Consider the following 57,077-nt stretch of genomic DNA (forward strand, 5'->3'; position numbering starts at 1 on the left):
TTGCCAATGACGGCTGGTGGGACCAGAAAAAGCATAATCTCGACCGTATCGAATTCGTGCCGATCGCCTCTGCCGCGACACGTGTTGCAGCGCTGCTCTCCGGCGAAATCGATCTGATCGATTCCGCGCCGATCCAGGATCTGCCGCGGCTTGAATCCTCGCCCAATATCACGGTGAAGAAGCGCACCGAACTGCGCACGCTGTTCATCGGTTTCAACCGCCGTGAAAAGCTGGAAGACGGCAAGCCCAACCCGTTTAATGATCTGCGTGTGCGTCAGGCATTCGAGGCGTCGCTTGATCGCGATCTCATCAACAAGAAGGTCATGCGCGGCCTTGCAAGACCTTCGGGCTCGCTCATCGCGCCTGAAATCGCCGGTTATGCCAAGTCGCTCGATACCTATGAGCCTGCCGATCCGGCAAAAGCACAGAAGCTGCTTGCCGATGCGGGCATGAAGAACCTCGCTTTCACCTATACCTGCATGAATGATGAAAGCATCAACGAGGAAGATATCTGCTCCGGCGTTGCCAACATGCTGAAGCGCGGCGGTTTCCAGCCGACGATCGACATTGCACCGCGCTCCGTGCAGTCGCCCAAGCGCAATGGCGGCAAGGCCGATGTCTTCAATCTCAGCTGGGCGAACGAGCCGACGCTCGATGCCTTCTCGTTCCTGTCGCAGATCCTGTCGACCCGCAAGGGTGCGATGGGCGTCTCCAATTATGGCGGCTGGTCGAACCCCGAGATCGACAAGCTGGTCGATCAGGCGGCGCAGGAGCAGGACAACACCAAACGTCTGGCGCTTGAAGAAGCCGTGTTGAAAATCGCCAAGGATGAAACCATGCTTGTTCCGCTGCATCAGCAGCCCATCGCATGGGCCATGCTCGGAAAGGTCAAGAGCGTCGACTTCCGTGCCGATAACAAGCCGCGTCACTGGCTGACACAGCTCGACAAATAATGCGGAACGCTGGAAGGGCGTCGGCTGTCGCCGAACGCCTTTCCAGCCTTTCCGGCGCAGCCCGCCTCAGCCGTTGAAACTGTGATGCTCACGAACCGGGACGGCCGAAACGCGATCCTCCGCCGGTGCAATTGTCGACAATGTGACGGGTTCAGGCGCGCGGCATCGTCGCATCGTTGCGAAAGCTCTACCCTGTCTCTGGAAGAGAATGGTCGAACCTGGCACGCCTTGTGGCGCGGGTTCTCATCCGAGAGGTAACCATGCTGGTTTTCATCATCAAGCGTTTGGGAAATGCCGTGCTCGTCATGCTTTCCGTCGCACTTATCGCATTTCTGATTTTCCGGCTCGCGGGTGATCCCGTTGAGCTGATGGTCGGCGAACAGACCTCGCAGGAGGATCGGGCGGCCCTGCGTGAGCGCCTCGGCCTCAATGACAGCCTGCCGACGCAATATCTGCGGTTTGTGAAAGATGCGGCAGAGGGCAATTTCGGCGTTTCCTATCGCAACGGCCAGCAGGTGCTGCCGCTGATAGCGGAGAGGTTTCCGGCAACGCTGGAGCTTGTTCTTGTCGCTACCGTCCTGTCGCTGGTCGTCGGTCTGCCGCTTGGGGTGCTGACGGCAATCAGGCGCGGCAGGTGGTATACGGAGGGCCTGCAGTTCCTGTCGATCGTCGGCGTCTCCCTGCCGAGTTTCGTTGTCGGCATTCTGCTCATTCTCGTCTTTTCGGTGTCGCTCGGCTGGGCGCCGGCCTTCGGTCGCGGAGATGTCGTGCAGATCGGCTGGTGGTCCACCGGGTTGCTGACGTCCTCCGGGCGTGCGGCCATCATTCTACCGGCCATTGCGCTTTCGCTTTATCAGATCACGCTCGTCATGCGTCTGGTTCGCGCCGAGATGCTGGAAGTGCTGCGATCCGATTTCGTGAAGTTTGCGCGGGCCCGTGGCATTCCCCGCTGGCGCATCTATTTCCGCCATGCGCTTCGCAACTGTCTCATGCCTGTCGTGACGCTGACGACGATGAATGTCGGCTCGCTCATCGCCTTCGCACTGATCACGGAAACGGTGTTTCAGTGGCCGGGCATGGGCATGCTGTTCATACAGGCGGTGACGTTTCTCGATATTCCCGTCATGGCGGCCTATCTCTGCATCATTTCCTTCATCTTCGTTGTTCTCAACACGTTCGTCGACATTGCCTATGCGGTGATCGATCCGCGTCTGCGCACCGCTCGTTAACCGAAGGGAGCCGGTTTCATGACAGACCTTCCACAAATGGCAAAACCCGCCCGCCGGTCGCTTTTCAGCCGCATGCGCGACAGCGATCTCTACTGGTCCTTCAGCCGCAGCAAATCGGCGAAAATCAGTGCGCTGGTCCTCTCGATCCTGATCCTCGCTGCCATATTCGCGCCGCTGATCGCGCCGCAAAACCCCTATGACGGCGCTTCACTGGACATGTGGAAGGCCGAGTTGCCGCCGGTGTGGCAGGAGGGCGGCGAATGGCCCTATCTGCTCGGCACCGATACGCAGGGGCGGGACATGCTCTCCGCCATTCTTTACGGCACACGCATATCGATCGTCATCGGTGTTGCCTCCGTGGCGCTGTCGCTGGTCATCGGCATGACGGCCGGGTTGGTCGCCGGTTACTTCGGCGGCTTTGCCGATAACCTCCTGATGCGGATCGGCGATATCACGCTCTCCATCCCGACAATTCTGGTGGCCATCCTCGTCTCGACGGTGGTGCGGCAGATGTTGCCGGACAGTCTGCGCGAGGTGGGGGCATCCGCCGTGCTCATTTTCGCCATCGCCCTTTCCGCCTGGGTGCAATATGCGCGCACCGTGCGTGCCCAGGCCATCGTCGAAACCGGCAAGGATTATGTGCAGGCGGCCAAACTCATCGGCGTTCCCGCCCGTCGCATCATGGCCAACCATATCCTGCCCAATACGCTCACACCGATCATGGTTGCCGCCACGCTCAATTTCGGCATGGCGATCCTCACCGAAGCGACGCTGTCCTTCCTCGGCATCGGCATGCCGCCCAGCCAGCCTTCGCTCGGAACGCTGATCCGCATCGGCAACCAGTTCCTGTTCTCGGGTTCGTGGTGGATCGTATTGTTTCCCGTTTTCCAGCTCTGTCTGCTCGTCGTCACCGTCAACCTTCTGGGTGACTGGCTGCGCGATGCGCTCAATCCGAAACTGAGGTGAGTTCCATGCACGATCTTCTGCTCCGCAACATCAGGCCCATGGCGGGCGATACCTGCGACATTCTGATCAGGCAGGGAAAGATAGCCGGTTTCGGAAAGTTCGAGGCCGAGCCGGGCATGCCGGTCGAAGAGGGAAATGGCGCGATTGCCGTTCCCGGCCTTATCGATGCCCATACCCATCTCGACAAGACGACATGGGGCATGCCCTGGCATGTCAATAATCGCGCCGCGATCCTGCGCCAGCGGATCGACTTTGAACGCGAAAACCGGACACAGATCGGCATCGATCCGCACCGCCAGTCCATGCGCCACGCCATCGGCCTTGCGGCCAACGGCGGCACCCATATTCGCAGCCACGTGGATATTGACCCGACCCATGGCCTGACGCTTGTGGAGGGCATCTGGGAGACCCGTGAGAAGCTGAGGGGCATCATCGACATCGAAGTCGTCGCCTTCCCGCAATCCGGCGTCATGGTCATGCCCGGCACCGTGGAGCTTCTGGATGAGGCCTTGAAACAGGGCTGCGAAGTGCTTGGCGGCATCGATCCCTGCGGAATCGACCGCGATCCGAAAGGCCAGCTGGATATTCTCTTTGCGCTTGCGGTCAAGCACGGCGTGCCGATCGACATCCATCTGCATGAGGCCGCCGATCTTGGCGCCTTCACCATGGAGCTGATCTTCGAGCGTATCCGGGCCAATGGCATGGAAGGCAAGGTTGCAATCAGCCATGCCTTTGCACTTGGCATGAATGATTACCTGCGGGTCGGCAAGCTGATCGAAGAGATTGCAAGGCTCGACGTGGCGATCCTGACGACCGGTGCGCCTTCGGCAAACGTGCCGTCGATCATGCGGCTGAAGGAAGCGGGCGTGCGTGTCGGCGGCGGTTGCGACGGCATTCGCGATACCTGGGGGCCGTGGGGCCAGCCGGACATGCTCGACCGGGCAAAGATCATCGGCATGAAGAACGGCCTGCGTTCCGATATCGAGCTTGCCCATGTGCTGCATGTGGTTTCGCAGGGCGGAGCCGATGTCATGGGGCTTGGTGATTACGGCCTGCGGCAAGGCTGCGCCGCGGATTTCACGCTGCTTACGGGCGAAACGCTCGCCCATGCCGTTGTCGATATCGCGCCCCGGCCGCTCGTCGTCAAAGGCGGCCGCGTCACCGCCAGAAACGGCAAAGCCATCGTGGAGGCGCCGTGATGAGCGCCGCTTTGCAATCTCTCGCGCTTGGCGAACGTCCGTCGGGCCGCACGCTGCTTACCGCAAGCTGGGTTGTCGGACACAGGGACGGATCACACCGGCTCTTGAAAAACGGCGAGGTGGTCTTCGAGAATGGTGAGATTCTCTTCGTCGGGCACGGTTTTCCCGGCGAGGTCGCCCGTCGCGTCGATTTCGGCAACGCCCTCATCAGCCCCGGCCTGATCGATCTCGACGCGCTTTCCGATCTCGATACGACGATCCTGGGGATCGATCACTATCCCGGCTGGGCCAAGGGCCGGGTCTGGCCGCGATCTTATGTCGAGGCTGGTCCTTACGAGATGTATTCCGAGGAGGAACTGGCCTTCCAGAAGCGTTTCGCTTTCGGCCAGCTGCTTCTCAACGGCATCACCACGGCAGCACCCATCGCTTCCCTGTTTTACCGGGAATGGGGCGAAACCGTTGCCGAATTCGAGGCTGCGGCCGATGCTGCCGGCGAACTCGGCCTGCGCGTCTATCTCAGCCCCGCATACCGCTCCGGCGGCATGGTGCTGGAAGAGCCGGGGCGCATGGTGCCTGTCTTTGACGAAGAGCGCGGCTTTCAGGGGCTGAAGGATGCGGTGTCCTTCATCGAAAGACAGAGCGGACGGCATGGCGATCTCGTGCGCGGCATGCTCGCGCCGGATCGGGTCGAGACATCGACGCTCGCCCTGTTGCAAAGAACCGATGCGGCCGCGCGCGATCTTGGATGCAAGTTCCGTCTGCACATGGCGCAGGGCACGATGGAGGTCGATACCGTCCGCAGCCTTCATGGCTCCACGGCGCCCGTGTGGCTGGCCAAGGCCGGTCTCCTCAGCGAGCGCCTTGTCGCGCCGCACGCCACCAATGCGACGGATGAGGATCTGACGCTCTACGCTGAAAATGGCGTTTCTATCGTCCACTGTCCGCTGGTGTCGGCCAGAGGCGGCAGCAAGCTGTCGTCGTTTTCGTCGTGCCGGCAGCGTGGCATCAACATCGCGATGGGCACGGACACGGCACCGGCCGACATGCTGATGAACCTTCTGGTCGGGCTCATCACCTGCCGCATCAGCGACGGCGTGCCCGACAGGGTCCGTTCGGCCGATCTGTTCGACGCCGCCACAATCGGTGGCGCAAGGGCGCTGGGCCGTGCCGATCTCGGACATCTCTCAAAGGGTGCCCGCGCCGATATCGCGGTCTTTGACCTCGATGATACCGTCATGGCGCCGAGCGTCGATCCGATTACGACCATCGTTACCGGCGGTTCGGGCAAGATCACGCGTGCGGTCTTCGTTGATGGCCGCCTGTCGATGCGCTCAAGGCAGGTCGCGAATATCGACATGGAGCAAGCCCGCGTTCAGGCGCAGGCACAGTTCGACGGGCTGATCGCGAAATATCCCGAACGAAGCTGGGCCAACCCGCCCGTTTCGGAAATTTTCCCCCCGAGCTACCCGGTGGAGGTTGACGCCAATGGATAACATGAACCAGTCGGTTATCGATGTTCGCAATCTGAAAGTCGAGTTTCCGGGCCGCAGAGGCACGGTGACGGCCCTTTCTGATGTCAGCCTGTCGATCCGCCCCGGCGAAATCCTCGGTGTTGTCGGCGAATCCGGTGCCGGAAAATCCATGACCGGACTTGCGATACAGGGCTTGCTGGAAAAACCCGGCCGCATCGCCGAGGGCGAGATATGGCTTGGGTCGCGGCGTATCGACAAGTTGGACGACAGGGCGATGGAAAGCATTCGCGGCCGCGAGATCGGTGCGATCTTTCAGGATCCGCTCACCTCGCTCAACCCGCTCTTTACGGTTGGCGCACAGCTGGTCGAAACGATCCGCCAGCATCTGCCGCTCTCCAGGAAAGAAGCGCGGGGGCGGGCGGTTCAACTCCTGAAAGATGTCGGCATTCCGTCTCCGGAAGATCGCGTCGATCATTATCCGCATCAGTTCTCCGGCGGCATGCGCCAGCGTGTCGTCATCGCACTGGCGCTGGCCGCCTCGCCAAAGCTCATCATCGCCGACGAGCCGACCACGGCACTTGACGTGTCGATCCAGGCGCAGATCATTTCGCTGCTGCGCAGGCTGTGCAAGGAGAAGCAGACGGCCGTCATGCTGGTCACGCATGATATGGGCGTCATCGCCGAAGCCGCCGACCGCGTTGCCGTGCTTTATGCCGGCAGGTTGATCGAGGTCGGGCCGGTCGAGCAGGTTCTGCATGCGCCGAAACATCCCTATACGCAGGGCCTGATGGCCTCCATCCCTTCGCTCGGCGCGCGGGTGGAGCGGCTCAACCAGATCGACGGGGCGATGCCGCGTCTTGATGCGATCCCCCCGGGCTGCGCCTTCAATCCGCGCTGTGGCTCTGCCGGCCCGCGCTGTCTTCGCGAGCGCCCGGAACTGGAAACGCAGGGCAACAGCGCAAGCGCCTGCTGGATGAATGCAGGAGGAACCGCATGAAAACCTCGGTGACAAAAACACCCGCACTGACGGTGAAGGGTCTGACCAAGACCTTCGATGTTTCCGCCCCGTGGCTCAACCGCGTCATCGAGCGCAAGCCCCGTCAGTTCGTGCAGGCCGTCAACGACATCGATTTTACGGTGCCAGCCGGTGGCTGTCTCAGCATTGTCGGCGAAAGCGGCTGCGGCAAGTCCACCGTCGCGCGGCTGGTGACAGGGCTGTTCCGCCCAAGCGCCGGTGACTTTCGCTTTGCCAAAGGGCGGAAGGATACACCGCTATCGGCGCAGATGATCTTTCAGGATCCCTATGCCTCGCTCAATCCGCGCTGGCGGGTGAAGAACATCATCGCAGAGCCGATCCGCGAGCTGAAACTGCGCGCCACCCGTGCAGAGACAATGGAGCGGGTGGAGGAACTGCTGCGAACGGTCGGCCTCTCTGCCTCCGACGGCGAGAAATTCCCGCATGAATTTTCCGGCGGCCAGCGCCAGCGTATTTCGATTGCCCGCGCCCTGGCAAGCGAGCCGGAGTTTCTGGTCTGTGACGAACCGACATCCGCGCTTGATGTATCGGTGCAGGCGCAGGTGCTGAACCTGATGCGGCGGCTGCAGGACGAGCTGGGGCTGACTTATCTGTTCATCAGCCACGATATGAGCGTGGTTCGCCACATGTCGGACCGTATCGCTGTGATGTATCTCGGTCGCATCGTGGAGGAGGGCGATACGGAGGAGCTGTTCGCCCGCCCGCGTCACCCCTATACGCAGCTTCTGCTGCAGACCATTCCCAATATCGAGGCCCCGCGCCGCGACCGGGAACTGGTGGCAGGCGAAGTCCCAAGCCCGCTCAGGCCGCCCTCGGGCTGCACCTTCCATCCGCGCTGCCCGCTTGCAACGGCGCGCTGTTCGGCGGAAGTGCCGCAGGTGCGCACGCTTGCCGGCGGCACACGCGTTGCATGTCATCTGGTGGAGGATGAAGAGGTGTTGACGCAGGACCGGGAGCGCGCCTGAGCCGCAAGGTCAGGCGAGTGCCGCCCGCAGATCATGGGAAAGGTCGCGGATTTCGCTGAGGTCGAGTTCCGCTTCCACATGTTCGAGGTGATGGGTCATCAGATGCGTGGCCCTCGCCGGATCGTTATTGGCGATCGCGTCGACAATTTCCGCATGTTCGTCGGGCCCGCAGTTAAAGCGGTCCGTGTTGCGGTAAACGGCAGTGATGAGGGAGGAACGCGAAATGAGGTCGCGCATGGTGGTGAACAGGAAATCGGAACCGACCGTTTCCGCAAGCAGCAGGTGGAAGCCGCCGGAAAGCTTGATGATGTCGGTGGTGATGTTGTGAGCGTTGGCCACACGCTCTTTTTCGACATGGTCGCGAAGCCGCTTCAGAGCGGCCTTGGTGGTGGATTTGCAAAGCCGCTCAACAACACATTGTTCCACGGTACGGCGAACGAAGAACACGTCTCTCGCCTCTTCGACCGAGGGTTTGGAAACGAAGGCGCCGCGATTGGGAACGATGGTGACGAGACCGTCGCGCTCCAGCACGGAAAGCGCCTGGCGGATGCGCGCGCGGCTGACACCGAAAATCGTGGCGAGCTGTTCTTCCTTCAGCTGCACGCCCGGGCGAAGCCGTCGTTCAGCGATCGACAGCCAGACTTTCTCGACAATTTGCTGCGTGGACTGGCCGTTCTGTTCGGTCATCGGTTTCGCTCTCCATTGTGGGTAGAGAAGCGTGATGCGGTGGAAAAAGTCAACCGTTTCAACAGAGTTTTGGTTGCAAAATTGTCAACAATCTGAAATAATATTGTGTACTATAAACAGGGCAGTTGTCATGGAATTCGACTTCACCACGCTCGAGCCGCAGAGCCGTTACCGTCTGCTGACGAATTTTATCGGTCCCCGGCCGATTGCGCTCGTCACGACGCGTTCGGCTGCCGGCCACAACAATGCGGCGCCGATGAGCTTTTTCAACGTTTTCTCCCATGATCCGCCGATCGTCGTCCTCGGTATCCAGCCGCGGGTGACGGGCGAGGAGAAGGACACGATGGTCAATATTCGCCGCACCGGCGAATTCGTCATCAACATGGTGGATATGGCCCTGTCGGAACAGATGCTCGTCTGCGGCCTCGGCTTTGACAGCGAGGTGGACGAACTTTCCATGGCGCGGCTGACCGCGACCCCCTGCAACAAGATCGATGCGAGCTTTGCGGCGGAATCACCCTGCGCCTTTGAGTGCCGGGTGGAGCGTCTGATCGATTATCCGCGCCGCACGCTGGTTCTGGGTGAGGTCGTGCATATGCATGTGCACAAGGATTGCCTCGATGAAGAGGGGCGTTATGTCGATCCGGACCGCTACCAGCCGATCGCACGTCTTCACGCCGACAATTACATTACTTCGGACCGCCAGTTCGTCCTAAAGGCGCCAGCGATTACCGACTTCATCAAGCCAGATGGCGCGTGAAGGTCCTGAAAGGCTTACCCCGATGCATATTCGCCTGATCAACCCGAACTCTACGGCCTCGATGACGGCGCAGGCGCTCGACAGTGCCTTGCGCGTCAAACACATGGATACGAAAATTTCCGCTGCAAATCCCCTCGATACGCCCGTCAGTATCGAAGGTGGAGCGGATGAGGCGCTGGCCGTTCCGGGCCTGCTGCAGGAAATCCGCAAGGGTGAACAGCTGGGCGTCAACGCCTATGTCATCGCCTGCTTTGACGATCCTGGACTGCATGCTGCCCGAGAAGTGGCGCGCGGGCCGGTCATCGGCATCTGCCAGGCCGCCGTGCAGGTGGCGATGACGATCAGCCGCCGATTTTCCATCATCACCACCCTGCCGCGTTCGATCCCCATCATCGAGGACCTTGTCGGCAACTATGGGGCGGAGCGGCATTGCCGCAGGGTTCGCGCCATCAATCTGCCGGTGCTTGGTCTCGAAGAAGACCCTGTCGCCGCCGAACTGATGCTGATCCGCGAGATCGAAGCGGCCAAGAAGGAGGATGCGGCGGAAGCGATCATCCTTGGATGCGCCGGCATGTCGGCTTTGTGCGACAGGCTGCGCGAGGCAACCGGCGTGCCTGTTATCGATGGGGTTACGGCGGCGGTGAAACTGGCTGAGGCGCTGGTGGGGGCTGGTTACAGCACTTCGAAGGTCAATGCCTATGATTATCCGCGTATCAAGGGAATAGAACTCGTCGCCTAAGCCTGATTTCTGGGAAAACGGCCGCAGCCATTTGCGGGCTTGCGCTCCTCGCTTTAGTGTTCTCCCGCGCGCCGCCTTCGCAAGGGTCGCGCGCTGCGGGGAGGACGCATGATCGACAAGCTGGAATTTTTCATCGCATTGGCGCGCGCGGAGCATTTTGGGCGGGCCGCGGAGGAATGCGGCATTTCGCAGCCCAGCCTCTCGGCGGCGATCCGGCAACTGGAGGATCAGCTGGGTGTCGTTCTGGTGGTGCGCGCCGCCCGTTATCAGGGGCTGACGCCGGAGGGCCAGCGTGTGCTGGAATGGGCGCGCCGCATCGTTGCCGATACGCGCACCATGCGTGAGGAAATGCGCGCCGCCCGCAAGGGTCTGGCCGGCCATATCCGCCTTGCGGTCATTCCCACCGCGCTTGCCATGGTACCGCGATTGACGGAACCGTTTCAGGCCCGCCATCCCGCCGTGACATTTTCGGTAACGTCACGCACCTCGCTTCAGGTGCTGGGGCAGATAGAAAATCTCGAGATCGACGCGGGAATCACCTATCTCGACAATGAGCCGCTGGGGCGGGTGACGACGGTGCCGCTTTATTCGGAGCGATATCACCTGATCGCAGCGGCCGGAACACCTTTGGCCGATCAGGAAAGCGTTACCTGGAGGCAGGTTGCCGGTCTTAGGCTATGCCTATTGACTTCGGACATGCAGAACCGCCGTATCATCAACAAACACATGGCGGAAGCGGGTGTGGAGGTGAAGCCAACACTCGAATCCAATTCCATGATCGTGCTTTTTTCCCATATTCGAACCGGACAATGGGCTTCAATAATGCCGCGTAACATAGCGGAATCATTCGGTTTTCCAAAACAGATAAAAATGATCCCGATCATCGAGCCCGATGCCGAGCATCTCGTGGGGTTGATTGCGACTTACCGCGAACCGCATACGCCGCTGGTTTCAGCGCTTCTTCACGAGGCGCGGCAGCGCGCTTCGGAGCTGGCTTTTGATAGGAAATTCCTATCGAGCGACGGAAACACCTTATTGACCTGATCCTGCCGCTCTCGCCATTCTTGCCGCCAATGCAGGGGCTGCGAAAGGGCTGAAAATGTCCCGCCCGCCATCCTTGCCCCTGTCGGTTTGGGAGGACTGGCTTATGAATATCCAGGCGGTTGCCGCAGATGAGGCGGCCCGTGTTTCCGCGGTCATTGACGACTTTCTTCACCTCGAAGGGCCAATGCTGCCCATTTTGCACGCGGTTCAGGAAGAATTCGGCTATATTCCTGAAAGCGCCAAGCAGATCATCGCCTCCGCACTGAACGTGTCGCGGGCGGAGGTGCATGGCGTCGTAACCTTCTATCCCGATTTTCGTGATCATCCTTCCGGCCGGCATGTCTTGAAGCTCTGTCGCGCCGAGGCTTGCCAGTCGATGGGTGGCGAGCCTCTGGCGGATACCATCAAGTCCCGCCTCGGCCTTGACTGGCACGAAACCGCCGCTGACGGCTCCGTCACGCTGGAACCGGTTTTCTGTCTCGGGCTTTGTGCGCAGGCGCCGGCCCTGATGCTGGACGGCGAAGTCCACGCCCGCCTTGATGAGGACTGTCTTGGCGACATTCTGACGGAGGCGCGCCGATGAGTGTCACCGTTTTTGTTCCCGGCGATTCCGCCGCACTTGCCGTTGGCGCAAACCGCGTGGCAGAAGCCATTGCCCGGGAGGCGGCCAGCCGCAATCTTGATGTGCATATTGTCCGCAACGGTTCGCGCGGCATGCTCTGGCTGGAAGTGCTGGTCGAGGTGCGCACCGACCATGGCCGCATCGCCTACGGGCCGGTGAACGCCGGCGACGTCGCCTCGCTTTTCGATGCGGATTTTCTGACTGGCGGCGAGCATCGTCTCTGTCTCGGGCCGACCAAGGACATCCCGTTCCTGAAAAGCCAGACGCGTCTGACATTTGCGCGCTGCGGCGTTACCGATCCATTGTCGCTGGAGGATTACCGCGCCTATCAGGGCATGAAAGGCCTCGAAAAAGCCGTCGCCATGGCACCGCTCGACATCGTTGCACAGGTGACCGAAAGCGGCCTGCGCGGACGCGGCGGCGCAGGTTTCCCCACGGGCATCAAATGGAAGACCGTTGCCGATGCGGTGGCCGACCAGAAATATATCGTCTGCAATGCGGACGAGGGCGATAGCGGCACCTTCGCCGACCGCATGATCATGGAAGGCGATCCCTTCGTGCTGATCGAAGGCATGGCGATTGCCGGCCTCGCCGTCGGCGCGACGAAAGGTTTCATCTATACGCGTTCGGAATATCCTTTCGCCATCAAGGTCATGGAGCAGGCGATCGAGATCGCCCGCCGCGAAGGCATCATCGGCGCCTCCGTCCTCGGTTCCGGGCGGGCCTTCGATCTCGAAGTGCGCATGGGTGCCGGCGCCTATGTCTGCGGCGAGGAAACATCGCTTCTCAACAGTCTGGAAGGCAAGCGCGGCACCGTGCGCGCCAAGCCGCCGCTACCTGCCCTGCAGGGCCTGTTCGGAAAACCCACCGTCGTCAACAATGTGATTTCGCTGGCCTCCATTCCGGTCATCATGGATCTGGGTGCCGCCTTTTACCGCGATTTCGGCGTCGGCCGTTCGCATGGCACGATCCCCATCCAGCTTGCCGGAAACATCCGGCATGGCGGGCTTTACGAGACCGCCTTCGGCCTGCCGCTCGGGCAGCTGGTCAACGATATCGGTGGCGGCACGATCACCGGCCGTCCCGTCAAGGCGGTTCAGGTGGGCGGTCCGCTCGGCGCTTATTTCCCGGTTTCGCTGTTCGACACGATCTTCGACTATGAAGCCTTTACGGCGGCTGGCGGCCTTATCGGACATGCCGGAATCGTGGTTTTCGATGATACCGCCGATATGTTGCATCAGGCCCGGTTCGCGCTGGAATTCTGCGCCGTCGAAAGCTGCGGCAAGTGCACGCCCTGTCGCATCGGCTCCACGCGCGGCGTCGAGACGGTTGACAGGATCGCGCTCGGCATCGAGCGGGAGAAAAATACGGCGCTCCTCGCTGACCTCTGCGAGACCATGAAGTTCGGTTCGCTTTGTGCGCTTGGCGGCTTCACGCCCTATCCCGTCATGAGCGCGCTCCGGCATTTCCCTGATGATTTTGCCCCCATCCCACGTGTTGAAGCGGCGGAGTAAGACCATGGCCCTTGTTTCTGAATTCGACTACGGAACCCCGAAATCCCGCGCAACGGACATGGTGACGCTCACCATCGACGGCCGGCAGATCACCGTACCGGCGGGAACGTCGATCATGCGCGCGTCACGCGAAGCGGGTATCGACGTGCCGAAACTCTGCGCCACCGATATGGTGGATGCTTTCGGCTCCTGCCGGCTCTGTCTTATCGAGGTGGAAGGCCGCAACGGCACTCCCGCCTCCTGCACCACGCCTGTTGCTCCCGGTCTTGTCGTGCATACGCAGACGGAGCGGCTGAAGCAGATCCGCAAGGGTGTGATGGAGCTTTATATCTCCGACCACCCGCTCGACTGTCTGACCTGCGCCGCTAACGGCGATTGCGAATTGCAGGACATGGCGGGTGCCGTGGGCCTGCGCGATGTGCGCTACGGTTATGAAGGTGACAACCACGTCAAGGCACGCACCGGTGATGGCGATCTCAATGCCCGCTGGATGCCGAAGGACGAAAGCAATCCCTATTTCACCTATGATCCTTCCAAATGTATTGTCTGCTCGCGTTGCGTGCGCGCCTGCGAGGAAGTGCAGGGCACTTTCGCACTGACGATCGAAGGGCGTGGTTTTGAAAGCCGCGTGTCACCCGGCGCGCATGAGGCCTTCCTTGATTCCGACTGCGTTTCCTGCGGCGCCTGCGTGCAGGCCTGTCCCACCGCGACACTGACGGAAAAATCGGTGATCGAGATCGGCCAGCCGGAACATTCGCTGGTCACGACCTGCGCCTATTGTGGTGTCGGCTGTTCCTTCAAGGCGGAAATGCGCGGCGAAGAGCTGGTGCGCATGGTGCCGTGGAAGGACGGGCAGGCCAATCGCGGGCACTCCTGCGTCAAGGGCCGTTTCGCCTATGGTTATGCGACCCACAGGGACCGTATCCTCAACCCGATGATCCGCGAAAAGATCAGTGATCCCTGGCGGGAAGTCAGCTGGGAGGAGGCCTTCTCCCATGTCGCGTCGGAGTTTCACCGCATCCAGGGCCAATATGGCCGGGAAGCCATCGGCGGCATAACCTCGTCCCGCTGCACGAATGAGGAAACCTTCCTCGTCCAGAAACTCATCCGTGCCGGTTTCGGCAACAACAATGTCGATACCTGTGCCCGCGTCTGCCACTCGCCCACGGGCTATGGTCTCGGTCAGGCTTTCGGCACCTCGGCGGGAACGCAGAATTTCGACAGCGTGGAGTATTCCGACGTCGTCGTCGTTATCGGCGCCAATCCGACGGATGGGCACCCGGTCTTCGGTTCCCGGCTGAAAAAGCGGCTGCGGCAGGGCGCAAAACTGATCGTCATCGATCCACGCCGTATCGATCTCGTGCGCGGCCCGCATGTGGAGGCATCCTTCCACCTGCCGCTGAAGCCCGGCACCAACGTGGCGGTGCTGACGGCGCTTGCACATGTGATCGTCACCGAAGGCCTGTTCAACGAGGCCTTCATCCGCGAGCGTTGCGACTGGTCGGAATTCGAGGATTGGGCCGCTTTCGTTGCCGAACCTCAGCACAGCCCGGAAGAAACCGAAAGTTTCACCGGTGTTCCGGCGGAAGAACTGCGCGGGGCCGCACGCCTTTATGCCCGGGGCGGCAATGGTGCGATCTATTACGGCCTTGGCGTGACCGAACACAGCCAGGGGTCGACCACGGTCATGGCGATTGCCAATCTGGCCATGGCGACCGGCAATATTGGCCGCCCCGGCGTGGGCGTCAATCCGCTGCGCGGGCAGAACAACGTTCAGGGCTCCTGCGACATGGGCTCGTTCCCGCATGAGCTTCCGGGTTACCGGCATATTTCCGATGACGCCACGCGCGACATCTTCGAGAAACTCTGGGGCGTGAAGCTCAACAACGAGCCGGGGCTGCGTATCCCCAACATGCTCGACGCTGCCGTGGATGGCAGCTTCAAGGGCATCTACATTCAGGGCGAGGATATTCTCCAGTCCGATCCGGACACGAAGCACGTGTCCGCCGGTCTTGCCGCCATGGAATGTGTCGTGGTGCACGACCTCTTCCTGAACGAGACGGCGAATTATGCGCATGTCTTTTTGCCCGGTTCCACCTTCCTCGAAAAAGACGGCACCTTTACCAATGCCGAGCGCCGCATCAACCGCGTGCGCCGGGTCATGTCGCCGAAGAACGGTTTTGCCGACTGGGAGGTGACACAGAAGCTGGCGCAGGCCATGGGGCTTTCATGGAACTATGCACATCCGTCGGAAATCATGGATGAAATTGCGGCGACGACACCGAGTTTCGCCAGCGTTTCCTATGATTATCTCGAGCGGAACGGTTCGGTGCAGTGGCCCTGCAACGAGAAGTTTCCGCAAGGGTCGCCGATCATGCATGTCGACGGTTTCGTGCGCGGCAAGGGCAAGTTCATCCGCACCGAATATGTGGCGACGGATGAACGCACCGGCCCGCGCTTCCCGCTGCTGCTCACCACCGGCCGCATCCTGTCGCAATACAATGTGGGCGCGCAGACGAGGCGCACGGAAAACGTCGTCTGGCATGAGGAGGATCGGCTGGAAATCCACCCGCATGATGCCGAACAGCGCGGCGTCAAGGATGGTGACTGGGTGAAGCTCGCCAGCCGCTCCGGAGACACGACGCTGAGGGCGCTGATCACCGACCGCGTGGCGCCGGGCGTGGTCTATACGACCTTCCACCATCCCGGCACGCAGGCGAATGTCATCACCACCGACTTCTCCGACTGGGCAACCAACTGTCCCGAATACAAGGTGACCGCCGTGCAGATATCACCTTCCAACGGGCCGACGGAATGGCAGGAGGAATATGACGCGCTCGGCCGCCGGTCGCGGCGGATCGCAGGAAAGCTGGAAGCAGCCGAATAATCGGGGCCGGGGATGCCCCGGTCATTTGAAACATGGACGCCGATCGGCAGGCGGCGCGGGGAACAGCATGTTGCTTAATCACACCGACGAAAAACTGGTGAGAATGGCGAACCAGATCGCGATTTTTTTCCTGTCTCAACCGGAGGATGTCCGCATTGACGGTGTCGCCACCCACATCAATAAATTCTGGGAGCCGCGTATGCGCCGCCGGTTTTTCGAGATCGTGGATGCCGGTGCCGGCGATTTTCTGCCGCTCGTTTTGGCGGCGTCTGCACAGATCAGGCGGCCGGGCGCGCCGGCCGCAGATGCGGTTGGGCTTGGCGAAGACAGCAAGGGCGCGCCGGGCGGAAAGGGGCCGATCGCCGGCGAATCCCTGTCCGAACCGAGCGTGCCGGAGACCGGCGGGGCCTGAACGGCGGGGCCGGAAAAACGTTTTGCCGCACGGGGGACGTGCGGTGGCAATGGTGTTCGCCCGGCGGGGGTGAACGTCACGTCCAGACATCCACGAGGGAGGAAATGTCGATGGCAGTAGCAGGTGCGACAGCGGGAGAGGCGGCCCAGGCCGGGCTTCTGGACCGCGAAAGGATCATAGCAAAACCGGGTTTTAATCGCTGGCTGGTGCCGCCGGCGGCTCTGGCAATTCATTTATGCATCGGTATGGCCTATGGCTTCAGCGTTTTCTGGTTGCCGCTGTCGAAAGCGCTGCCGGCGACGGACCCCAGTTGCTCCAGCCTTACCCTTGTGGGTGCGCTCTTCACCACGCAGTGCAACTGGCGCGTGGCCGATCTCGGCTGGATCTATACGCTCTTCTTCGTTCTCCTGGGCTGCTCGGCGGCGATCTGGGGCGGCTGGCTGGAACGGGTGGGGCCGCGCAAGGCCGGTTTCGTCTCCGCCTGCTGCTGGTGCGGCGGCATTCTCGTTGCGGCGCTCGGTGTCATGACGCACCAGCTCTGGCTGATGTGGCTCGGCGCGGGTGTCATCGGCGGCATAGGTCTCGGCCTTGGTTATATCTCGCCCGTATCGACGCTGATCAAATGGTTCCCGGACCGCCGCGGCATGGCGACGGGCATGGCCATCATGGGCTTCGGCGGCGGTGCGATGATCGGCGCGCCGCTCGCCAACCTGCTGATGAATACCTTTAAGACCGAGGCCTCCGTCGGCGTCTGGCAGACCTTCGTCGTCATGGCCCTGATCTATTTCGTCTTCATGATGGCGGGCGCCTTCGGTTACCGCATTCCGCCTGCGGGCTGGCGTCCCGAGGGCTGGACAGCGCCCGCCGCCAAGAGCGCGATGATAACCCATCGCCACGTGCATCTGCGCGATGCGCACAAGACGCCGCAATTCTGGCTGATCTGGGCGGTGCTTTGCCTCAACGTGTCGGCCGGCATCGGCGTCATCGGCATGGCCTCGCCCATGCTGCAGGAGATCTTCGCGGGCTCGCTGATCGGCTTGCCCGGCGTGGGTTTTGCGGATCTCGATGCCGGGCAGAAGGCGCAGATCGCGGCGATAGCGGCCGGCTTCACCGGTCTGCTGTCCCTGTTCAATATCGGCGGCCGCTTCTTCTGGGCGTCGATGTCCGACAAGATCGGCCGCAAGAACACTTATTTCTGCTTCTTCATTCTCGGCATCATTCTTTACGCACTGGCGCCGACGCTTGCGACCATGGGCTCCAAGGCGCTGTTCGTGCTCGCCTTCGGCGTTATCCTGTCCATGTATGGCGGCGGCTTCGCCACCATTCCCGCCTATCTCGCCGATATTTTCGGCACGCAGTTCGTAGGCGCGATCCATGGCCGCCTGCTGACGGCGTGGGCGACGGCGGGCATCGCCGGCCCGGTGGTGGTCAACTATATCCGCGAGGCGCAGATCGCGGCCGGCGTCGCGCCCGGACCGGCGCTCTATACCAGCACCATGTATATATTGGCGGGCATGCTGGCCATCGGCCTCGTGGCCAATGCGCTGGTGCGGCCTCTCTCGGACAAGTGGTTCATGTCGGATGCGGAGGTCGCGGCGCTTCAGGCGAAGACCGCGGCGGCCAATGCCGGCCCGACAGGCTCCTTCGGCATCGGACGCGGCGGGCTGGAAGCCAAGGCGGCGCTTGCCTGGGCTGCGGTCGGCATTCCGCTGCTCTGGGGCGTGTGGGTCACGGTGAAGAGCAGTCTGGCGCTGTTTGGTTGAACGGCCGGCGTTTTCGTCCGCACCGGATGGATACGTCGCTCAGCCGGCATGCCGACTGATCGGGATGCCCGAAGGCGAGGCGGTTGGAAACTGTCCGGTGAACCGCGCCCCGCTCTCTGCAAAATCCCTGGGCTTCGGGGCGGGTCCAAATCCCGCTCCGCAATCATCGGAACCTCGAGACTTCGTCTTCCGGACCGCTTTTTAGAAACCGCCCCGGCGTTCGGCGCCGGGGCGATCTTGTTCCATGCTTCGTCTTGGGGAAGCCATCTGCCGCAGCGGAACCCTGAGCGCCGCATCGCAGGTGTCACAGCCCTGTCGATCATTCCCCGGTTCGGCTGACGGCGGGTGGGGCAAGGTTCGCAGCATTTCGATTTTCGCGGATGATATCCGGTCACGTCCGCTGCTGCGCCGCGCTGTGCGGCAAGCGGGCGACACCTTGGCCCTTGGGCAATTTTCATGGAAGCGACGAAACCGTATTGACTCCGTCCGGCTTTTGGATTTCTTTGTAAACCGGTTTAGTAAAGCGATTTACAAGCCGATGAGAGGTCGAAAAAAGACCCGAAGAGCGGAACAGGAAATGGGAATAAGATGGCGCGAAACCCTGCGACCAGCCTGAAGGACGTTGCCCGTGCGGCGGGCGTTTCCGTTGCGACGATATCGCGACTGCTGAACGGCACGCTGGAGCTGCCGGCGGAGACGAAAACGCGTATCGAGGCCGCTATTCGCGACCTCAATTATGTCCCCAACCCCCATGCCCGGCGTTTGAGCCGTGGGCGCTCGGATACGATCGGCCTGGTGGTTCCCGATATCGGCAATCCGTTTTTCGGCATGCTCGTCGCGGCCGTGGAAGAGGAGGCCGATCGGCGCGGTCTTGCCGTATCGCTGTTCGCCACGCTGAACCGCACGGGTCGCGAATTGTCATATCTGCGACTGCTGGCCCGCAACCATGTCGATGGCCTCGTCTTTATCACCAACCATCCCAATACGGATGAATTGGCGGAACTCATCAACACCACCGGCAAGGTCGTGGTGGTGGATGAGGATGTGCCCGGCGCAATCGTTCCGAAGCTCTTCTGCGACAACGAGCAGGGCGGTCGTCTGGCGGGTGCGCATCTGGCGCAGTATGGACACAGCCGGGTGCTTTATGTCGGCGGTCCAGAGGACATGATCAGTACCGAACGCCGTTTCAGCGGCTTCAAATCCGCGCTTTGCGAGCGGGTGGCGCCGGCAGAGCTGTCGATTTCCAGATATTGCGGCGCATATACGGTCGAATTCGGCCGGGCCGCCGCCCGCCGTTTCCTGGAGGAGGGGCGTCCGGCGACAGCGATATTCGCAAGCTCGGATGAAATCGCCATCGGGTTTATCGAAGTCCTGCGCGCCGAAGGCGTGCGCATTCCGCAGGATGTGTCGATGATCGGGTTCGACGATGTCGGACCGCTGCATCTTTTCGCGCCGCCGCTGACCGCCATTCGCCAGCCCGTCAGCGCCATCGGCCAACGCGCCTTGTCGCTGCTTCTGGAAACCAATTGGGATCAGGACTCTCCGCTGCTGTCGGAGGAACTGCTGCCCGTCGAAATCGTCGTGCGGGAATCCGTTGCACCGCCGGCGGCCTTATAAAACGCAACGAAAACCAACAGAGGAAGAACGAGAATGATGAGTTTCAAACGTCGATATGTTTCCGCAGCTCTCGCTGCGACGGTCATTGCGGGCGCAACTTTGTCTGCTGGCCTTGCCAATGCCGCCGAAAAGACCATCGCCCTGGTGCAGATCAACCAGCAGGCCCTGTTTTTCAACCAGATGAACGAAGGCGCGGAAAAGGCTGCGAAGGAAGCGGGCGTCAAGCTGGTGATCTTTAACGCCAATAACGATCCGGCGGCCCAGAACAGCGCAATCGAAACCTATATCCAGCAGAAGGTTGACGGCATCGCCGTCGTCGCCATCGATGTCAACGGCATCATGCCGGCCGTGAAACAGGCGGCCGCCGCCAATATCCCGGTCGTCGCCATCGACGCCATCCTGCCCGAAGGCCCGCAAAAGGCGCAGATCGGCGTGGATAACGGCAAGGCGGGCGCCGATATGGGGAAATTTTTCCTCGACTATGTGATGTCTGACATGGGCGGCAAAGCGAAGATCGGCGTGGTCGGCGCTTTGAATTCCTTCATCCAGAACATCCGCCAGAAGGGTTTCGAAGACACCATCAAGGACAAGTCCGGCATCACCGCGGCCGGCGTCGTCGATGGCCAGAATGTGCAGGACACCGCGCTTTCCGCCGCCGAGAACCTGATTACCGGCAATCCGGACATGACGGCGATCTATGCCACCGGCGAGCCGGCGCTTCTGGGCGCCGTCGCCGCTGTCGAAAGCCAGAGCAAGCAGAAGGACATCAAGGTTTTCGGCTGGGATCTGACCAAGCAGGCCATCGCCGGCATCGATGCGGGTTATGTCGCGGGCGTCATCCAGCAGGATCCTGCGGCCATGGGTGCCGCCGCCGTCAAGGCGCTGAAAACGCTTGCGGATGGCGGTACGGTCGAAAAGACCATTGCCGTGCCGGTGACGATCGTTACCAAGGCCAATGTCGAACCCTACCGCGCGGTTTTCAAATGATTGCCGCCGGACAGCATCCAGGCGCTGTCGACGGGGCCGGGGGAGATAGTCTCTCCCGGCAGCCCGGTCGCGAAGCGCGCATTTCCCTGCGCAATATCCGCAAGACCTTCGGTTCGCATCAGGCGCTTCGCGGCGTCGATCTCGACATTTTTCCCGGAGAATGCCTCGGTCTCGTCGGTGACAACGCCGCGGGCAAATCGACCCTGACCAAGGTGATCTCCGGCACCTACCTTCCCGACGAAGGCACGATCACGATGGAAGGCGAAACCATTCGCCTTTCCGGCCCTGCCGACGCCCGCAACCGCAATATCGAAATGGTCTTCCAGGACCTGAGCCTGTGCGACCATATCGATGTGGTGGGCAACCTCTTCCTCGGCCGCGAAATCACCAGGGGACCGTTTCTCGACCGGCAGACCATGCTGTCGGAGGCCCGCAAGATGCTGGATGCGCTGGAAATCCGCATTCCGCGCCTGACCGCCAAGGTGGAAAAGCTCTCCGGCGGCCAGCGCCAGGCCATTGCCATTGCGCGGGCAGCCTCCTTCAATCCAAAGGTCCTGATCATGGATGAGCCCACCTCGGCGCTTGCCGTGGCGGAGGTGGAGGCGGTGCTGTCTCTTATCAACCGTGTCAAGGCGAAGGGTGTTTCCGTCATTCTCATCACCCATCGGCTTCAGGATCTGTTCCGTGTCTGCGACCGCATCGCGGTCATGTATGAGGGCACCAAGGTGGCCGAGCGGCAGATCAACGAAACCAGCCTCGAAGACCTCGTCCGGCTGATCGTGGGAGGGCAACGCCATTGACCGTCTATACCGAACGCGCCAAGGGCTCACCGCTGTCGGATTTTATCGCTGAAAACGCGCAGGTCCTGTCTATCGCGGCATTTTTTGCCCTGTGCCTGGTGTTTTTCTCCGCCACGACGGATACGTTTCTGACGGCTGGCAATCTCTTGAACGTCATTCGCCAGGCCGCGCCGATCCTGATCGTCTCGATTGCCATGACGCTGGTTATCATCACCGGCGGCATCGATCTTTCGGTCGGCTCCATGGTGGCGCTGATCAACGCCGTCGGCGCCATTCTGCTGGCGGCGGGTTACGCCTGGCCCCTGGTTCTGGTGGCCATGCTGATATTGGGCGGGGTGCTCGGCCTGCTGCAGGGCTGGTTCATCGCCTATCAGGGCATTCCGGCGTTCATCGTCACACTGGCCGGGCTTTCCATCCTGCGCGGCGTGGCGCTCTATATCACCCAGGGTTACTCCATACCGATACCTGACGCGCCGGGCTTCTTCTATCTCGGCCGCGGCGATCTTCTGGGCGTGCCGGTTCCGGCACTGATCGGAATATTCGTGACGGCGATTGCTTATATCATCCTTTCCAGCACGCGTTATGGACGCCGTGTGGTGGCCGTCGGCTCCAATCTCGAGGCGGCGCGGCGCGTCGGCATGCCGGCGAAGTGGATACTTGCTTCGGTCTATCTGGGCGCCGGGGTGGCATCCGCCATCGCCGGTCTCCTCATCGCCGCCCGGCTCGGCTCCGGTTCCTCCAACGCGGCTGTGGGTTTCGAATTGCAGGTGGTGGCGGCGGTGGTTCTCGGCGGCACGTCGCTGATGGGCGGCCGCGGCACCATTCTCGGCACCGTGCTCGGCACCATGACGATCGCGGTGATCGGCAATGGTCTCATCCTGATGCATATCTCGCCGTTCTTCACCCAGATCGTCACCGGCGCGATCATCCTTGCGGCCATCTGGCTCAACACACGCATCTTCACCACCAATTTCCGCTTCGGCGGAAAAAGAAAGGGGTGATGCCATGGCCTCAGAATTGTCCGAAGGACATGTCCGTTCCGGCAGGGTCATGACCGTGCGCGGCCCGATCGCGGCAGAACGGCTAGGTGTGACGCTGATGCACGAGCATATTCTCAATGATTGCCGGTGCTGGTGGCATGCGCCGAAGACGCCGGAGCGGCAATATCTGGCGGATGGGTTCGTCTGCATAGAAATCCTTGGGGAGTTGCGGCAGGATCCCTTCGTCAACAGGCACAATATTACCCTGGATGACGAGCCGCTGGCGATCGCGGAGTTGAAGGATTTCGCCGCCGCCGGCGGGCACACGGTCGTGGAGCCCACCTGCCAGGGCATCGGCCGGAACCCGTCTGCCCTGAAAAGGATATCGGAGGCGACCGGGCTCAACATCGTCATGGGAGCAGGCTATTACCTTGCCTCATCCCACCCCCGGAAGGTGGCGGGCCTCAGCGTCGACGCCATTGCGAACGAGATCGTGCGTGAGGCGCTTGAGGGCGTCGACGGCACCGACGTCAGGATCGGTCTGATCGGTGAAATCGGCGTTTCCGCCGATTTCACAGCGGAAGAGGAGAAATCCCTGCGCGGCGCGGCGCGGGCGCAGGTGCGCACCGGCCTGCCCCTGATGGTGCATCTGCCGGGATGGCTGCGGCTGGGGCACAGGGTCCTCGATATCGTCGCCGGGGAGGGGGCGGATCTGCGCCATACCGTTCTTTGCCACATGAACCCTTCGCATGACGATCTGGCCTATCAGGGTGAACTTGCCGGCCGCGGCGCCTTCATCGAATACGACATGATCGGCATGGATTTTTTCTATGCCGACCAGCAGGTGCAATGCCCGAGCGACGAGGATGCGGCCCGCTCCATCGTCGCGCTGGTGGAACGCGGTTACCTGGACCGTATTCTCCTTTCCCATGACGTCTTCCTGAAAATGATGCTGACGCGTTATGGCGGCAACGGCTACGCCTATGTTCTCAGGCATTTCCTGCCGCGGCTGAAACGGCACGGCCTCGGCGACGCCACTCTTCAAACCCTCATGCGGGATAATCCGCTCTCGGTCTTCCAGGCGAAGGCCTGACGAACTTATGGAAATGGAAAGATCATGACAAAAAAAGTGCTTCTCGTCGGTGAAAGCTGGGTCAGCTCGGCCACTCATTACAAGGGTTTCGATCAGTTCGGCAGCGTCACCTTTCATCTCGGAGCAGAACCTCTGGTCAAGGCGCTGGAAGGCAGCGACTATGAGCTGACCTATATGACGGCCCACGATGCGGTGGAGAAATTTCCCTTCGACATGGCGGGGCTCGACGCCTATGACGCAATCATTCTTTCGGATATCGGCGCAAATTCGCTTCTGTTGCCGCCGGCGGTCTGGCTGCATTCCAAAACCGTGCCGAACCGGCTGAAGCTGCTCAAGGCCTGGGTCGAAAAAGGCGGCGGCCTGCTGATGGTCGGCGGTTATTTTTCCTTCCAGGGGATCGATGGCAAGGCGCGCTGGCGGCGGACTCCGGTGGAAGATACGCTGCCCGTGACCTGCCTTGCCTGGGATGACCGGGTGGAAATACCCGAAGGTTCGACCGCGGATATCCTAAAACCCGACCATCCGACGGTTGCCGGCCTTTCCGGCGAATGGCCGCTTCTGCTCGGCGTGAATGAGGTGGAGGTCCGCGACCGCGCCGATGTCGAGGTTGTCGCCCGCCTGCCGGAAGACCAGGGCGCGCACCCTCTGCTCGTTACCGGCAGTTTCGGACGCGGCCGCACCGCCGCATGGACGTCCGATATCGGTCCGCACTGGCTTTCCCCCGCTTTCTGCGAGTGGGACGGATATGGCCGCCTGTGGAAGAACATCCTCGGCTGGTTGACGGAAAAGGCATGACGGGACGGTCTAGGTCCGCACGATCGAGGCCAGTTCCTCGATGTTCGGAAAAGCGTCCTGGGTGCCGCGGCGGCCCACAGTGATGGCGGCGGCTCTCGAAGCGTGCCGCAGGGACCGCTCATCCACCGGAACGCCGCGCAACGATGCGGAGGCGAGTGCGACGCCGGTGAAGCAGTCACCGGCACCCGTCGTGTCGATGATGGTCGCGGGCGTGGCCGGGACGGTGAGGGTGCCGGCCTCGCTCACCAGCAGCGAGCCTTCGCCGCCAAGGGTGACGACGACCCGGCCGACCCCGGCCGAAAGCAGAACGGCGCCCGCCCGGGTGCCGCTTTCGCCGGTAAGCTCTTCCGCTTCGATGCGGTTGAGAAAGGCGACGTCGATCAGCGGCCAGAGGCCTGCGAACCAGGGTTGCAGCGGCGAGGGATTGAAGGCCGTTACCATGCCCCTCGATTTTGCAGCCTCAAGGATCGCCAGGGTGGTCTTTTCCGAAAGATTGCCTTGCAGGACCGCGAGGTCGCCGGCAACGGCATCGCGCAGCGCACCGGTCGCAGCCGCTTCGCCAAGTGCCGACGCAGCGGAACGGGTGGTGATGATGGAGTTTTCACCGTCCGGCGTGGTCAGGATGATGGAAATATCGCTCGGACCATCGACCGCGGCGAGTTGCGGCCTCAGGCGCTCGCGGGCAAGGGCGGTGCGTATCGCGACGGCGCGTTCATCCGTGCCGATGGCGGCAACCAGCGTGGTTTCGACGCCGCATCGTGCAAGGACGATGGCCTGGTTGCAGCCTTTGCCGCCGAGACTGCGGGAAGCCTGCGCGCCGAAAATCGACGCCCCCGCTTCCGGCAGCGCGGAAATGGAATAGGTTTCATCCAGTGCGATATTGCCGATAACAAAGGCGCGCATGCAGAACTTTCGAAAGGGACAGAAATGCAGACCATATCCGACAACGCGGCCAATGCCATTCAGGAAATTTTCGGTCGAAGCAAGGCGCTGATCGGCATGATACATTGCCCCGCCTTTCCCGGCGCGCCGCGTTATCGCAGCGCGAGCATGGATGCGATCTATGATGCCTGCATGCGTGATGCGGAACGGCTTGTCGAGGGCGGCATGCACGGACTGATCGTCGAAAACCACGGAGACGTCCCTTTCTCCAAGCCCGACGATATCGGGCCGGAAACATCGGCCTTCATGAGCGTGGTGACAGACCGCATCGTTCGTGCCGCCGGCGTGCCCGTCGGCATCAACGTGCTGGCAAATGCTCCCATTCCCGCCTTCGCCATCGCCATGGCGGGCGGGGCAAAGTTCATCCGCGTCAACCAATGGGCCAATGCCTATGTGGCCAATGAAGGTTTCATGGAAGGCCGCGCGGCCGAAGCGATGCGCTATCGTTCGCTGCTGCGGGCCGAACATGTCAAGGTCTTTGCCGACAGCCACGTCAAGCATGGCGCGCACGCGATCACCGCCGACCGTAGCATTGACGAGCTGACGCGCGATCTCGCATTTTTCGATGCCGACGCCGTCATCGCCACCGGCCAGCGCACGGGCAACAGCGCCACCCTCGAGGAGATCGAGGAGATTGGTGCGGCGACGCACCTGCCGCTTCTGGTCGGCTCGGGTGTCCATGACGGCAATATTGTCGAAATCCTCAAACGCACCAATGGCGTCATCGTCGCTTCTTCGCTCAAGGAGGGCGGGGTCTGGTGGAACCCGGTCGAACTGTCCCGCGTGCGTTCTTTCGTGGCGGCAGCGCGGCCCGGCCTTGATGCCTGACGAGGAGATGGCAATGGGACAATTGGTAGTCAACGGCGAAAGACTTCTGGCAAATCTGGACCGCTTCGCGGCAATCGGCGCTACCAAAAAGGGAGGCGTGAACCGTCAGGCGCTGACTAGGCTGGATCGCGAGGCCCGGCGGCTGCTGGCGCAACTTGCCGTGGAGCGCGGATTCTCCGTGTTTCAGGATCCCATCGCCAATCTTTTCATTCGCAGGAAAGGACGGGACGACAGCCTTGCGCCGCTTCTGATCGGCAGCCATCTCGACAGCCAACCGTCAGGCGGGCGGTTCGATGGCGCACTTGGAACGCTGGCGGCTTTTGAGGTTATCGAGACGCTGGAGGATTTCGGCATTGAGACCGAGCGCCCCGTGGAGGTCGTCGCCTTCACCAATGAGGAAGGCTGCCGGTTTGCGCCCGGCTGCATGGGGTCGACGGCCTTTGCAAGCCGCACCATACTATCGGGCTGGTCGAGCCTGCGGGCTGCGGATGACGGCGCCGAATTTGCGGGTGAGCTTGCCGCGACCCTGCAAAGCCTGCCCGGGGCAGGCATGCGTGATCTCGGTTTTCCTGTCTTCGCCTTTCTCGAGGTTCATATCGAACAGGGTCCCTCTCTTGAAAAGGAAGGACTGCCGATTGGGATCGTCACGGGCATACAGGGCACCCGCTGGCTGGAGGTGATGCTGAGCGGACAGACCGCGCACGCGGGAACGACGGCGCTCATATACCGACGCGATCCGTTTCATGCGGCTGTGAACGCGCTGGGGTCGCTTTTTGCCGCCATCATGCCATCGGACCCCGCCGCCCGTTTTACGGTCGGTCGAATTGCGGTGCAGCCCGGCGCCGTCAACGCCATTCCGCAAACCGCCGCCTTCACCATCGATCTTCGGCATCCTTCTTCCGAAAGGCTGGACGAGATGGAGGAAAAAATCCGTGCGGTTGTGCACGACGCGGCATCGGCGCAGGGCTGCGAAGCGACGATCCGGCAGATATTCGACATGCCGCCCGCGAATTTTGAGGCAGGCATTCTGTCGGCCCTCGACCGCGCCGCGCAGGAGCGCGGCTTCGCGACGCGGCGGATGTTGTCGGGTGCGTTTCACGACGCGCTGTTCATGAACCGGGTCGCGCCATCGGCGATGATTTTCGTGCCGTGCCGCGACGGTCTCAGTCACAACGAGGCGGAGCATGTCGAACCGGAGCATAGTGTTGCGGGCTGCAACATGCTGTTGGCCGCGATCCTTCAATTGCCGTCACTGGTGATCGTTACGGGATAAGAGCCGATCAGCCTCGATTTGGCGCATGGTGTCGGGCGGCGGTGGTGCCGGCACTATCCGCGGCGCGCGGTGCCGACAGCGATGACGGGACCGGTCGCCTGACCGGTCGGCGAGCCGCCGAACGGTTCGACGCTGATCGCGAAGGTCGTGCCTTCGGTTATGTTGCCGCGCATATCGGCGGGAATGATAAGGTCGCCATTGGTGCCGGGCTGGAAAACACCGAGCGAACGGGTTTTTCCGCCATCCATGACAAGCCACAGTTCCAGCGATTTTTCGTCCGTCTTGCCGGTTGCCACGGGTACGATGCGCATTCGACCCGATTCCGCGTCGTAGGAGGCAAGGAGATTGACCTGGCTGTCGGTCGTGGAAAGTTCGGCCACCAGCGGGGCGGCTCCCTGCCACCTTTCCGGAAACGCAGCGTAAACAATGGCGGCCACGGCGGCGGCGCTGGTGGCGACAGATAGCCAACGCCAGAAGGATGCGGAATTCCAGAGACTGCCATTGGCATTGACATTCCTGGTGCCGAACAGGCGTTCCTCGATGCGGGCGAGAACAGCGGCGCTTGGCAGCTGCTCTTCGTAATCGGCGTTGAAGTCGGAAAATTCCGCTTCCCAGCGCTGTACCAGCTGTGCGACGACCTTGTCGTCCTGCATGCGCCGTTCCAGTTCGCGGCGTTTCCCGAGCGGCAGGACGCCCAGCACATATTCGCCGGCGAGGATTTCGTCGCGCCCGTGCATGCCGCCGCTTTGTTCGCCCGCCGTCATCGCTGCATGCACTCTCTGAGCTTGAGAAGGCTGCGACGCAACCAGGTTCTGACCGTGTTCAGCGGCACGCGCAATTCATCGGCGAGTTCGAGATAGCTCAAACCCTCGACATAGGCCCGGCGGACGGCCTGCGCATGAGCTGTCTCGAGTTCCCGCATGCAGTCGTCGATCCTGCGGCCTTCATCCGCAAGCACGACCTGCTGTTCGGGATCGCGAATGGTCTCGTCGGCAAGATCGTAGGCCTCGCCAATATCGTCATTTATCGGTTTGCGTGCGCGGATCGTGTCTATCGCATGGTTGCGGGCGATGGCTGCAAGCCATGTGGCCGGTTTGCCGGCACTTGCGGCAAATGTGCGGGCGCGTTGCCAGATCTTGATATAGATTTCCTGCAGCGCCTCTTCCGCCTCCGTCCTGTCACGCAGGATTTTCAGGCAGATCGCAAAAAGCTTCGGACTGGTGGCCTGATAGAGCGAGACGAATGCCGAACGATCACCCATGCCGACACGGTTGATTAGGCTTGCGATCTCTGTACCCTGCATTCGAAGGTTCCTTGCTGCTTTTCCTTTATAGGGGTGTTCCCTGCGGGAAAACAAGGCGCTCATGCGAGGAAGTTCGCGTCGTGCCGGCCATATGGTGATCGGATCGAAGCCGCTGGCAATCGGGACGGTCATCATCACAGTCCCGCCGGATTTTCGAGCGGACCGACGAGCCGGACCGTGATGAGATAGCCGATTGCAGCCGCTGCCGCGGAAACGAAAGTTCCCCAGAGAAGGTCGGCAACGGTCAGTGTCGTCGACCAGCTTTTCAGGGTGGCCTGGTTGGTCAGGTCGTAGGTGGCGTAGGCCATGAAGCCGACCACCGCCCCATAAAGCAGTGCAGTCGTCCATTCACCCGAGAGAAGGGCCGGGCGAACGGCGAGAAAGGTCAATCCGGCCACGTAGACGAGGTAGAACACGATCGCCGGAGCAAGCCGGAAATTATCCGCCAGAAGATCGCCTATGGCCGGGCGGTAAAGACGCGACGCCATCGTGCTCAACCAGATGAAATCGATCACCAGAAAGGCGACGAGGGTGAGGAAATAGGCGGCGAGATAGGTCTTCATCGTTGTTTCCTTTGCGGGGCATTAAGAGGGAGGCGAGGCCGGTTTCCGGTCGGAAGACAATGGAACAAATGGATGGAACGACGCGGCGATGGGCGCTAGTCGATCCGGGTCCAGTTGACTCCCTTGCACAGGAGACCGGCGACGATGCAGCCTTTCGTGACCATGCTGTTGCCGGTTATGGTCACCGTTATCCTGTAAGATTTGTCGCGTTGCGGGTCGAAGGCGGTGCCGGAATAACGTCCGCCGTCCCCCGGCCTTATGTCCATGATCAGGCGGTCACCGGCCTTTTCTTTCGGGGTGCCGGGTTTGATCCAGGTGTTGGTTGCGCAGATTTTGTCGCCGCACGCAGCGATGACCACCTTGGCGTTGCCATCGCCGCGCGCCCAGTTGCCGTCGATGTCGGCTGCCGTGGCGCTGAATGCGGCCAGCAGCGGACATAGGGCGGATGCAATTCTCAATCCGTTGATTTTCATCCTCTTTCTCCGCAAGTTGGCCCCGCCTATTGGTGTTCTATCGTGTAGAAGCCGACATTTATGGTCCCTTCGGCAAAACCCGCCTCGCAATAGCAGAGGTAATAATCCCAAAGCCGGCGGAAGCGGTCGTCGAAACCGAGCAGCGAGATCGTCTGCCACCGCGCGTGGAAACGCTGGCGCCATTCGGCAAGCGTGCGGGCATAGGACTGGCCGAAAAGTTCCGTTTCCGTGAGTTTAAGGCCGGCCGTCCCGACCGCTATTTCGAGCGCGGCATCGCAGGGCAGGAAGCCACCGGGAAAGACGTATTTCTGGATGAAATCCGGCTTGCGCCGGTATGTGTCGAAGCGGTTCTGTTCGATGGAGATGATCTGCAGCACCGCGTGGCCGCCAGGTTTCAGGCAGCGTTTCAACGTTTCGAAATAGCTCGGCCAATAGGCTTCGCCGACCGCTTCGAACATTTCGATGGAGACGATCCGGTCGAATTGACCGTCTACGTCGCGGTAATCCTGCAGCCTGAGATCGATGCGGCCAGCCCTGTCCGCTTTTTCCGCCGCGTCTTGCGCCCAGTGCAACTGGGAAGGGGAGAGGGTGATGCCGGTGACGTCGGCATGGTGCTGCGTGGCGAGGTGGATGGCGAGCGCACCCCAGCCGCAGCCGATTTCCAACACGGTTTCACCGTCGTTCAATTGCAGTTTCTCCGCAATGCGGGCGAGTTTCTGCACTTGCGCCGCCTCCAGCGTCGGCGTGGCGTCGTCGAAAATCGCCGACGAATAAAGCATCGAGGGATCGAGCCACTGCCGGTAGAACTCGTTGCCGAGATCGTAATGCGCCTCGATATTGCGGCGGCTGCCGCGTCTGGTGTTGGCGTTCAGCCTGTGTCCCATGCGGTTAAGCATGCGCATGGGCAGGCTGCCGCGCATCGACGCTTCAAATGCCTGGCGATTTTGGGCTGCAAAACGGATCAGGGCCGTCAAGTCCGGGGTGCTCCAGTCGCCTTCGATGAAACCCTCGGCAAAGCCGATGTCGCCGTTCAGCAGCAGGCGCCGGATCGCGCGCCAGTTATGCAGGACGAGGATCGCTTCGCTGCCGTCCTTTTCGCCGGATTTTTCAACGCTGCCGCCGGCGGGAAGGATGATGCGCAATCTGCCGCTGTCGATGTTGCCCAACAGCCGGCCGATGAGCCAAGCACCAGGGCTGCCCCGGGGAGGCAGGCAGGTATTTTCCGCCGATAGGTCGGTGAGATTGTCAAACGGGGTCATGAATCTTGGCCTCGATTTGCGACGATGAAGGATGAACGAAGGAGACGGGTGCGGCAGGCGGCGATGGTCGTTTTCTCAGCCGCACGCCCTTCAGCCAGATATTCAGGGCTTCCCAGTGAATGCCCAGAACGACCTTCAGTGTCAGGAAAGGGATGGCGACGAAGGCTTTCAGGAGTGCGCCGTCCGTCAATTCGACGCGCCGGGCGAGATGCCGGGCCGTCAGGACGACGCCGTCCTCGTCGAAAGTATCGATGACGATTTTAAGCCTGTCGCCGGGCGGAGCCACACGGAAAACATAATGGAGGTCCATGTCCATGAAGGGCGAGACATAAAAGGCCTTGTCGCATCGCTGGACGATTTCGCCCGCTTTGCCGGCTTCCACCGGAATGAGGTAGGAATGGCGTTGCCCGAAGGTGTTGTCGACCTCCCAGAGGATGGCTTTGAGCGTCATGTCCTGCCCGTGGCAGAAGAACACGCTGAGCGGATTGAAGGCCCAGCCGAGCACACGCGGCATGGTGAGCAGACGTATCGGCCCTCCATCCACCGCCATGCCCGCCGCCGTCATCGCCGCCTCGATCTGCTGGCGCAATCCCGTCGCGCTTCCGTTGCCGCGGTCTTTCCGATGGAATGAGAACAGGTTGAACCGGTCGACGGAGAAAAACCGCAATTTCCTGTCGAGCAGGTCAAGTTCGTCGAGGTCGAGAAGCAGCGAATAAATCCGGTAGGCGAGTTTGTGCGGCTTCGGCCTGAAACGCGCATGGGTCACATGGCCCGGAAAAAGCGCCGAGGCGAGGGGAGGCGTCATGCCGTCGCCTCCATGAGCTCCGTCTCCGTCGCAATCGTCGCCAAATCCAGGCGAATGATGCGGCTGCTGTCGTCGGCAACCGTCCATGGCCGCGTCACGCCGCCAAGATCTTCGGCGACGGCAAGGCCGGCCTGAAGGCCGTCCTCGTGAAAACCCGATCCGAAATAGGCACCGCAGAACCAGGTATTTCGCAAACCCTGCAAGGCCCACAGGTTCTGACGCATCTGTTCGGTGCCGGCGTCGAAAACGGGATGGTGATAGGTTTCCTCGGCGATGATCTTTCCCGCTTCCGGTTCCCGCATCGGGTTCAGCGTCACGAAAGTGTCGGGGGTTTCGCCCAGGGGCTGAAGCCTGTTCATCCAGTAGGTGATGCTCGGCTGGGCGGAATCGAGGCGCGTGTCTGCCACATAGTTCCAGCTTGACCAGGCGGCGCGACGGCGCGGCATGAAACTCTTGTCCGTGTGCAGCAGGGCGCGGTTTTGCGTATAGGCAAAGGCGCCGAGAATGCGCCGCTCAGCGCGCGAGGCGTCCGCCAGCATGTCCAGCGCCTGATCCGCGTGGGTTGCGATCACCACGTCATCGAAGCGCGCGGCTTCGCCGTCTGCGGTGATGATCTCGACGCCGTTCGGCTGGCGGTGAATGCGTGCCACCGGTGTCGAGAGACGAATTCGATCCGCAAACGATGCCGTGATGCGTTTTACATATTCGTGTGCGCCACCGACGACGGTGCGCCAGACCGGCCGGTTGCGCAGCAACAGCAAGCCGTGATTGCGGCAGAAGCTGATGAAATGCGCCGCAGGATACCGGCCGACCTCCATGGCCGGCGTGGACCAGATGGCCGCTGCCATGGGGTAAAGATGATCCTCGCGGAACGCCGCACCATAACGGTTGCGCAAGAGATAGTCGTCGAGCGACATGTCGCCCATCAAATGCAGGTCGCGCGGGGCGTTGCGGTAAAACCGCAGGAGGTCGGCAAGCATCGCCCAGAACCGTGGTCTCAGCGCATTTCTCTTCTGTGCCAGCAGGCCAAGACCGGTTCCACCGGAATATTCAAGATCGCCATTGTTGAGAGAAACGGCAAAGGACATGTTGGAGGCGGCGGTCGGCACGTCCAGCGTCCGGAACAGGGCGGTGAGATTGGGATAGGTCCTCTCGTTATAGACGATGAAGCCGGTATCGACAGGAACCGGTCCCCTGTCGGTATCGAACGTCACCGTGTTGGTGTGCCCGCCGATACGGCCGGCCGCCTCGAAAACCGTGACATCGTGCCGTTGCGACAAAAGCCAGGCTGCCGACAGGCCGGAAATTCCCGTTCCCACAATGGCGATGCGGCGCCGGCCGTCTTTTTGTCTCGCTTCGGTGTCGGTCATCTATCCTCGCTATCGCATTCCAAAAATTCGTCTTGGGACAGCGCAGATACGAGGCAGGTGCCGGATAAGTTTCAGCGGGCCGCCGGTTTTTTGGAATTTTTTCCGAAAGCTGAAACTCTTTTGCCGCTTCGGTCGTATTTGCCATCACGAAACCCGGCCTCCATGTCCTTGAAAGCGGTGAGCGGAGCAGTGATGTTTTCTGTGGTCCTGACGCTTGCCGTTCTCATGTCGCTGCTGATGGCGGCCGCCTGGGCGCTGCAGCGCGCAACCGGTTCGAGCGGCTGGATCGACACGGTGTGGTCGGCAGGTGTCGGCATCGGCGGGGTCGTCGCGGTTTTCCTTGCTGCGGGAGACGGCTGGCGGCGGGCCGTGGTATTGTTTCTCATCGTCGTCTGGTCGCTGCGGCTTGCCGGCCATATCGGCATGCGTACGCGCGGAGGCGGGGAGGATTCCCGTTATGCAAAGCTCATCGCACAATGGGGCAAATCGGCCGCCTTGCGGCTTTTTATCTTCCTCCAGATACAGGCGGTCGCTGCTTTTGTGCTTGTTCTTGCGATATATCTTGCCGCCAGCAACGGCCATGGTTTCCCGCGTGGGGTGGATGGTGTCGCCGTAATGCTCTGCCTCGGCGCGCTGGCCGGCGAAGCGCTGTCTGACGCGCAGCTCTTGCAGTTCAGAAGGACCGCGCAGGCAAGAACCGGTGTCTGCGAAACCGGTCTGTGGCGGTACTCCCGCCATCCCAATTATTTTTTCGAATGGCTTTTCTGGTGCGGTTTTCCGCTTCTGGCCATTCAGGAACAAGCCTTGTCATGGGCGTCTGTCGCCGCGCCGGTGATGATGTATTGGCTGCTTGTCCACGTCTCCGGCATTCCGCCGCTGGAAGACCACATGCTGACATCGCGCGGGGAAAAGTTCCGCGCCCTGCAACGCCGCGTCAACGCCTTCTTTCCGGGGCCGCGAAAGAACGAGGACACGCCATGAACATGCTCGCCTTCGCCATCAACGCCGCAGAGCGCACGCCGCTCGGTGACGGCGTCACACTGGCCGGTATCGATATGCTCTGCGCAAGGACAAAACGGCGACTTGCCGGCATTCCGGCGGCGGCCGAACAGGCTTTTGTCGCAGAGATGACGAAATTTCCCGTCGCCAGCCACACGGATGCGGCGAACAGGCAGCATTACGAAGTCCCGGCGGAATTTTTCGGGCTGGTTCTCGGGGCGCAGCGGAAATATTCCTGCTGCTATTATCCCGATGCGACGACGTCGCTCGATGAGGCCGAGACTGTTGCCCTGGCCGAGACCGCGGCGCATGCCGAACTGGAAGACGGCATGGAAATCCTTGAACTTGGCTGCGGCTGGGGCTCGCTTTCCCTCTATATGGCCCGCCACTTTCCCAATGCGCGGATCACGTCCGTTTCGAACTCCGCCTCGCAGCGCGACCATATCGTTGCCCGCGCGCAAGAATACGGGCTTTCCAACCTTTCGGTGGTGACCGCCGATATGAATGATTTCGCCACCGGTGAAGGTTTCGACCGCGTTGTCTCGGTGGAAATGTTCGAGCACATGTCGAACTGGCAGGTCCTGTTCGAGCGGGTTCATACCTGGCTGAAGCCGGGCGGCAAGTTTTTCCTGCATGTCTTCAACCATCGCAACCGGTCGTACCGTTTCGACCACAACAATCCCGCCGACTGGATTGCCCGCCACTTTTTCACGGGCGGCATCATGCCCGCCCTTGATCTTCCCCACCGATTCGGCGGGCTGTTCGACGTAGAGCGGGAATGGCGCTGGTCGGGATCGCATTATCGCCGGACGGCTCTCGACTGGCTCGGGAATTTCGACCGGGAAATCGATCGCATCCGGCCGATCCTGCAACGGGTCTACGGCGCCGAGGCGCGTTTGTGGGAAAGGCGCTGGCGCTTGTTCTTCCTCGCGACCGCAGGGCTTTTCGGGCATGAGGACGGTGCCGTCTGGGGCGTCGGACATTACCTCATGACGGGCGTTTCTTCGGCGCGGTGATGGCCCGCTCGGGGCTTTCAGGGCGATTGTCGGTTATGGCCCGTAACAATTTGCCGGAAGCAAACGTTTACATCCCGGCAAGAATGACTAGGCTGACCGCATCTTTTGAGCAAGTTGATCGATCTTCCGCAGAAAGCGGCTGGAGAAAGTTATGAGTTCAGTTACGCCGAAACTGGATAGTTGCGGCGCCGAGCCCATCCACATCCCAGGCGCCATTCAGGAACACGGTGCGTTGCTGGTCCTGTCCGCGCGCGATTTTTCCATCGTGCAGGCAAGCGACAATCTCGTCGACTATATCGATGTGCCTGTCGAGATCGGCGCCGTCGCGAGCGGTGACCTGCTGCCCTTCCTTGACATTTTGTCCGCTTGGCATGCCGGCGACGAGACGAATTTCAGACATGTCTGGGCCGAAAGAAAACTCGACGTCTCGGCGCACCGGTCAGGTGCGCTCATCCTCGTCGAGGTCGAAAAAACACGGCAGGGGGAATCGGCGGAAGCGCTGATGGTCGGGCTGACCAGTCTGGCGCAATATATGAACGGCGCGCCGTCGCTTGAGGATGCATTGCTGCGAACGGCAGAGCTGGTCTCGTCGATGAACGGCTATGACCGCACCCTGATCTATGATTTCGGGCCGGACTGGAGCGGGCACGTCGTGGCGGAGGCGGGAAACGGGGTGCTCCCATCTTATCTCGGCCTGCGCTTTCCGGCGGGCGATATCCCGCCGCAGGCGCGGCAGCTTTACACGCTCAATCGCCTGCGCATGATTCCCAATGTCGATTACCGGCCCGTTCCGGTCAGGCCGCAGCTGAATGTGGAAACGGGCGCGGTACTCGACATGAGTTTTTCGCAGCTGCGCAGCGTGTCGCCGGTTCATCTCGAATATATGCGCAACATGGGGACGGCCGCCTCGATGTCGGTGTCCATCATCGTCAACGGCAGATTATGGGGCCTGATCGCCTGCCACCACGCCACTCCCCATTCGACTTCCGTTGCCGTGCGCGACGCCTGCGATTTTGCCGCCCAGCTGCTGTCGATGCGGATCGCGATGGAGCAAAGTTCCCAGGATGCCTCACGCCGGGTGGAACTTGGCCATGTTCAGGCCAGGCTGTTAAGCGGCATGGCGACGGCGGAAAGATGGGCCGATGGTCTTCTGGGCGGAGAGCGTGAAAGAGACGACCTGTTGGGACAGGTGGGGGCGGAGGGAGCCGCGCTTGTTCTGGGCGATGAATATGAGCTGGTCGGCAAGGCGCCGTCGCGCCAGCATGTCGAAGAACTGGTCCTGTGGCTTGGCGAGCAGGATGTGGCCGAGGTGTTTGCGACCGACAATCTTGCGGGCGATTACCCGGCCGCTGTGGCTTATGCCGCCGTCGCGAGCGGCATTATCGCGATGCGCGTTTCGGAACTGCACGGCAGCTGGCTGATCTGGTTCCGGCCGGAAGTGGTGAAAACGGTGCGTTGGGGCGGCGATCCGCATAAGACGGTGCAGGAAAGCGGCCGTATCCACCCGCGCAAGTCTTTTGAAATCTGGAAGGAGCAGGTGCGCAACACCGCTTTGCCGTGGTCGGAGCCGGAGCTTGCCGCGGCGAGGGAACTTCGAAGCGCGATCATCGGCATCGTCCTGCGCAAGGCGGAGGAAATGGCGGATCTGACGCGGGAATTGCAACGGACCAACAAGGAGCTGGAGGCTTTTTCCTATTCGGTCTCGCATGACCTGCGGGCACCTTTTCGTCACATTGTCGGCTTTGCGCAATTGTTGCGCGAACGCAGCAGCGCCATGGACGAAAAATCCCTGCATTATCTGCAGATGATCTCCGAGGCGGCGCTGGGAGCGGGCAGGCTGGTGGACGATCTCTTGAACTTTTCACAGCTCGGCCGCACGCAAATCACCGTGAAGGCGGTGGACATGCAAAAGCTGGTCAGCGAAGTCCGCCGCTCCCTTGCGCCCGCCCTTGCCGACCGTCAGGTCGAATGGCGCATCGGCGAACTGCCGGTCACGCTCGGCGATCCGACACTGCTGCGGCAGGTCTGGTACAATCTCATCGACAATGCGATCAAATATTCCCGCCGGGAGCCGGTTTCGATCATCACCATCTCAGCGGTTGAAACCGGAGAATATGTCACCTATTCGGTGGAGGATAATGGCGTCGGTTTCGATATGGCCTATTACGGCAAGCTTTTCGGCGTGTTCCAGCGGCTGCAGCGCGTCGAGGATTTCGAAGGAACCGGCATCGGGCTTGCTCTGGTGAGGCGCATTGTCGAACGCCATCACGGTTCGGTCAGTGCGCAGGGAACTCTTGGCGAGGGAGCCTCGTTCTCCTTCACATTGCCGGTAAAGAAAATTGAAGAGGAAGACATTGCCTGAACTGAGACCTATCCTGCTGGTGGAAGACAATCCGCGCGATCTGGAATTGACGCTTACCGCCCTTGAAAAATGTCAATTGGCAAACGAGGTCGTCGTGGCGCGGGATGGCGCCGAGGCGCTCGATTACCTCGATGTCACCGGCGCCTGGCACAACCGGCCGGCCGGTGATCCGGCGGTCGTCCTTCTCGATCTCAAATTGCCCAAGGTGGACGGCCTTGAGGTCCTGCAAAAGATCAAAGGCAGCGATCATCTGCGGCATGTTCCCGTCGTGATGCTGACCTCTTCCCGCGAGGAACAGGATCTCGTCAGGAGCTACGAACTCGGCGTGAACGCCTTTGTCGTCAAGCCCGTGGAGTTCAACCAGTTCTTCAAGGCGATACAGGACCTCGGCGTCTTCTGGGCTCTCTTGAACGAACCGCCACCCGGTGCGCGTCGCAATGGCGGATAAGGCGGTGCTGCGAATGGAGGCAAGCAAGCTTCTGCTTCTCGAGGACAGCTCGGTCGATGCGGAATTGATCGAAGAGCAGCTTTCAGGCATTTCTCCGCCGCCGGTTATCACAAGGGCGGTGGGCCGGGCCTCGTTCATCGAGGCGTTGGAGAACCGGCAATTCGATATCATTCTTGCCGATTTCTCGCTGCCGGACTTCGATGGCATGTCCGCGCTCGATATCGCCATGCAAACGACCCCCGACACCCCGTTCATTTTCGTGTCGGGCGTCCTTGGCGAAGATGCGGCGATTGACGCCTTCAGGCGCGGTGCGACGGACTATGTGCTCAAGCAGCGACTGGCAAGGCTGCCGTCGGCCGTTGAGCGTGCCTTGGCGGAGGCCCGGGAGAAACAGGAGCGGAGGCGGGCGGAAGTCCATAAGGAACTGCTCGTCCGGGAACTCAGTCACCGTGTCAAGAACACCATGGCAATGGTCATCTCCATCATCCGCAGGACGGCAAAAGGCAGCACATCCATCGAGGACTATCAGGAAAGGCTGGTGGCCCGCGTGAGCGCCCTTGCCGAAAGCCATGCCCTGCTTTTTCAAAGCAATTGGGGTGAAACCGACCTCAGGGATGTCGTGCGGCGGGCGATCGAACCCCATAACAGCTTTGCGAGCCGGGTCGAACTCGACGGCCCGGATGGTGTCCAGCTGTCGCCAAAATCGGCCCTGGCGCTTGGCATGATCCTGCACGAGCTGGTAACGAATGCGCAGAAATACGGCTCTCTTTCCGGCGCAAGCGGCAAGGTGGAGGTGTTCTGGAAACGGCTGCATAATGACGACGGGCGCGACCGCGTCGACCTGCAATGGCGGGAAAGCGGCGGCCCTGCCGTTTCCGTGCCGCAGGACACCGGTTTCGGAACGACGCTGATCACGAAAGGCGCGCAATACGAACTGCATGCCGAAAGTGAAATCCACTACGACCGCGCCGGCCTGCAATATCAGACTGTCTTTCCCCTGGATTGAGGCGCCAGATGAGAAGGGTGCGGAAGTTGTGCAGGGCATTCGCCCGCGCGCGCTAACGGGCCAGTGAGAACTCGTTCGCCAGAATATCCGGGAGATTGTCGAAGTCGCAGGGTTTGGAAACGACCGTCAGATCGCCCAATTGTGCCCGAACGCCGGGTATTTCCGCATAGCCGCTACAGACGACGAAGGGTATGTTGGCAGCCTTGAGTTCCTCGATCACGGGAAAGGACAATTCACCCCTCAGATTGAGATCGATGACGGCGCCATCCAGATCGGTGGCGTTTATTTTTTCCAGGGCTGCGGATATGTGCGAAACCGGCCCGACGACGTTGACACCAAGGTCCGAGAGAAAGTCCTCCATATCCATGGCCAGGAGCGCGTCGTCTTCCAGAACAAGGATTTGTTTTCCCTGAAAATTATAGTTCATAATCACTGCATTCGCATCGTTTCGGCCCGTCAGGGCTGCTTTTCACCAACATCGCTGAACTCTTGACGTGTGACGTGGTTCCACCGCCGCGCAAAAAGAAATCATTCGCATCCGCCGCCGCGCTACTCTAGTTTGTGACGCTGATTAGCTGCCTACCGGGAATGTTGTTGCTGTGATTGGTTTTTCACCGTTTGCCCAGCGAAGCCTTTTGATGCTTGCTGTGGGTGTCGCAATTTTGATTGGCATGGTCTCCGTGTCATTATGGCTCGTGCAGGTGAACAACCGGTACTCGCAGGAAACCGCGGAACTGCGGCGGGTGCGCGCATCGGTTCTCGACGTCCTGACGGTGATGCAGGACATTGAAACGGGGCAGAGGGGATATCTGCTCACCAACAACGCCGATTATCTGGTGCCCTATGAGGAAGCTCTGCGCGGCTTGCCGCAGCGTCGGTCCAGAATTCAGGATCTCCTGAAGGACCGGGAACAATATCAGCAGGCTTTGCAGGAACTGACACGTGCGATCGACGCGAAATTGGCGGAGACGCGCGAAACGATCGATTTGCAAAGGGCCGGTCGTATCAATGAGGCGGTGGATGTCGTCCGCAACAATGACGGCAAACGCTTCATGAACGAAATCAGGGGAATTCTGTCGCGCCTGCAATCAGACACCGACGATCGTCTGCGGGTGATTGTCAGCGACCAGCTGGATGCCGCCAATACGCTGCGATGGGTGACAGTGGGCGGCGCGCTTGCCATTCTCCTCGTCGTTGGCGGCTCGATCTTTCTTGTCTTCACCTATATCCGGGCGCTGAACCGCTCCCGGGAAGACGTCGACGAGCTCAATCGGCATCTGGAGGAGCGTGTGGAAGAAAGGACAAGGGATCTTCGCCGCGCCAACCAGGAAATCCAGCGCTTTGCCTATATTGTTACTCATGACCTGCGCGCGCCGCTCGTCAACATCATGGGCTTCCTTTCCGAATTCGATACATCCCTGAAGCCGGTGAGCAGCTATGTCCTTGCCGATGGCAAGGCGCCGCCGGAAGACGTCGTCCGCGAGGCGCGGCTGGCGGTTCAGGAGGATATTCCCGAGGCGATCGGCTTCATCCGTTCATCGACACGCAAGATGGATCAGCTGATCAACGCCATCCTGAAAATATCCCGCGACGGACAGCGGAAGCTGCAACCCGAAAAGGTCGATATAGAAACACTGCTGTCATCGCTTTCGGAGACGGTACGCCACCAGATCACGGCCAATGGCGGCGAGATCGAGGTCGATACGCCCAAGCTGACGATTGTCACAGATCGCATATCGCTTGACCAGATCCTCGGGAACCTGTTTGACAATGCGGTGAAATACCAGATGCCCGGTCGTGCGCTGCGGCTGACCGCGCGGGCCTATCCGGCCGGGCGCGGTGCGATCTGCATCGAGGTTGGCGACAACGGACGCGGTATCGGCGAACAGGATATGGAGCGGGTGTTCGAGCTTTTTCGCCGGGCGGGCAATCAGGATCAGCCGGGAGAAGGAATAGGCCTCGCCCATGTCCGTTCGCTAATCAGAAATTTAGGAGGTGATATTAAAGTCGAGTCTAAACTCGGTGAGGGCAGCACCTTCATCCTGCTGCTGCCGAGTGACCTCCGAAGAGTGACGAAAGAAGGCGACCCATGAAAGCGACCGGCCAGGAAGTAACGATCGTGATGATCGAAGACGATGAGGGCCATGCGCGCCTGATCGAGAAAAACGTGCGGCGCGCCGGGGTGAACAACGAGATCGTGCCCTTTACGCTCGGTGCGAAGGCGCTGGATTATATCTTGGGCGAAAGTAGGGATGGGCTTGTCAGCAAAGATCGCTATCTTCTCGTCTTGCTCGATCTCAATCTCCCCGACATGTCGGGTATCAACATTCTCGAGCAGATCAAGAGCAATGACTACACGCGCCGTTTGCCCGTGGTGGTTTTGACAACCACCGATGACGAGACCGAAATTCAGAAATGCTATGATCTCGGCGCGAATGTTTATATAACCAAGCCGGTGGATTATGAGGGCTTTGCCACGGCCATCAAAAATCTAGGCCTGTTCTTTTCCGTAATTCAGATACCCTGAAGGCATGATGGCTCTGCGTGTTTTGTATGTCGATGACGACCCGGCCCTGGCGCGGCTTTCAAGCCGCGTTCTCGGTCGCCATGGAATGGAGGTGGTCCATGCCGCCTCCGTCGCCAGCGGCCTTGAGTTCTTTCAAAATGAACAGTTCGACGTCGTCGTTCTCGACCATTATTTCCAGACCGCGACCGGAATGGAATTTCTGGCGGCAATCCAGTCGATACCGGCACGTGTGCCGGTTCTGTATGTCACGGGGTCCAACGAAGCCCGGATCGCCATAGACGCGCTCAAGGCGGGTGCCGCCGACTATGTCATCAAGAATGTCGGAGACGATTTTTTCCCGCTTTTGCTCACGGCCATCAACCAGGCGCTGGAAAATCATCGCCTGCGCCAGACGAAGGAGGAAGCCGACCGCCTCCTGGTAAAGGCCAAGGAACATGCGGAAATGATGGTGAAGGAGATGAACCATCGCGTGGCGAACAGCCTTTCGCTGGTCTCCGCCATGATCCGCCTGCAAATCAATACCCTGAAATCGCAGGAGGCGGAAACCGCCTTGCTGGAAACGCAAAGCAGGATTTCGGCAATCGCCGGCGTACATCGCAGCCTCTACAACACGGCGAATGTGGGGCTCGTATCTTTGAGTTCCTATCTGACCTCCATCATCGGCGACCTGTTTCAGGCCGTGCCCGGTTCGTCCGCCATCACGGTGGAAACGTCGCTCTGCGAGGTCGATCTCAACGCAGACCATGCCGTCGCGCTTGGTGTCATCATCACCGAATTGCTGACCAATGCGCTGAAATATGCCTATCCCGATCAAACCGGGACCGTTCGCGTCAATCTGTCCGAACAGAACGGGCAATTCGTTCTCGTCGTGGAAGATGATGGCGTCGGCTCTAAACCCGATACGCTGCCGCGCGGCACCGGTTTAGGTACAAAACTCATCATGGCGATGGCGCAGAATATCGGCGCCCGGGTGGAGCAGACGCACACCCACCCGGAGCGGGACAAAGGCACCCGTTACACGATTACCTGGACGGAAAAATAGCGCAGGGTTCATCGTCTTCGATGACTGGGCGGTGCAGCGTCCGTCAACGCCAGCTGGCAAGCAGCTCTTCAAGCGTCGCGCGATCCCGTTCGTCCAGACGGGCGAGCCCCGGGGCTCGAACCGGGCCAACCCTGAGGCCCAGTATTTCCATGGCTTCCTTCACCACCGTCACGTTGGCGCCGTTGCGATAACGCGTCCGCAACCGTTCGAAGAGCTCGATCTTTTCAACGATCTTGCGTGCCGCTGAAAAATCGCCCGATGTCAGGGCCTCATGAACCTGCAGCGAGAATTGCGGAGCGACGTTGACGAGGCCGGACGTGAAGCCGCGCGCGCCCACCGCCGAAAAGGCGGGCGCCCAGCTTTCCGCGAGACCGCAGACATAAAGAGCCCCCTTCGGATCGGAAGCGGCAATGGCGCGCGACAGAAGCATGATGTCGGTCGTCGCGAACTTGATGCCTGCGACATTCGGGTGGCTGGCAAGCCTCACCATGTCATCGACCGAAAAACCGTCGGCGCGGACATAGGCCACCAGCGGCAGCTCGCTACCGTCAGCCAGGCCGATGAAATAGTCGATCTGCGATTGCGGTGCCGCAAAGGGGTCTACCGGCTGATGGGACATGACGGCGGATGCGCCCATCTCCCTTGCCCGGCGCGCCATGGCGAGAGCCTCGCGCTGCGAGCGTCCAATCGCCGCCGTGACCGGGGCTTTGCCGTCAACGCCTCTTATCGCGGCTTGGTAGACGCTGAGAATCTCGTCCGGTGTCAGGGCGTAGAATTCACCCGTATTGCCGGCGGCAACGATGTTGTGGATACCCGCCCGCGCAACGCGGGCATAGACCTCGGTGGTGACACCGATATCGACTTCCCCGCCTGCCTCGTAGGCTGTTACGGGAACGCCGGAGATGCCGTGCAGAGCCTGGCGAAAATCAAATGTCGTCATCAACTGGTTTCCTTGAGATGAAAGCGTCTTCAGATGGAAAACTTGTGTACGGCTGCCCCCGCGACAGGCGCATCAAAGGCAACAAGCGTGCCTGGCGTGGAAATCCCGTCCGTCTCGGTGACGAGACTTGTCAGATAGATCGTCTTGAGATCCGGGCCGCCGAAACACGGCATGGTCGGCCCCTTGAACGGTAGCCTGTAGATCTCGAACAGTTCGCCGTCCGGCGAAAAGCGGTTGAGACGTCCGGCCTGAACGCCGGCGCTCCAGTAACAGCCTTCGCAATCGGTCGCCGCGCCATCCGGCCTGCCTTCGTCCGGCGCGAAATCGTGAAGACGTTCGGCCGGACCGAGCCTGCCCGTCGCGACTTCGAAATCGAACGCCTGATACATCAGCCCGCTGCTGTCTGAATGATACATGCGCCTGCCATCCGGGCTCCAGGCAAGCCCGTTTGACGTGAACATGTCGCCATCGATGATGCGTTCGACGCCGCCATCCGGCGCGACGCGATAGAGCCGCGCATTGCCTGTCTGTATGGCGGCCTCATCGCGGGTCCCGACCCAGAAATGGCCATCGGGGCCAACCTTTCCGTCGTTGAGGCGGCTGTCGGGCCGACCTTCGTCCGGGTCGCACAGAAGTTCAAGTTTTCCGCTTGCGGGATTAAGAAGATGCACGCCGGTCTTCAGGCCCGCCACGATGAGGCCATTGTCGCAAAGACCGAGGCAACCCACCTCAGCGGGCATGTCGTATCTGTCGAGCTTGCCGCCCGGATGCAGGCAGAAAATGGCGGGGGCGAGAATATCGACGAACCACAGATTGCCGGTCCGTTCATCCCATGCCGGTGATTCGCCGACCTTCAACGGCGTGTCGATGAGGGAGCGGAGTTTCGGTTCCATGATACGCGGCTGGCTCACTGATTATTCTCCATCGCCCTGTATGGCTTGCCCTTTGAAATGCGGAAAAGGTTCTAGCTGCCGACGCCCTGAAACATGCGGGCGCGGGCCTTCAGGATGTGGTCTTTCATCGCGTCATGCGCAGCCTGTTCCCGCCGCGCAAAAATCGCTTCCACGATTGCGGTATGTTCGTTCTGCACCTCGCGCACATGTTGCGGCGTGCGCTTGAGGCTGAGGCTGCGTGTCACCGACTGGCCGATCGCGAAATGCGGCTTGAACCAGATCCGCACGGTGATGTGGAACTGGTTATGGCTTGCTTTGGCAATGGCTTCATGCAGGGCGAAGTCTTCCTCCGCACCAAGATCGTTGCGCTCCAGACACTGTTCCAGCGCCGCAATGGCCTGTTCGATGCGGGTTTTGTCGGCGGCCTGCCAGTTGCGCGCCGCAAGTTCGGCCGCCGACGATTCAAGGCCGGACCGGAACTCGAAAAAACGCTGCACGTCGGCAAGCGAGCCGACAGGCACCTGCTGCAACACGGACGAATCCGGCTGCTGGCGCACATAGGAGCCGGACCCCTTCTGGGAGACGATGAGTCCGTCGTTTCGCAGCCGCTCCAGGGCTTCGCGAACGACCGGCCGGGATGCGCCGAACAACGACGCCAGATTCTGTTCCGATGGCAGCCTTTCGTTCACGGGAAACCGCCCGTCCGAAATCATGCCGATGATCTTTTCGTAGATGATGTCGCTCAGCCTGGTCTCGCCTCGAGCGGCGGCAGATGCGGTTTGATTGTCCATCAGCAGCCCTTCCGTTGCAAATCGCTGAAGTTAATGGGTTTCCTGCATTTCAATCGCAACAGAAATACCGGGGTTTTTGTGAGCGAGGGGGCTGTCCTAACCGATTTTTTCTTCAAGCCTGATCCTGAAAACCGGTCTACGAATAAAAAATATGTAAAAATCTGTCAATACTTGTAATCATCTGAAAACGCCCATATGGTCTGCCCCTGCCGATGGAGGATCGGCGTGCTGGCTGGCCGGGAGGGCCGTTGCGGTTCGGTGAAAGCCGTCTCGCTGCCGGTGATTTTTTGGGAGGATAATCGATGCGCGATGGCGATGCATTTTCACTGGGCGTGACGCGCCGGACCTTCATGGCGGGGCTTGGGGGCGTCGCCGCCCTCTCCGTCATCGGGACCTCGGCCAGGGCTGCCACCGGCAAACAGGCGCCGGAACTGGAGGCGCTGGTAAAGGACGGCAAATTGCCGCCTTTGGCCGAGCGTCTGCCGAAAAATCCGATGGTGGTGACACCCCATGAAAAGATCGGCACCTATGGCGGCACATTGCGCCGTGGCCTGCGCGGCTCGTCGGACCATAACGGCATCCTGCGCATGGTCGGCAATCAGGGGCTGGTGCGCTGGAACATGGATTTCACCGAGGTTCTGCCGAACCTTGCGGTGAAATGGGAGGTCAACGACGATGCCTCGCAGTTCACCTTCCATTTGCTGGAGGGTGCGAAATGGTCGGACGGCCACCCCTTCACGGCAGATGACGTGGTATTCGCCATCGAGGACTGCATCAAGAACAAGGAGCTTTACAGCGCCACGCCAGCCCAGCTTTCCGTTGCGGGTGAGGCGGTCGATGTCGAAAAGATCGACGATTTCACGGTAAAGTTCAAATTCGCGGCGCCGAATGCGCTCTATCTGGAAAACCTCGCCACGCCGCTCGGCCAGCATCCGACGCTGTTTCCGAAGCATTATTGCAGCAAGTTCCTGCCGAAATACAACACGGCGCTGGATGCCGATGTGAAGGCTGCGGGCGTATCGAGCTGGACGGAACTGTTCCGCGCCAAATGCGGCGATATCGAAATTCCATCCCGCTGGTCGAATGTCGACAAGCCGACGCTGGACCCCTGGGTGGTGAAGGAACCCTATTCCGGCGGCGCGACACGGGTGGTCATGACCCGCAACCCTTACTTCTGGCAGGTCGATACCGAAGGCAACCAGCTGCCCTATATCGATGAAATCAACTTCGGCATTTCGCAGGATGTCGAATCGCTGATGCTGAACGTGATTTCGGGCAAGATCGACATTCAGGAGCGGCATATCAGCGTTCTCGCCAACAAGCCCACCCTGTCGCAGAACATGAAAAAGGGTGACTACCGCCTGCTGACGCTGGTGCCTTCTGCTTCTCAACAGTGCCAGATCTACCTGAACATCACCCACAAAGACCCGGCGATGCGCAAGATGTTCGCCGACAAGTCCTTCCGTCAGGCGCTGTCCATCGCGCTCAACCGGCAGGAAATTATCGATATCGTTTATTTCGGCCAGAGCGAAGGGTATCAGGCCGGGCCACGCCCGACACATCCCTGGTACAATGAAAAGCTGGCGCGGCAATTCACCGAATACGATGCGGACAAGGCGAACGATCTTCTCGACAAGGCCGGTTACGACAAGAAGAACGGCAACGGCATGCGGTTGCGGCCTGACGGCCAGCCCGTCTTCTTCTCGATCGACGTCATCCCGACGCTTTATCCCGATCTGGTCGATGCGCTGGAGCTGGTGAAGGCGCAATGGGCGCAGATCGGCGTCGACATCAAGGTCAACACCATCGAACGCGCGCTTTATTATACACGCGGCGATGACAATGCCCATGATGCCGCCGTCTGGCCCGGCCCCGGCGGTCTCGATCCGATGCTCGACCCGCGCGATTTCTTCGCCTTCCATCCGCAGGGGTCGCGTTACGCCATTCCGTGGGCGCTCTGGTACACCTCGAATGGCCAGAAGGGCGAGGAACCGCCGGAAAGCCAGAAGAAACGCTTCAAACTGTTCGATGAGGCGCGTTCAACGGCCGACCTTGCCAAGCGCGGTGAGAAGATGAAGGAAATCTTCGATATCGCGGCGGAAGAGTTCGAGACGATCGGCCTCTGCCTTGCTGTCGGTGGTTTCGGCATCATTCGCAACAATCTGCGCAACGTGCCCGAGACCGAACCCGACAGCTGGTCGTGGCCCAATCCCGGCCCGGCGCTGCCGCAACAGTTCACCTTCACAAGCTGACACCACCATATGGGCGTCGCTGCCTCATCGCGGCGACGTCTCTCAGGTTGTTTCCACCGCCCACAATTCGTCTCCCTGGTTGGAAGGCGGCGGGTGCGGTCCAATGTGATTGCGAGAACGACATGCTGCTTTTTATCGTAAAACGCCTGCTGTGGATGATACCGTCCCTGTTTGCCGTCAGTTTCCTTGCCTTTGTCCTGATCCAGCTGCCGCCCGGCGATTATGTGACGACCTATATCGCCACCCTGGCCGCCTCCAACGAGGTCATCGACCACAATACGGCGGCGCAGCTGCGTGAACGCTTCGGTCTCGATGACCCGATGATCGTGCAATATCTGAAATGGATATGGGGCATCATCAGCCGCGGTGATTTCGGCATTTCGTTCGAATGGCAGCAGCCGGTTTCCGGCCTCATCTGGGAGCGCATGGCGCTGACGCTGGTTCTGGCCGTCGCCAGCCTTCTCGCCACCTGGGCCATCGCCCTTCCGATCGGCGTTTTCTCCGCCGTGCGCAAATATTCGATCGGCGATTATCTCTTCACCGCCTTTTCCTTTTTCGGCCTGTCCATACCGTCGTTCCTGCTGGCGCTGGTGCTGATGTATGTGGCGGCGGTGGAGTTCGGGGCTGATGTCGGCGGCCTGTTTTCAGCCGAATATGAAACGGCGTCCTGGAGCATCGCCAAGATGATGGACCTGATGGCCCATATCTGGCTGCCGGTCGCCATCCTTGCCGTGTCCTCCACCGCAAGCCTCATCCGTGTCATGCGCGCCAATATGCTGGATGAATTGCCCAAGCCCTATGTCACCACCGCGCGGGCAAAAGGCTTGTCGGAGTTCAAGCTGCTGACGAAATATCCGCTCAGAATTGCGCTCAACCCGTTCATCTCCACCATCGCATGGCTGCTGCCCAATCTCATTTCGGGCTCCGTGGTGGTCGCCATCGTGCTCAATCTGCCGACGGCTGCACCGCTGCTTCTGCAGTCATTGATGGCGCAGGACATGTATCTCGCCGGCGCTTTCGTGCTGTTGATCTGCGCGCTGACGCTGATCGGTTCGCTTATCAGCGACATCCTGCTTGCGCTGGTCGATCCGCGCATCCGTCTCGAATAGGAGGGCGCCATGAGCGATATCACCATGACCACCAATGCCCGGCAGGACCGCGCCGCCGTCGCTTCGCAGTGGCAGCTCATCTGGTGGGCCTTCAAGCGCCACAAGCTGGCCATGGCCGCCCTGTTCATCACCATCGCCATGTATATCGTCGCGCTAGTGCCCGGCTTCTTCGCCATCAACGATCCGGTGCTGCAGAATGCCCGCGCCACCTTCCACCCGCCGCAGCGTGTCCACTTCATCGATACGACCGACGGTTTTTCGCTCGGACTGCATTATTATCCGCTGAAGCTGACCCGCAATCCCGAGACGCTGGCGGCGGTGTTCGTCGAAGATACGGCCAAGAAAATCCCGGTCCAGTTTTTCGGTCGCGGTTACGAATATTCCGTGTTCGGCCTGTTCACCACGGATATCCATCTGCTGGCCTCCACCGATAAAACACGTCCGCTCTTCCTCTTCGGCGCGGATCGCCTCGGGCGCGATGTTTTCAGCCGTGTGGTGCAGGGTGCGCAGGTCTCCCTGTCCATCGGTCTTGTCGGCGTGTTCTTCTCGTTGCTGCTCGGCGTCGTTCTCGGCGGCATTTCAGGCTATTACGGCGGCCGCATCGATTTCGTCATGCAGCGCGTGATCGACTTCGTGCTATCGCTACCCACCATTCCAATCTGGCTGGCGCTGGCCGCCGCGCTGCCGCAGGGCTGGCCCGCCACGCTGCAATACATGATGATCACCATCATCCTGTCCCTGACCGGCTGGGCGCAGCTTGCCCGTGTCGTGCGCGGCCGGTTCCTGTCGCTCAGGACCGAAGAGTTCGTGGCTGCAGCGCGGCTGGATGGCGTGCCGGAAGGGCGCATCATCTTCCGCCACATGCTGCCGAGCTTTTCGAGCCATATCATCGCTTCGGTCACGCTTGCGGTGCCGGCGATGATCCTTGCGGAAACATCGCTGTCCTTCCTCGGTCTCGGTCTCCAGCCGCCGACGATTTCCTGGGGCGTTTTGCTTCGCGAGGCGCAGAATATCCGCTCGATTGCAACCGCACCCTGGCTGTTCCTGCCCGGTGTGGCGGTCGTCATTGCCGTCATGGCGCTCAATCTGCTCGGCGACGGCCTGCGTGACGCAGCCGACCCCTATAACAAGTGAGGCCCCGGATGAGCGACATTCTCTCCATGAAGCCAGCCAAGCCGCTGCTTGAAGTCCGCAATCTGGTCACTGAATTTCCGGTCAGGAACGGCGTTTTCCGGGCGGTCAACGATCTGTCTTTCTCCATCGATCCCGGCAAGACGCTCTGCGTCGTCGGCGAAAGCGGCTCCGGCAAATCCGTCACCGCCCGCTCCATCCTGCAGATCATCGACAGCCCCGGCCGCATCGCGTCCGGGTCGATCATCCTCAACCGCGCCGATGGCACGTCTCTCGATCTGGCAAAGCTCGATCCGCGCAGCCGGGCGATCCGCTCGGTGCGCGGCGCAGATATCGCGATGATCTTTCAGGAGCCGATGTCTTCGCTTTCACCCGTGCACACCGTGGGTGACCAGATCACCGAGGTCCTGCGGCTGCATCTGAAGATGAGCAAGGCGCAGGCGCGGGCCGAGGCCATCGAGTTGCTGCGGCAGGTGGAAATCCCTAACCCTGAAAAGGCGCTGGATCGTTACGCCTTCCAATATTCGGGCGGCATGCGCCAGCGAGCCATGATCGCCATGGCGCTGGCCTGCAAGCCCCAACTGTTGATTGCCGACGAACCGACGACGGCGCTCGATGTGACGACGCAGGCTGAAATCCTCGACCTGATATCGCGGCTGCAAAAGGCGCATGGCATGGCGGTGCTGTTCATCACCCACGATATGGGTGTGGTGGCGCAGATTGCCGATGACGTGCTGGTCATGCATCACGGCGTCGCCAAGGAATATGGCACCGTCGAGCAGATATTCCACAGCCCGCAGGATCCCTATACCCGCATGTTGATCGGCTCGGTGCTGAAACTGGAGCAGAAAGCGGAAATCCGGCTTGCCCGCCCGCCGCTCGATCTTGCCGCAGCGCCCATCCTGGAGGTCAACGACCTCTCCATGCATTTCGGCGAGATGAAGGCGCTGGATGGCGTCTCGATCAAGCTGTTGCCCGGCGAGACGCTCGGCATCGTCGGCGAAAGCGGTTCCGGCAAGACCACGATGGGTCGCTCCATCATGCGCCTTTACGATCCGACCGGTGGCGAAATGCGCTATCGCCGGGCGGATGGCACGGTGGTCGACCTCGCCAAAATCGATGGCGCCGAGCTGAAAGCCGCACGGCGCGAATTGCGCATGGTGTTTCAGGACCCGTTCGGCTCGCTCAATCCGCGCATGACGGTGGCGCAGGTGATCGGCGAGCCGTTGCTGGTCAACGGCATTGCCAGGGGCAGGGAACTGGATGAACGCGTCTGCGCCCTGATGGAGCAGGTGGGGCTCGACCCGACCGGGCGTGAGCGTTACCCGCATGCCTTTTCGGGTGGCCAGCGCCAGCGCATCGGCATCGCCCGCGCCATAACCCTGAAGCCGCGCATCATCGTGGCGGATGAGGCGACCTCGGCGCTGGATGTTTCGGTGCGGTTCCAGGTGCTCGATCTGCTCATGCGGCTGCAGGACGAGCTTGGCCTCGCTTACATCTTCATCAGCCACGATATCGGCGTCATCCGCTACATGTGCGACCGCGTCGGGGTGATGTATCGCGGCAAGCTGGTGGAAGTGGGAGAGGCGGAAAAGGTCTGTAACGCGCCGGATCACCCTTATACGCAGGCGCTTCTTTCCGCCATTCCGCGCCCCGACCCACGCGACCGGGATCGCACCCGAAGGTTCCGCTACGTCGAACCATCCGAAGTCAAGAACGGGGCCGTCGCGCGATAGCGCCGGGCCTGTTCGTTCTGCCATTCATGAGGAAGACTAAAGCATGAAAATCGATCGCATGCGGGTATTCGTCACCCGCGACAAGGACCGTCCCCGCGTTGTCGTCGCTCTCGATACCGATGACGGTCTCACTGGCTGGGGCGAATGTTACAATCACGGCCCTGATCTCGCCCTGCCGCCGTTGCTGGATTACCTCTACGGCTTTCTTGCCGGGCAGGACCCGACGCGGGTTGAATATCTCTACAATCTCCTTCTGCAGCAAAACCGTTTTCCGCCCGGCGCGCTTGGTCTGTCGGCCATCTCGGCACTGGACCATTGCCTCTGGGACCTTGCTGCCAAGGCGGCGGGGGTGCCGGTCTACAAGCTGCTGGGCGGCGAAGTGCGCGACCGTATCAAGGTCTATGCCGGGGTCTACACGGCTCCGGACGCGCCAGCTGCAAAGGAAGAGTTCGATCGTCTGAATGAGGACTGGGGCTTCACGGCCTTCAAGCTCAGCCCGTGGCGCCTCGATATCCACGCGCATCGCTGGGGCGAGGTGGTGCGCAGTTCGGCCGAATATTTCCGCTCGCTTCGCGAGACCGTGCGGCCCGATTACGATATCGCCTTCGATGCCCATGCCAAGATTTTCGAACCCGCGTCCGCCCGCCAGCTCGGCAACGCGCTTGCACCTTACGATCCGCTGTTCTTCGAGGAGCCGTTGCGTCCGGAGAACATCGAGATGTGGGGAGACCTGAAACAGGGGCTGAACTGCACGCTGGCAACCGGTGAAAGTCTCTATCATCGCAATGAGTTCCTGCGTCTTCTTCAGGTAAAGGGTGCGGATATCATCCAGCCTGATATCTGCGTCGTCGGCGGCATTTCGGAGATGCGTCGCATCGCCACGCTTGCGGAAGCTCATTTCGTCAGCATCGCGCCGCATAACCCGATGGGGCCGCTCGCCACTGCCGTCAACGTGCATTTTTCCGCCGCCCAGCAGAATTTCCGTATCCTCGAATATCGGCTGCCGAAAGGGCAATGCTACGTCTATGGCGGCACCGATCTGGAAAAACGCGAGGATGAAACCCGTTATGTCGTCGACCCCTATCTGCCGAAGGACGGATATCTGGAACTGAGGCCGGATCGCCCCGGCTGGGGTGTCGAGATGGATGAAAAAGCCATGCAGGAAGATGGTTATGTTCACTGGCAAAGACGGGTACCGAAACGGCCTGACGGATCCTATGCCTTTGCCTGAAACGGTTGCGATAAGCTGCGGGCCGCTTTCGGCCCGCCTGCGACCCGCATGGGGCGGCAGGATGACCCTTCTGCACCATGCCGACCACGGCGATATTCTGGTGCCGACAAGCGAGGAGGGTTTCGAGCCGCTCAACTGGCCGCGCGCCGGCGCATACCCGCTGTTTCCTTATCACAACCGGCTTTATGGCGGCTCCTTCGTTCATACCGGCGTTCGCCATGACCTCCTGCCACATCCCGCGCTCGCGCCGGATGCCATGCATGGGCCTGCTCACCGGCGCGCATGGGAGATTTCCGACCTGGATTCGGATCGGGCACGGCTGTTACTTGACTATGAGGCTGACGGGGAATGGCCCTTTTCCTTCCGCGCCGAACAGTCTTTTCTGCTTGAAAACACCGGCCTCACCGTGGACCTGTCGATCACCAATGTCGCGGATGTGGCCGCGCCGATGGCGCTCGGATGGCATCCCTATCTGGCTGCTGGCGTTGGTTGCGACGCGCGCACGGATGCCAGACTGCAATATCCGCTGGACCCGCAGAACGTGCCGACCGGCCAGCCGGCAGTCCCTCGCCACAACGCCGCCATTCCCGCTGCAACGGGATACACGTTGCATTACGCCGACTGGTCGAATGCGCATGTGCAATTTGACAGGTTTTCGCTGCGGATCGAGGCCGATCCCGTTTTTGGCCATCTCGCCGTTCACCGCATGGACCGCTATCTTTGCCTCGAACCCGTTTCCATGGCTGCCGGAGCGCTCGGCTTGCCGGAGATACAGCGGGAAGCGTCTGGCGTCAGGATCGTCCCGCCCGGCGAGCACCTGTTGGGACGCATCCGGCTTTCCGTCGGGCCCTGAGGAACACAGGGCGCATGAGAACGTCATGCGCCTGCGCCGCACTCCACTTTCAAAAAAAACGCCACATGCCCATATTTTGAGCGTGAAAAATCGTCGCTCAAAAATGCGCTTGACGTCGGTAAAAATTTCTCACCAAATGAACCAATATCAGATTGGTTCAGACAAATGGTGCGGCGTGGCAACAGGCCCTAACGACAATTCCAACTACGCCTTGGCGCGGTTGCGTGACTATATTCAGGCGAATCATCTCGCGAGGGATGGGCGTCTGCCGACGGAACGGGCCTTTGCGGAGACTTTTAACGTCGGCCGCCGTTCGATCCGCCGGGCGCTGGAGGTTCTGGAAGCCGAGGGCCTGATCTGGCGGCGGCAGGGGGCCGGAACCTTTGTGGGTGAAAAACCGGATGATTGGTCCGCCCAGCTCACGGAACTGGTCGCCGGAACGGATTTCATGGAAATCATGGAAGTGCGCCTGCGCATAGAACCGCAGCTGGCGCAGCTTGCGGCCATGCGTGCCAAACCGACCGAGGTGGAGCGCATGCGTGCGCTTGTTCAAAAGACCGGCCAGAGCACGGATGCCGACGCCAAGGAATTATGGGATGGCTCGCTCCATCGCCAGATCGCCCAGAGCGCCGGCAACAAGCTTTTCCTGTCGATCTTCGATGTCGTCAACCGCATTCGCCAGGACGATGCATGGCAGTCGATCCGCGAGCTTGCCCGGCGCAGCGGCACGAATGGCAGGGCGTCTTTCGAACAGCATATGGCCATTGTCGAAGCCATTGCCGACCGTGATCCGGCGCGCGCCGGTGAAGCCATGCGCCAACATCTTCTCATGCATCAGGAAAGGCTGATCCGCGCCACCTCGCTCGGCTTTCTGGAGGAAAACCCCGGGGAGGGCAATGCGGCCGAGGCCGATAATTCGCTGACCGAGGACTCCTGAGGCCACGGATGAAAACTGTCGTCCCGGAAGGGGCGGCCAATGACAAAAAGTCAAAATAACCAGACCAGAGGAACGAACATGAAAAAGATCCAGACACTGACTGCGGCGCTGCTCGCCAGCGCATTGCTGGCCGCACCGGCGCTATCGTCCGAATTGCGCATCGGCCTCAACGACGATGCCGATGTGCTCGACCCCGCGCAATCGCGCACCTTCGTCGGCCGCATCGTCTACACCGCCATGTGCGACAAGCTGGTGGATATCTCGCAGGACATGAAGATCGTGCCCCAGCTTGCCACCGAATGGGCATGGTCCGAAGGCGGCAAGGTGCTGACCATGAAAATCCGCGATGGCGTCAAGTTCCACAATGGTGAGACGCTTGATGCGGCTGCCGTGGTCGCGACCATCGAGCGCAATATGACGCTGCCGGAATCGCGCCGCAAAAGCGAGCTCTCCTCGGTTGAAAAGGTTGAGGCGACGGGACCGCTGGAGGTGAAATTCACGCTGAAGACGCCCGACGTTACCCTGCTGGCGCAGCTCTCCGACCGCGCCGGCATGATCGTTGAACCCAAGGCGGCCAAGGAACTGGGCGCGAATTTTGGTTCGAAACCGGTTTGTGCCGGGCCGTTCAAATTTGTCGAGCGTATCCAGCAGGACCGTATCGTGCTCGAGAAATTCGCTGACTATTGGGACAAGGACAAGGTCCTCGTCGACAAGGTCGTCTATCTGCCGATCCCCGATACGACCGTGAAGCTTGCAAACCTTCGCGCCGGCGACCTCGATATTGCCGAACGCATTTCGGCGTCCGATGCGGAATCCGTCAGGAACGACTCCAAGCTGACCTATGCCGATATAATCGGGCCGGGTTACATGGCCATGTATGTCAACATGAACAATGGCGCGCGTGCGGATAATCCGCTCGGCAAGGACAAGCGCCTGCGGCAGGCGTTCTCTTATGCCATCGACCGCGAGGCGATCGGCCAGATCGTCTTTGAAGGCACCTCCGAGGGTGGTAATCAGGCCTTCCCGCCCACAAGCCCCTGGTTCAACCAGAGCCTGCCGGTGCCGCCGCGCGATATCGACAAGGCCAAGCAGTTGATGAAGGAGGCGGGTTACGAGAAGCTCGACGTCGAGCTGCAGCACGCCAACAACACCACGCAGACGCAGATGATGCAGGTCATCCAGTCCATGGTGGCCGAGGCCGGTTTCAACGTCACCCTGAAGGCGACGGAATTTGCGACGCTTCTGTCTGAACAGACCGCCGGCAATTACCAGCTCAGCCGTTCCGATTGGTCGGGGCGTATCGATCCCGATGGCAACCTACACCAGTTCGTCACCTGCAAGGGCGGCATCAACGATGTGAAATATTGCAATCCTGAAGTCGACAAGCTGCTGAACGAGGCCCGCGCCTCGACAGAAGATGCGGTGCGCAAGGAAAAATACGATGCCGCAAGCGTCATCCTCAACGATGACATGCCGATCATCTATCTTGGCCACCAGCCTTATGCCTATGCCATTTCCAACAAGGTCAAGGGCTGGGCGCCGTCGCCCGATGGCATGATTCGCCTTCTCGGCGTTTCCAAGTACTGACAGCTTTGAACAGGTCGCACGGCTTGCCGTGCGGCCCCCAGCACCTGACTCAAACGGGGGCAATGCCATGCCTGTTTACATCGGCAAGCGACTGCTGGTCGCGATCCCGACGCTTCTCATCATTTCCATCTTCGTTTTTTCGCTGCAGAAACTCCTGCCGGGCGATCCGGTTCTCGCCATGGCGGGCGAGGAGCGCGATCCCGCGACGATTGAATTCCTGCGCGAGAAATATCGCCTCAACGACCCCGTTCCACTGCAATATCTCAACTGGCTGGGCGGTGTGGTGACGGGTGATTTCGGCATTTCGCTGCGCACCAACCAGCCGGTGCTGGAACTGATCGGCCAGAAGCTGCCGGTCACCATTCAGCTGGCTGTCATGGCGATGTTCTTTGCCATGGTCATCGGCATTCCCATCGGCATTCTCGCTGCCGTCAAGAAGAACACGTGGATCGACTACACGGCCAATATCGTGGCGCTTTCCGGCCTGTCCATCCCGAATTTCTGGCTCGGTATCATGCTGATCCTGCTGGTGTCGGTGAAGCTTGGCTGGCTGCCGGCATCCGGTTATGAATCGATCTTCGTCGATCCTGTCCGTTCCGTCGAAACCATGATCATGCCGGCCTTCGTGCTCGGCAACGCGCTTGCGGCAACGCTGATGCGTCATACACGTTCGGCCATGGTGGCGGTTTTGAGTTCCGATTATATCCGAACCGCCCGGGCCAAGGGGCTTTCGCCGCGTGAGATCATCCTGTCGCACAGTTTCCGCAACGCGCTGCTGCCGGTCATCACGCTGCTGGCGTTGCTCTTCGGCGAATTGCTGGCCGGCGCGGTCCTGACGGAGCAGATTTTCACCATTCCCGGCTTCGGCAAGATGACGGTCG

Annotated in this window: 53 protein-coding genes (2 of these 53 running past the window's edge); 40 read left to right on the forward strand and 13 right to left on the reverse strand. The window is 60.8% G+C overall.

The window, feature by feature from the left end; genetic code table 11:
* From N434_RS17525 to N434_RS17555, 7 genes are all read left to right on the forward strand, one after another.
* Positions 1–953 carry the 3' portion of an ABC transporter substrate-binding protein gene (locus tag N434_RS17525; RefSeq protein ID WP_110759551.1) on the forward strand. It extends 613 nt beyond the left edge of the window, so the window shows 953 of its 1,566 coding nt (coding positions 614–1,566); its start codon lies beyond the left edge, outside the window; it ends in the stop codon at positions 951–953.
* 260 nt (positions 954–1,213) lie between these two features.
* Positions 1,214–2,182: an ABC transporter permease gene (locus tag N434_RS17530; protein ID WP_110759553.1), complete on the forward strand. Its 969-nt coding sequence runs from the start codon at positions 1,214–1,216 to the stop codon at positions 2,180–2,182.
* Between the two features lie 18 nt (positions 2,183–2,200).
* Positions 2,201–3,148 carry an ABC transporter permease gene (locus N434_RS17535; protein ID WP_110759555.1) on the forward strand — a complete coding sequence of 316 codons (948 nt, stop codon included), beginning with the start codon at positions 2,201–2,203 and terminating at the stop codon, positions 3,146–3,148.
* A 5-nt stretch (positions 3,149–3,153) separates the two neighbouring features.
* Entirely contained in the window at positions 3,154–4,347 is a 1,194-nt protein-coding gene (locus N434_RS17540) for an amidohydrolase family protein (protein WP_110759557.1), read from the forward strand.
* Positions 4,347–5,840, forward strand: a complete 1,494-nt coding sequence (locus tag N434_RS17545) for an amidohydrolase family protein (protein ID WP_110759559.1) — start codon at positions 4,347–4,349, stop codon at positions 5,838–5,840. The genes N434_RS17540 and N434_RS17545 overlap by 1 nt, the downstream gene beginning before the upstream one ends.
* Positions 5,833–6,816 carry an ABC transporter ATP-binding protein gene (locus N434_RS17550; protein WP_110759560.1) on the forward strand — a complete coding sequence of 328 codons (984 nt, stop codon included), beginning with the start codon at positions 5,833–5,835 and terminating at the stop codon, positions 6,814–6,816. The genes N434_RS17545 and N434_RS17550 overlap by 8 nt, the downstream gene beginning before the upstream one ends.
* Positions 6,813–7,820 (forward strand): ABC transporter ATP-binding protein, encoded by a 1,008-nt coding sequence (locus N434_RS17555; protein WP_110759562.1) that lies wholly within the window; start codon positions 6,813–6,815, stop codon positions 7,818–7,820. The genes N434_RS17550 and N434_RS17555 overlap by 4 nt, the downstream gene beginning before the upstream one ends.
* A gap of 9 nt (positions 7,821–7,829) precedes the next feature.
* Here N434_RS17555 and N434_RS17560 read toward each other — a convergent pair whose 3' ends face one another.
* Positions 7,830–8,507 (reverse strand): GntR family transcriptional regulator, encoded by a 678-nt coding sequence (locus N434_RS17560; protein WP_065116831.1) that lies wholly within the window; start codon positions 8,505–8,507, stop codon positions 7,830–7,832.
* A gap of 130 nt (positions 8,508–8,637) precedes the next feature.
* On the opposite strand from N434_RS17560, the gene N434_RS17565 reads away from it, so the two are divergent.
* The 14 genes from N434_RS17565 to N434_RS17630 all read left to right on the forward strand — a co-directional run bounded on the left by N434_RS17565 (position 8,638) and on the right by N434_RS17630 (position 24,520).
* On the forward strand, positions 8,638–9,267 hold the full coding sequence (locus tag N434_RS17565) for a flavin reductase family protein (protein ID WP_110759564.1): 630 nt from the start codon (positions 8,638–8,640) through the stop codon (positions 9,265–9,267).
* A gap of 22 nt (positions 9,268–9,289) precedes the next feature.
* Positions 9,290–10,006 (forward strand): aspartate/glutamate racemase family protein, encoded by a 717-nt coding sequence (locus N434_RS17570; protein ID WP_110759680.1) that lies wholly within the window; start codon positions 9,290–9,292, stop codon positions 10,004–10,006.
* Between the two features lie 108 nt (positions 10,007–10,114).
* Entirely contained in the window at positions 10,115–11,050 is a 936-nt protein-coding gene (locus N434_RS17575) for a LysR family transcriptional regulator (protein WP_110759565.1), read from the forward strand.
* 103 nt (positions 11,051–11,153) lie between these two features.
* Positions 11,154–11,633 (forward strand): formate dehydrogenase subunit gamma, encoded by a 480-nt coding sequence (locus tag N434_RS17580; RefSeq protein ID WP_046801244.1) that lies wholly within the window; start codon positions 11,154–11,156, stop codon positions 11,631–11,633.
* Complete coding sequence (locus N434_RS17585) at positions 11,630–13,186, forward strand: formate dehydrogenase beta subunit (RefSeq protein ID WP_110759567.1); 1,557 nt, start codon at positions 11,630–11,632, stop codon at positions 13,184–13,186. Before N434_RS17580 ends, N434_RS17585 begins: the two co-directional genes overlap by 4 nt.
* Before the next feature lie 4 nt (positions 13,187–13,190).
* Positions 13,191–16,073 carry a formate dehydrogenase subunit alpha gene (fdhF, locus tag N434_RS17590; protein ID WP_110759569.1) on the forward strand — a complete coding sequence of 961 codons (2,883 nt, stop codon included), beginning with the start codon at positions 13,191–13,193 and terminating at the stop codon, positions 16,071–16,073.
* A 67-nt stretch (positions 16,074–16,140) separates the two neighbouring features.
* Complete coding sequence (locus N434_RS17595) at positions 16,141–16,485, forward strand: formate dehydrogenase subunit delta (protein ID WP_110759571.1); 345 nt, start codon at positions 16,141–16,143, stop codon at positions 16,483–16,485.
* Between the two features lie 110 nt (positions 16,486–16,595).
* Positions 16,596–18,248: an OFA family MFS transporter gene (locus N434_RS17600; RefSeq protein ID WP_110759682.1), complete on the forward strand. Its 1,653-nt coding sequence runs from the start codon at positions 16,596–16,598 to the stop codon at positions 18,246–18,248.
* Between the two features lie 588 nt (positions 18,249–18,836).
* Positions 18,837–19,865, forward strand: coding sequence for a LacI family DNA-binding transcriptional regulator (locus N434_RS17605; RefSeq protein ID WP_110759573.1), 1,029 nt, complete (start codon positions 18,837–18,839; stop codon positions 19,863–19,865).
* 33 nt (positions 19,866–19,898) lie between these two features.
* Complete coding sequence (locus tag N434_RS17610; protein WP_110759574.1) at positions 19,899–20,852, forward strand: ABC transporter substrate-binding protein; 954 nt, start codon at positions 19,899–19,901, stop codon at positions 20,850–20,852.
* Complete coding sequence (locus N434_RS17615; protein WP_110759576.1) at positions 20,849–21,652, forward strand: ATP-binding cassette domain-containing protein; 804 nt, start codon at positions 20,849–20,851, stop codon at positions 21,650–21,652. The genes N434_RS17610 and N434_RS17615 overlap by 4 nt, the downstream gene beginning before the upstream one ends.
* A complete protein-coding gene (locus N434_RS17620) occupies positions 21,649–22,653 on the forward strand; it encodes an ABC transporter permease (RefSeq protein WP_110759578.1) in 1,005 nt (334 codons plus the stop codon). Before N434_RS17615 ends, N434_RS17620 begins: the two co-directional genes overlap by 4 nt.
* 4 nt (positions 22,654–22,657) lie before the next feature.
* On the forward strand, positions 22,658–23,725 hold the full coding sequence (locus N434_RS17625) for a phosphotriesterase family protein (protein WP_110759580.1): 1,068 nt from the start codon (positions 22,658–22,660) through the stop codon (positions 23,723–23,725).
* Positions 23,726–23,749: 24 nt separating this feature from the next.
* On the forward strand, positions 23,750–24,520 hold the full coding sequence (locus N434_RS17630; protein WP_110759582.1) for a glutamine amidotransferase: 771 nt from the start codon (positions 23,750–23,752) through the stop codon (positions 24,518–24,520).
* Positions 24,521–24,529: 9 nt separating this feature from the next.
* Here N434_RS17630 and N434_RS17635 read toward each other — a convergent pair whose 3' ends face one another.
* Positions 24,530–25,423, reverse strand: coding sequence for a ribokinase (locus N434_RS17635; RefSeq protein ID WP_110759584.1), 894 nt, complete (start codon positions 25,421–25,423; stop codon positions 24,530–24,532).
* Between the two features lie 24 nt (positions 25,424–25,447).
* Here N434_RS17635 and N434_RS17640 point away from each other — a divergent pair, with 24 nt between their 5' ends.
* Together N434_RS17640 and N434_RS17645 are read left to right on the forward strand one after the other, a co-directional pair.
* The gene (locus N434_RS17640; protein ID WP_110759586.1) at positions 25,448–26,290 is read left to right on the forward strand and encodes a BtpA/SgcQ family protein; all 843 of its coding nucleotides are present in this window, start codon (positions 25,448–25,450) and stop codon (positions 26,288–26,290) included.
* Positions 26,291–26,303: 13 nt separating this feature from the next.
* Positions 26,304–27,563, forward strand: a complete 1,260-nt coding sequence (locus tag N434_RS17645; RefSeq protein WP_110759684.1) for a Zn-dependent hydrolase — start codon at positions 26,304–26,306, stop codon at positions 27,561–27,563.
* A gap of 53 nt (positions 27,564–27,616) precedes the next feature.
* Here the strand turns inward: N434_RS17645 and N434_RS17650 are convergent, their stop codons facing one another.
* From N434_RS17650 to N434_RS17680, 7 genes are all read right to left on the reverse strand, one after another.
* Entirely contained in the window at positions 27,617–28,327 is a 711-nt protein-coding gene (locus tag N434_RS17650; RefSeq protein ID WP_110759588.1) for an anti-sigma factor, read from the reverse strand.
* Positions 28,324–28,866, reverse strand: coding sequence for a sigma-70 family RNA polymerase sigma factor (locus N434_RS17655; protein WP_110759686.1), 543 nt, complete (start codon positions 28,864–28,866; stop codon positions 28,324–28,326). The genes N434_RS17650 and N434_RS17655 overlap by 4 nt, the downstream gene beginning before the upstream one ends.
* 134 nt (positions 28,867–29,000) lie before the next feature.
* Entirely contained in the window at positions 29,001–29,429 is a 429-nt protein-coding gene (locus N434_RS17660) for a DUF2177 family protein (protein WP_110759590.1), read from the reverse strand.
* Positions 29,430–29,524: 95 nt separating this feature from the next.
* Positions 29,525–29,902: a DUF2147 domain-containing protein gene (locus N434_RS17665; protein WP_110759592.1), complete on the reverse strand. Its 378-nt coding sequence runs from the start codon at positions 29,900–29,902 to the stop codon at positions 29,525–29,527.
* Positions 29,903–29,928: 26 nt separating this feature from the next.
* Positions 29,929–31,161 carry an SAM-dependent methyltransferase gene (locus N434_RS17670; RefSeq protein ID WP_110759594.1) on the reverse strand — a complete coding sequence of 411 codons (1,233 nt, stop codon included), beginning with the start codon at positions 31,159–31,161 and terminating at the stop codon, positions 29,929–29,931.
* The gene (locus tag N434_RS17675; RefSeq protein WP_110759595.1) at positions 31,148–31,966 is read right to left on the reverse strand and encodes a DUF1365 domain-containing protein; all 819 of its coding nucleotides are present in this window, start codon (positions 31,964–31,966) and stop codon (positions 31,148–31,150) included. The genes N434_RS17670 and N434_RS17675 overlap by 14 nt, the downstream gene beginning before the upstream one ends.
* Complete coding sequence (locus N434_RS17680; protein WP_110759597.1) at positions 31,963–33,336, reverse strand: NAD(P)/FAD-dependent oxidoreductase; 1,374 nt, start codon at positions 33,334–33,336, stop codon at positions 31,963–31,965. The genes N434_RS17675 and N434_RS17680 overlap by 4 nt, the downstream gene beginning before the upstream one ends.
* A 192-nt stretch (positions 33,337–33,528) precedes the next feature.
* Between N434_RS17680 and N434_RS17685 the strand changes: the two genes are divergently transcribed.
* The 5 genes from N434_RS17685 (at position 33,529) to N434_RS17705 (ending at position 39,167) form a co-directional block, all read left to right on the forward strand.
* A complete protein-coding gene (locus tag N434_RS17685; protein ID WP_110759687.1) occupies positions 33,529–34,317 on the forward strand; it encodes a DUF1295 domain-containing protein in 789 nt (262 codons plus the stop codon).
* The gene (locus N434_RS17690) at positions 34,314–35,351 is read left to right on the forward strand and encodes an SAM-dependent methyltransferase (RefSeq protein WP_110759599.1); all 1,038 of its coding nucleotides are present in this window, start codon (positions 34,314–34,316) and stop codon (positions 35,349–35,351) included. Before N434_RS17685 ends, N434_RS17690 begins: the two co-directional genes overlap by 4 nt.
* A gap of 151 nt (positions 35,352–35,502) precedes the next feature.
* On the forward strand, positions 35,503–37,713 hold the full coding sequence (locus tag N434_RS17695) for an ATP-binding protein (RefSeq protein ID WP_110759601.1): 2,211 nt from the start codon (positions 35,503–35,505) through the stop codon (positions 37,711–37,713).
* On the forward strand, positions 37,706–38,161 hold the full coding sequence (locus N434_RS17700; protein ID WP_110759603.1) for a response regulator: 456 nt from the start codon (positions 37,706–37,708) through the stop codon (positions 38,159–38,161). The genes N434_RS17695 and N434_RS17700 overlap by 8 nt, the downstream gene beginning before the upstream one ends.
* Positions 38,151–39,167, forward strand: a complete 1,017-nt coding sequence (locus tag N434_RS17705; protein WP_236773915.1) for a sensor histidine kinase — start codon at positions 38,151–38,153, stop codon at positions 39,165–39,167. Before N434_RS17700 ends, N434_RS17705 begins: the two co-directional genes overlap by 11 nt.
* Before the next feature lie 52 nt (positions 39,168–39,219).
* Here N434_RS17705 and N434_RS17710 read toward each other — a convergent pair whose 3' ends face one another.
* Entirely contained in the window at positions 39,220–39,594 is a 375-nt protein-coding gene (locus N434_RS17710) for a response regulator (RefSeq protein WP_110759605.1), read from the reverse strand.
* A 211-nt stretch (positions 39,595–39,805) separates the two neighbouring features.
* Between N434_RS17710 and N434_RS17715 the strand changes: the two genes are divergently transcribed.
* Genes N434_RS17715 through N434_RS17725 form a run of 3 tightly spaced genes read left to right on the forward strand, consistent with a single transcriptional unit; the run spans position 39,806 to position 42,736 of the window.
* Complete coding sequence (locus N434_RS17715) at positions 39,806–41,260, forward strand: sensor histidine kinase (protein ID WP_110759607.1); 1,455 nt, start codon at positions 39,806–39,808, stop codon at positions 41,258–41,260.
* Positions 41,257–41,694 carry a response regulator gene (locus N434_RS17720; RefSeq protein WP_110759610.1) on the forward strand — a complete coding sequence of 146 codons (438 nt, stop codon included), beginning with the start codon at positions 41,257–41,259 and terminating at the stop codon, positions 41,692–41,694. Before N434_RS17715 ends, N434_RS17720 begins: the two co-directional genes overlap by 4 nt.
* 4 nt (positions 41,695–41,698) lie before the next feature.
* Positions 41,699–42,736 carry a sensor histidine kinase gene (locus tag N434_RS17725; protein ID WP_110759612.1) on the forward strand — a complete coding sequence of 346 codons (1,038 nt, stop codon included), beginning with the start codon at positions 41,699–41,701 and terminating at the stop codon, positions 42,734–42,736.
* A gap of 43 nt (positions 42,737–42,779) precedes the next feature.
* Here N434_RS17725 and N434_RS17730 read toward each other — a convergent pair whose 3' ends face one another.
* From N434_RS17730 to N434_RS17740, 3 genes are read right to left on the reverse strand one after another with little or no spacing between them, the layout of a single operon-like run.
* On the reverse strand, positions 42,780–43,676 hold the full coding sequence (locus N434_RS17730) for a dihydrodipicolinate synthase family protein (RefSeq protein ID WP_110759614.1): 897 nt from the start codon (positions 43,674–43,676) through the stop codon (positions 42,780–42,782).
* A 29-nt stretch (positions 43,677–43,705) separates the two neighbouring features.
* Complete coding sequence (locus tag N434_RS17735) at positions 43,706–44,587, reverse strand: SMP-30/gluconolactonase/LRE family protein (protein WP_110759615.1); 882 nt, start codon at positions 44,585–44,587, stop codon at positions 43,706–43,708.
* 53 nt (positions 44,588–44,640) lie between these two features.
* Entirely contained in the window at positions 44,641–45,360 is a 720-nt protein-coding gene (locus tag N434_RS17740) for a FadR/GntR family transcriptional regulator (RefSeq protein WP_065116820.1), read from the reverse strand.
* 302 nt (positions 45,361–45,662) lie between these two features.
* On the opposite strand from N434_RS17740, the gene N434_RS17745 reads away from it, so the two are divergent.
* The 9 genes from N434_RS17745 to N434_RS17785 form a co-directional block, all read left to right on the forward strand.
* Positions 45,663–47,612, forward strand: coding sequence for an ABC transporter substrate-binding protein (locus tag N434_RS17745; protein WP_110759617.1), 1,950 nt, complete (start codon positions 45,663–45,665; stop codon positions 47,610–47,612).
* Between the two features lie 122 nt (positions 47,613–47,734).
* Positions 47,735–48,721 (forward strand): ABC transporter permease, encoded by a 987-nt coding sequence (locus tag N434_RS17750; protein ID WP_110759619.1) that lies wholly within the window; start codon positions 47,735–47,737, stop codon positions 48,719–48,721.
* A 9-nt stretch (positions 48,722–48,730) separates the two neighbouring features.
* Entirely contained in the window at positions 48,731–49,855 is a 1,125-nt protein-coding gene (locus N434_RS17755) for an ABC transporter permease (protein ID WP_110759621.1), read from the forward strand.
* An 8-nt stretch (positions 49,856–49,863) separates the two neighbouring features.
* Positions 49,864–51,588: an ABC transporter ATP-binding protein gene (locus N434_RS17760; protein ID WP_181424008.1), complete on the forward strand. Its 1,725-nt coding sequence runs from the start codon at positions 49,864–49,866 to the stop codon at positions 51,586–51,588.
* 43 nt (positions 51,589–51,631) lie between these two features.
* Complete coding sequence (locus N434_RS17765; protein ID WP_110759625.1) at positions 51,632–52,819, forward strand: galactarate dehydratase; 1,188 nt, start codon at positions 51,632–51,634, stop codon at positions 52,817–52,819.
* Positions 52,806–53,672 carry an aldose epimerase family protein gene (locus tag N434_RS17770; RefSeq protein ID WP_110759627.1) on the forward strand — a complete coding sequence of 289 codons (867 nt, stop codon included), beginning with the start codon at positions 52,806–52,808 and terminating at the stop codon, positions 53,670–53,672. Before N434_RS17765 ends, N434_RS17770 begins: the two co-directional genes overlap by 14 nt.
* A 136-nt stretch (positions 53,673–53,808) precedes the next feature.
* A complete protein-coding gene (locus N434_RS17775) occupies positions 53,809–54,609 on the forward strand; it encodes a FadR/GntR family transcriptional regulator (protein ID WP_110759629.1) in 801 nt (266 codons plus the stop codon).
* 78 nt (positions 54,610–54,687) lie between these two features.
* The gene (locus tag N434_RS17780; RefSeq protein WP_110759631.1) at positions 54,688–56,196 is read left to right on the forward strand and encodes an ABC transporter substrate-binding protein; all 1,509 of its coding nucleotides are present in this window, start codon (positions 54,688–54,690) and stop codon (positions 56,194–56,196) included.
* Between the two features lie 67 nt (positions 56,197–56,263).
* Positions 56,264–57,077: the 5' portion of an ABC transporter permease gene (locus N434_RS17785; RefSeq protein ID WP_110759633.1), read on the forward strand. The gene runs 134 nt beyond the window's last position; only the first 814 of its 948 coding nucleotides appear in the window; its start codon is at positions 56,264–56,266; its stop codon lies beyond the right edge, outside the window.

The sequence above is a fragment of the Rhizobium sp. UGM030330-04 genome (assembly GCF_003208455.1).
GTDB lineage: Bacteria > Pseudomonadota > Alphaproteobacteria > Rhizobiales > Rhizobiaceae > Agrobacterium > Agrobacterium rhizogenes_A.

What these genes read in the sequence shown, in the direction of transcription:
- N434_RS17690 (WP_110759599.1), top strand. Translation starts at nt 34,314, where the DNA reads ATGAACATGCTCGCCTTCGCCATCAACGCCGCAGAGCGCACGCCGCTC.
- N434_RS17625 (WP_110759580.1), top strand. Translation starts at nt 22,658, where the DNA reads ATGGCCTCAGAATTGTCCGAAGGACATGTCCGTTCCGGCAGGGTCATG.
- N434_RS17670 (WP_110759594.1), bottom strand. Translation starts at nt 31,161, where the DNA reads ATGACCCCGTTTGACAATCTCACCGACCTATCGGCGGAAAATACCTGC.
- N434_RS17600 (WP_110759682.1), top strand. Translation starts at nt 16,596, where the DNA reads ATGGCAGTAGCAGGTGCGACAGCGGGAGAGGCGGCCCAGGCCGGGCTT.
- N434_RS17655 (WP_110759686.1), bottom strand. Translation starts at nt 28,866, where the DNA reads ATGCAGGGTACAGAGATCGCAAGCCTAATCAACCGTGTCGGCATGGGT.
- N434_RS17720 (WP_110759610.1), top strand. Translation starts at nt 41,257, where the DNA reads ATGAAAGCGACCGGCCAGGAAGTAACGATCGTGATGATCGAAGACGAT.
- N434_RS17770 (WP_110759627.1), top strand. Translation starts at nt 52,806, where the DNA reads ATGCCTTTGCCTGAAACGGTTGCGATAAGCTGCGGGCCGCTTTCGGCC.
- N434_RS17615 (WP_110759576.1), top strand. Translation starts at nt 20,849, where the DNA reads ATGATTGCCGCCGGACAGCATCCAGGCGCTGTCGACGGGGCCGGGGGA.
- N434_RS17705 (WP_236773915.1), top strand. Translation starts at nt 38,151, where the DNA reads ATGGCGGATAAGGCGGTGCTGCGAATGGAGGCAAGCAAGCTTCTGCTT.
- N434_RS17775 (WP_110759629.1), top strand. Translation starts at nt 53,809, where the DNA reads ATGAACCAATATCAGATTGGTTCAGACAAATGGTGCGGCGTGGCAACA.
- N434_RS17585 (WP_110759567.1), top strand. Translation starts at nt 11,630, where the DNA reads ATGAGTGTCACCGTTTTTGTTCCCGGCGATTCCGCCGCACTTGCCGTT.
- N434_RS17530 (WP_110759553.1), top strand. Translation starts at nt 1,214, where the DNA reads ATGCTGGTTTTCATCATCAAGCGTTTGGGAAATGCCGTGCTCGTCATG.
- N434_RS17780 (WP_110759631.1), top strand. Translation starts at nt 54,688, where the DNA reads ATGAAAAAGATCCAGACACTGACTGCGGCGCTGCTCGCCAGCGCATTG.
- N434_RS17680 (WP_110759597.1), bottom strand. Translation starts at nt 33,336, where the DNA reads ATGACCGACACCGAAGCGAGACAAAAAGACGGCCGGCGCCGCATCGCC.
- N434_RS17695 (WP_110759601.1), top strand. Translation starts at nt 35,503, where the DNA reads ATGAGTTCAGTTACGCCGAAACTGGATAGTTGCGGCGCCGAGCCCATC.
- N434_RS17540 (WP_110759557.1), top strand. Translation starts at nt 3,154, where the DNA reads ATGCACGATCTTCTGCTCCGCAACATCAGGCCCATGGCGGGCGATACC.
- N434_RS17580 (WP_046801244.1), top strand. Translation starts at nt 11,154, where the DNA reads ATGAATATCCAGGCGGTTGCCGCAGATGAGGCGGCCCGTGTTTCCGCG.
- N434_RS17560 (WP_065116831.1), bottom strand. Translation starts at nt 8,507, where the DNA reads ATGACCGAACAGAACGGCCAGTCCACGCAGCAAATTGTCGAGAAAGTC.
- N434_RS17645 (WP_110759684.1), top strand. Translation starts at nt 26,304, where the DNA reads ATGGGACAATTGGTAGTCAACGGCGAAAGACTTCTGGCAAATCTGGAC.
- N434_RS17750 (WP_110759619.1), top strand. Translation starts at nt 47,735, where the DNA reads ATGCTGCTTTTTATCGTAAAACGCCTGCTGTGGATGATACCGTCCCTG.
- N434_RS17650 (WP_110759588.1), bottom strand. Translation starts at nt 28,327, where the DNA reads ATGACGGCGGGCGAACAAAGCGGCGGCATGCACGGGCGCGACGAAATC.
- N434_RS17745 (WP_110759617.1), top strand. Translation starts at nt 45,663, where the DNA reads ATGCGCGATGGCGATGCATTTTCACTGGGCGTGACGCGCCGGACCTTC.
- N434_RS17565 (WP_110759564.1), top strand. Translation starts at nt 8,638, where the DNA reads ATGGAATTCGACTTCACCACGCTCGAGCCGCAGAGCCGTTACCGTCTG.
- N434_RS17710 (WP_110759605.1), bottom strand. Translation starts at nt 39,594, where the DNA reads ATGAACTATAATTTTCAGGGAAAACAAATCCTTGTTCTGGAAGACGAC.
- N434_RS17660 (WP_110759590.1), bottom strand. Translation starts at nt 29,429, where the DNA reads ATGAAGACCTATCTCGCCGCCTATTTCCTCACCCTCGTCGCCTTTCTG.
- N434_RS17740 (WP_065116820.1), bottom strand. Translation starts at nt 45,360, where the DNA reads ATGGACAATCAAACCGCATCTGCCGCCGCTCGAGGCGAGACCAGGCTG.
- N434_RS17675 (WP_110759595.1), bottom strand. Translation starts at nt 31,966, where the DNA reads ATGACGCCTCCCCTCGCCTCGGCGCTTTTTCCGGGCCATGTGACCCAT.
- N434_RS17570 (WP_110759680.1), top strand. Translation starts at nt 9,290, where the DNA reads ATGCATATTCGCCTGATCAACCCGAACTCTACGGCCTCGATGACGGCG.
- N434_RS17535 (WP_110759555.1), top strand. Translation starts at nt 2,201, where the DNA reads ATGACAGACCTTCCACAAATGGCAAAACCCGCCCGCCGGTCGCTTTTC.
- N434_RS17765 (WP_110759625.1), top strand. Translation starts at nt 51,632, where the DNA reads ATGAAAATCGATCGCATGCGGGTATTCGTCACCCGCGACAAGGACCGT.
- N434_RS17715 (WP_110759607.1), top strand. Translation starts at nt 39,806, where the DNA reads ATGCTTGCTGTGGGTGTCGCAATTTTGATTGGCATGGTCTCCGTGTCA.
- N434_RS17730 (WP_110759614.1), bottom strand. Translation starts at nt 43,676, where the DNA reads ATGACGACATTTGATTTTCGCCAGGCTCTGCACGGCATCTCCGGCGTT.
- N434_RS17630 (WP_110759582.1), top strand. Translation starts at nt 23,750, where the DNA reads ATGACAAAAAAAGTGCTTCTCGTCGGTGAAAGCTGGGTCAGCTCGGCC.
- N434_RS17575 (WP_110759565.1), top strand. Translation starts at nt 10,115, where the DNA reads ATGATCGACAAGCTGGAATTTTTCATCGCATTGGCGCGCGCGGAGCAT.
- N434_RS17595 (WP_110759571.1), top strand. Translation starts at nt 16,141, where the DNA reads ATGTTGCTTAATCACACCGACGAAAAACTGGTGAGAATGGCGAACCAG.
- N434_RS17665 (WP_110759592.1), bottom strand. Translation starts at nt 29,902, where the DNA reads ATGAAAATCAACGGATTGAGAATTGCATCCGCCCTATGTCCGCTGCTG.
- N434_RS17760 (WP_181424008.1), top strand. Translation starts at nt 49,864, where the DNA reads ATGAGCGACATTCTCTCCATGAAGCCAGCCAAGCCGCTGCTTGAAGTC.
- N434_RS17755 (WP_110759621.1), top strand. Translation starts at nt 48,731, where the DNA reads ATGAGCGATATCACCATGACCACCAATGCCCGGCAGGACCGCGCCGCC.
- N434_RS17605 (WP_110759573.1), top strand. Translation starts at nt 18,837, where the DNA reads ATGGCGCGAAACCCTGCGACCAGCCTGAAGGACGTTGCCCGTGCGGCG.
- N434_RS17545 (WP_110759559.1), top strand. Translation starts at nt 4,347, where the DNA reads ATGAGCGCCGCTTTGCAATCTCTCGCGCTTGGCGAACGTCCGTCGGGC.
- N434_RS17725 (WP_110759612.1), top strand. Translation starts at nt 41,699, where the DNA reads ATGATGGCTCTGCGTGTTTTGTATGTCGATGACGACCCGGCCCTGGCG.
- N434_RS17635 (WP_110759584.1), bottom strand. Translation starts at nt 25,423, where the DNA reads ATGCGCGCCTTTGTTATCGGCAATATCGCACTGGATGAAACCTATTCC.
- N434_RS17685 (WP_110759687.1), top strand. Translation starts at nt 33,529, where the DNA reads ATGTTTTCTGTGGTCCTGACGCTTGCCGTTCTCATGTCGCTGCTGATG.
- fdhF (WP_110759569.1), top strand. Translation starts at nt 13,191, where the DNA reads ATGGCCCTTGTTTCTGAATTCGACTACGGAACCCCGAAATCCCGCGCA.
- N434_RS17640 (WP_110759586.1), top strand. Translation starts at nt 25,448, where the DNA reads ATGCAGACCATATCCGACAACGCGGCCAATGCCATTCAGGAAATTTTC.
- N434_RS17550 (WP_110759560.1), top strand. Translation starts at nt 5,833, where the DNA reads ATGGATAACATGAACCAGTCGGTTATCGATGTTCGCAATCTGAAAGTC.
- N434_RS17555 (WP_110759562.1), top strand. Translation starts at nt 6,813, where the DNA reads ATGAAAACCTCGGTGACAAAAACACCCGCACTGACGGTGAAGGGTCTG.
- N434_RS17610 (WP_110759574.1), top strand. Translation starts at nt 19,899, where the DNA reads ATGATGAGTTTCAAACGTCGATATGTTTCCGCAGCTCTCGCTGCGACG.